At 45.7% G+C, this 57,671-nt stretch carries 47 protein-coding genes (2 of these 47 running past the window's edge); 15 read left to right on the top strand and 32 right to left on the bottom strand.

Features of this window, described 5'->3' with window-relative positions:
- On the bottom strand, positions 1 to 537 hold the 5' portion of the coding sequence (locus tag ACIFSR_RS24565; protein WP_430060696.1) for a hypothetical protein. It extends 504 nt beyond the left edge of the window; the window shows 537 of its 1,041 coding nt (coding positions 1-537); its start codon is at positions 535 to 537; its stop codon lies beyond the left edge, outside the window.
- 135 nt (positions 538 to 672) lie between these two features.
- Between ACIFSR_RS24565 and ACIFSR_RS24560 the strand changes: the two genes are divergently transcribed.
- The gene (locus ACIFSR_RS24560; RefSeq protein WP_430060693.1) at positions 673 to 1,341 is read left to right on the top strand and encodes an AlkZ-related protein; all 669 of its coding nucleotides are present in this window, start codon (positions 673 to 675) and stop codon (positions 1,339 to 1,341) included.
- A gap of 301 nt (positions 1,342 to 1,642) precedes the next feature.
- On the opposite strand, the gene ACIFSR_RS24555 is transcribed toward ACIFSR_RS24560, so the two are convergent.
- Entirely contained in the window at positions 1,643 to 1,843 is a 201-nt protein-coding gene (locus ACIFSR_RS24555) for a DUF2197 domain-containing protein (RefSeq protein ID WP_430060690.1), read from the bottom strand.
- A 254-nt stretch (positions 1,844 to 2,097) separates the two neighbouring features.
- Between ACIFSR_RS24555 and ACIFSR_RS24550 the strand changes: the two genes are divergently transcribed.
- The gene (locus ACIFSR_RS24550; RefSeq protein ID WP_339205142.1) at positions 2,098 to 2,874 is read left to right on the top strand and encodes a class I SAM-dependent methyltransferase; all 777 of its coding nucleotides are present in this window, start codon (positions 2,098 to 2,100) and stop codon (positions 2,872 to 2,874) included.
- A gap of 64 nt (positions 2,875 to 2,938) precedes the next feature.
- On the opposite strand, the gene ACIFSR_RS24545 is transcribed toward ACIFSR_RS24550, so the two are convergent.
- The 3 genes from ACIFSR_RS24545 to ACIFSR_RS24535 all read right to left on the bottom strand — a co-directional run bounded on the left by ACIFSR_RS24545 (position 2,939) and on the right by ACIFSR_RS24535 (position 6,378).
- Positions 2,939 to 4,696, bottom strand: coding sequence for a methyl-accepting chemotaxis protein (locus ACIFSR_RS24545; RefSeq protein ID WP_339205144.1), 1,758 nt, complete (start codon positions 4,694 to 4,696; stop codon positions 2,939 to 2,941).
- A gap of 129 nt (positions 4,697 to 4,825) precedes the next feature.
- A complete protein-coding gene (locus tag ACIFSR_RS24540) occupies positions 4,826 to 5,632 on the bottom strand; it encodes an aminoglycoside N(3)-acetyltransferase (protein ID WP_339205146.1) in 807 nt (268 codons plus the stop codon).
- A gap of 68 nt (positions 5,633 to 5,700) precedes the next feature.
- The gene (locus ACIFSR_RS24535; protein ID WP_339205148.1) at positions 5,701 to 6,378 is read right to left on the bottom strand and encodes a hypothetical protein; all 678 of its coding nucleotides are present in this window, start codon (positions 6,376 to 6,378) and stop codon (positions 5,701 to 5,703) included.
- 184 nt (positions 6,379 to 6,562) lie between these two features.
- Between ACIFSR_RS24535 and ACIFSR_RS24530 the strand changes: the two genes are divergently transcribed.
- The 4 genes from ACIFSR_RS24530 to ACIFSR_RS24515 all read left to right on the top strand — a co-directional run bounded on the left by ACIFSR_RS24530 (position 6,563) and on the right by ACIFSR_RS24515 (position 11,223).
- Complete coding sequence (locus ACIFSR_RS24530) at positions 6,563 to 7,519, top strand: carbohydrate ABC transporter permease (protein WP_430060686.1); 957 nt, start codon at positions 6,563 to 6,565, stop codon at positions 7,517 to 7,519.
- Positions 7,516 to 8,346, top strand: a complete 831-nt coding sequence (locus ACIFSR_RS24525) for a carbohydrate ABC transporter permease (RefSeq protein ID WP_076270407.1) — start codon at positions 7,516 to 7,518, stop codon at positions 8,344 to 8,346. The genes ACIFSR_RS24530 and ACIFSR_RS24525 overlap by 4 nt, the downstream gene beginning before the upstream one ends.
- A gap of 82 nt (positions 8,347 to 8,428) precedes the next feature.
- The gene (locus ACIFSR_RS24520) at positions 8,429 to 9,823 is read left to right on the top strand and encodes an ABC transporter substrate-binding protein (protein ID WP_430060682.1); all 1,395 of its coding nucleotides are present in this window, start codon (positions 8,429 to 8,431) and stop codon (positions 9,821 to 9,823) included.
- A 335-nt stretch (positions 9,824 to 10,158) separates the two neighbouring features.
- Positions 10,159 to 11,223 (top strand): ParB/RepB/Spo0J family partition protein, encoded by a 1,065-nt coding sequence (locus tag ACIFSR_RS24515; RefSeq protein WP_430060679.1) that lies wholly within the window; start codon positions 10,159 to 10,161, stop codon positions 11,221 to 11,223.
- A 95-nt stretch (positions 11,224 to 11,318) separates the two neighbouring features.
- Here ACIFSR_RS24515 and ACIFSR_RS24510 read toward each other — a convergent pair whose 3' ends face one another.
- From ACIFSR_RS24510 to ACIFSR_RS24470, 9 genes are all read right to left on the bottom strand, one after another.
- Entirely contained in the window at positions 11,319 to 11,939 is a 621-nt protein-coding gene (locus ACIFSR_RS24510) for an FMN-binding negative transcriptional regulator (protein WP_339205154.1), read from the bottom strand.
- 147 nt (positions 11,940 to 12,086) lie between these two features.
- The gene (locus tag ACIFSR_RS24505) at positions 12,087 to 14,240 is read right to left on the bottom strand and encodes an MMPL family transporter (protein ID WP_430060676.1); all 2,154 of its coding nucleotides are present in this window, start codon (positions 14,238 to 14,240) and stop codon (positions 12,087 to 12,089) included.
- Positions 14,241 to 14,294: 54 nt separating this feature from the next.
- Entirely contained in the window at positions 14,295 to 15,440 is a 1,146-nt protein-coding gene (locus tag ACIFSR_RS24500; RefSeq protein ID WP_430060674.1) for an NAD(P)/FAD-dependent oxidoreductase, read from the bottom strand.
- Between the two features lies 1 nt (position 15,441).
- A complete protein-coding gene (locus ACIFSR_RS24495; RefSeq protein ID WP_339205157.1) occupies positions 15,442 to 16,176 on the bottom strand; it encodes a methyltransferase domain-containing protein in 735 nt (244 codons plus the stop codon).
- Positions 16,169 to 17,323: a type III polyketide synthase gene (locus ACIFSR_RS24490; protein WP_430060671.1), complete on the bottom strand. Its 1,155-nt coding sequence runs from the start codon at positions 17,321 to 17,323 to the stop codon at positions 16,169 to 16,171. Before ACIFSR_RS24490 ends, ACIFSR_RS24495 begins: the two co-directional genes overlap by 8 nt.
- Before the next feature lie 316 nt (positions 17,324 to 17,639).
- Positions 17,640 to 19,832 (bottom strand): 5'-nucleotidase C-terminal domain-containing protein, encoded by a 2,193-nt coding sequence (locus ACIFSR_RS24485; protein WP_430060716.1) that lies wholly within the window; start codon positions 19,830 to 19,832, stop codon positions 17,640 to 17,642.
- A 270-nt stretch (positions 19,833 to 20,102) separates the two neighbouring features.
- On the bottom strand, positions 20,103 to 20,963 hold the full coding sequence (locus ACIFSR_RS24480; protein WP_339205161.1) for a metallophosphoesterase: 861 nt from the start codon (positions 20,961 to 20,963) through the stop codon (positions 20,103 to 20,105).
- A 21-nt stretch (positions 20,964 to 20,984) separates the two neighbouring features.
- On the bottom strand, positions 20,985 to 21,971 hold the full coding sequence (locus tag ACIFSR_RS24475; protein WP_430060668.1) for an alpha/beta fold hydrolase: 987 nt from the start codon (positions 21,969 to 21,971) through the stop codon (positions 20,985 to 20,987).
- Positions 21,972 to 23,477 carry a DUF4153 domain-containing protein gene (locus tag ACIFSR_RS24470; protein ID WP_430060665.1) on the bottom strand — a complete coding sequence of 502 codons (1,506 nt, stop codon included), beginning with the start codon at positions 23,475 to 23,477 and terminating at the stop codon, positions 21,972 to 21,974.
- A 127-nt stretch (positions 23,478 to 23,604) separates the two neighbouring features.
- Here ACIFSR_RS24470 and ACIFSR_RS24465 point away from each other — a divergent pair, with 127 nt between their 5' ends.
- From ACIFSR_RS24465 to ACIFSR_RS24455, 3 genes are all read left to right on the top strand, one after another.
- Complete coding sequence (locus tag ACIFSR_RS24465; RefSeq protein WP_430060662.1) at positions 23,605 to 25,389, top strand: ABC transporter substrate-binding protein; 1,785 nt, start codon at positions 23,605 to 23,607, stop codon at positions 25,387 to 25,389.
- 94 nt (positions 25,390 to 25,483) lie between these two features.
- The gene (gene thpR / locus ACIFSR_RS24460; RefSeq protein WP_430060659.1) at positions 25,484 to 26,032 is read left to right on the top strand and encodes an RNA 2',3'-cyclic phosphodiesterase; all 549 of its coding nucleotides are present in this window, start codon (positions 25,484 to 25,486) and stop codon (positions 26,030 to 26,032) included.
- Positions 26,033 to 26,322: 290 nt separating this feature from the next.
- Positions 26,323 to 26,697, top strand: a complete 375-nt coding sequence (locus ACIFSR_RS24455) for a DUF2500 domain-containing protein (RefSeq protein WP_339205169.1) — start codon at positions 26,323 to 26,325, stop codon at positions 26,695 to 26,697.
- A gap of 54 nt (positions 26,698 to 26,751) precedes the next feature.
- On the opposite strand, the gene ACIFSR_RS24450 is transcribed toward ACIFSR_RS24455, so the two are convergent.
- Genes ACIFSR_RS24450 through ACIFSR_RS24435 form a run of 4 tightly spaced genes read right to left on the bottom strand, consistent with a single transcriptional unit; the run spans position 26,752 to position 31,412 of the window.
- Entirely contained in the window at positions 26,752 to 27,423 is a 672-nt protein-coding gene (locus ACIFSR_RS24450) for a metallophosphoesterase (RefSeq protein ID WP_430060656.1), read from the bottom strand.
- Between the two features lie 9 nt (positions 27,424 to 27,432).
- Positions 27,433 to 28,617: an ABC transporter ATP-binding protein gene (locus ACIFSR_RS24445; protein ID WP_430060653.1), complete on the bottom strand. Its 1,185-nt coding sequence runs from the start codon at positions 28,615 to 28,617 to the stop codon at positions 27,433 to 27,435.
- Positions 28,614 to 30,284 carry an ABC transporter permease gene (locus ACIFSR_RS24440; RefSeq protein WP_430060650.1) on the bottom strand — a complete coding sequence of 557 codons (1,671 nt, stop codon included), beginning with the start codon at positions 30,282 to 30,284 and terminating at the stop codon, positions 28,614 to 28,616. The genes ACIFSR_RS24445 and ACIFSR_RS24440 overlap by 4 nt, the downstream gene beginning before the upstream one ends.
- 15 nt (positions 30,285 to 30,299) lie before the next feature.
- Positions 30,300 to 31,412 (bottom strand): extracellular solute-binding protein, encoded by a 1,113-nt coding sequence (locus ACIFSR_RS24435; RefSeq protein WP_339205172.1) that lies wholly within the window; start codon positions 31,410 to 31,412, stop codon positions 30,300 to 30,302.
- A 171-nt stretch (positions 31,413 to 31,583) separates the two neighbouring features.
- Here ACIFSR_RS24435 and ACIFSR_RS24430 point away from each other — a divergent pair, with 171 nt between their 5' ends.
- Both ACIFSR_RS24430 and ACIFSR_RS24425 read left to right on the top strand, forming a co-directional pair.
- Positions 31,584 to 32,486, top strand: a complete 903-nt coding sequence (locus ACIFSR_RS24430) for a LysR substrate-binding domain-containing protein (RefSeq protein ID WP_430060647.1) — start codon at positions 31,584 to 31,586, stop codon at positions 32,484 to 32,486.
- A gap of 35 nt (positions 32,487 to 32,521) precedes the next feature.
- Positions 32,522 to 33,364, top strand: a complete 843-nt coding sequence (locus tag ACIFSR_RS24425) for an SDR family oxidoreductase (RefSeq protein ID WP_430060713.1) — start codon at positions 32,522 to 32,524, stop codon at positions 33,362 to 33,364.
- A gap of 535 nt (positions 33,365 to 33,899) precedes the next feature.
- Here the strand turns inward: ACIFSR_RS24425 and ACIFSR_RS24420 are convergent.
- Entirely contained in the window at positions 33,900 to 34,685 is a 786-nt protein-coding gene (locus ACIFSR_RS24420; RefSeq protein ID WP_430060644.1) for an IucA/IucC family C-terminal-domain containing protein, read from the bottom strand.
- Between the two features lies 1 nt (position 34,686).
- Positions 34,687 to 36,651, bottom strand: a complete 1,965-nt coding sequence (locus ACIFSR_RS24415) for an AraC family transcriptional regulator (RefSeq protein WP_339205175.1) — start codon at positions 36,649 to 36,651, stop codon at positions 34,687 to 34,689.
- A 157-nt stretch (positions 36,652 to 36,808) separates the two neighbouring features.
- On the opposite strand from ACIFSR_RS24415, the gene ACIFSR_RS24410 reads away from it, so the two are divergent.
- Positions 36,809 to 37,147: a hypothetical protein gene (locus tag ACIFSR_RS24410; RefSeq protein WP_430060641.1), complete on the top strand. Its 339-nt coding sequence runs from the start codon at positions 36,809 to 36,811 to the stop codon at positions 37,145 to 37,147.
- Between the two features lie 113 nt (positions 37,148 to 37,260).
- On the opposite strand, the gene ACIFSR_RS24405 is transcribed toward ACIFSR_RS24410, so the two are convergent.
- Both ACIFSR_RS24405 and ACIFSR_RS24400 read right to left on the bottom strand, forming a co-directional pair.
- Positions 37,261 to 37,611 carry a hypothetical protein gene (locus ACIFSR_RS24405; protein ID WP_339205177.1) on the bottom strand — a complete coding sequence of 117 codons (351 nt, stop codon included), beginning with the start codon at positions 37,609 to 37,611 and terminating at the stop codon, positions 37,261 to 37,263.
- 183 nt (positions 37,612 to 37,794) lie between these two features.
- Positions 37,795 to 38,769 (bottom strand): aldo/keto reductase, encoded by a 975-nt coding sequence (locus ACIFSR_RS24400; protein ID WP_339205178.1) that lies wholly within the window; start codon positions 38,767 to 38,769, stop codon positions 37,795 to 37,797.
- Between the two features lie 245 nt (positions 38,770 to 39,014).
- On the opposite strand from ACIFSR_RS24400, the gene ACIFSR_RS24395 reads away from it, so the two are divergent.
- Positions 39,015 to 42,350, top strand: a complete 3,336-nt coding sequence (locus ACIFSR_RS24395; protein WP_430060638.1) for an SNF2 helicase associated domain-containing protein — start codon at positions 39,015 to 39,017, stop codon at positions 42,348 to 42,350.
- 144 nt (positions 42,351 to 42,494) lie between these two features.
- Here the strand turns inward: ACIFSR_RS24395 and ACIFSR_RS24390 are convergent, their stop codons facing one another.
- The 9 genes from ACIFSR_RS24390 to ACIFSR_RS24350 form a co-directional block, all read right to left on the bottom strand.
- Positions 42,495 to 43,754 carry an extracellular solute-binding protein gene (locus ACIFSR_RS24390; RefSeq protein WP_430060635.1) on the bottom strand — a complete coding sequence of 420 codons (1,260 nt, stop codon included), beginning with the start codon at positions 43,752 to 43,754 and terminating at the stop codon, positions 42,495 to 42,497.
- An 18-nt stretch (positions 43,755 to 43,772) separates the two neighbouring features.
- Positions 43,773 to 45,320, bottom strand: coding sequence for a response regulator transcription factor (locus ACIFSR_RS24385; RefSeq protein WP_430060632.1), 1,548 nt, complete (start codon positions 45,318 to 45,320; stop codon positions 43,773 to 43,775).
- 55 nt (positions 45,321 to 45,375) lie between these two features.
- On the bottom strand, positions 45,376 to 47,139 hold the full coding sequence (locus tag ACIFSR_RS24380; protein ID WP_339205183.1) for a cache domain-containing sensor histidine kinase: 1,764 nt from the start codon (positions 47,137 to 47,139) through the stop codon (positions 45,376 to 45,378).
- A gap of 217 nt (positions 47,140 to 47,356) precedes the next feature.
- The gene (locus tag ACIFSR_RS24375; protein ID WP_430060628.1) at positions 47,357 to 49,150 is read right to left on the bottom strand and encodes a glycoside hydrolase family 66 protein; all 1,794 of its coding nucleotides are present in this window, start codon (positions 49,148 to 49,150) and stop codon (positions 47,357 to 47,359) included.
- 22 nt (positions 49,151 to 49,172) lie between these two features.
- Positions 49,173 to 50,006 (bottom strand): carbohydrate ABC transporter permease, encoded by an 834-nt coding sequence (locus ACIFSR_RS24370; protein WP_339205186.1) that lies wholly within the window; start codon positions 50,004 to 50,006, stop codon positions 49,173 to 49,175.
- Positions 50,007 to 50,018: 12 nt separating this feature from the next.
- On the bottom strand, positions 50,019 to 50,978 hold the full coding sequence (locus ACIFSR_RS24365) for a carbohydrate ABC transporter permease (protein ID WP_339205187.1): 960 nt from the start codon (positions 50,976 to 50,978) through the stop codon (positions 50,019 to 50,021).
- A gap of 79 nt (positions 50,979 to 51,057) precedes the next feature.
- Entirely contained in the window at positions 51,058 to 52,380 is a 1,323-nt protein-coding gene (locus tag ACIFSR_RS24360) for an extracellular solute-binding protein (RefSeq protein ID WP_430060624.1), read from the bottom strand.
- 183 nt (positions 52,381 to 52,563) lie between these two features.
- Positions 52,564 to 53,295, bottom strand: coding sequence for a ThuA domain-containing protein (locus ACIFSR_RS24355; RefSeq protein WP_339205189.1), 732 nt, complete (start codon positions 53,293 to 53,295; stop codon positions 52,564 to 52,566).
- Complete coding sequence (locus tag ACIFSR_RS24350) at positions 53,288 to 54,349, bottom strand: Gfo/Idh/MocA family protein (protein ID WP_430060621.1); 1,062 nt, start codon at positions 54,347 to 54,349, stop codon at positions 53,288 to 53,290. The genes ACIFSR_RS24355 and ACIFSR_RS24350 overlap by 8 nt, the downstream gene beginning before the upstream one ends.
- Before the next feature lie 141 nt (positions 54,350 to 54,490).
- On the opposite strand from ACIFSR_RS24350, the gene ACIFSR_RS24345 reads away from it, so the two are divergent.
- Together ACIFSR_RS24345 and ACIFSR_RS24340 are read left to right on the top strand one after the other, a co-directional pair.
- Positions 54,491 to 55,396 carry a helix-turn-helix domain-containing protein gene (locus ACIFSR_RS24345; RefSeq protein ID WP_430060710.1) on the top strand — a complete coding sequence of 302 codons (906 nt, stop codon included), beginning with the start codon at positions 54,491 to 54,493 and terminating at the stop codon, positions 55,394 to 55,396.
- A gap of 308 nt (positions 55,397 to 55,704) precedes the next feature.
- A complete protein-coding gene (locus ACIFSR_RS24340; RefSeq protein WP_430060618.1) occupies positions 55,705 to 57,036 on the top strand; it encodes an ArsB/NhaD family transporter in 1,332 nt (443 codons plus the stop codon).
- Positions 57,037 to 57,119: 83 nt separating this feature from the next.
- On the opposite strand, the gene ACIFSR_RS24335 is transcribed toward ACIFSR_RS24340, so the two are convergent.
- Positions 57,120 to 57,671 carry the 3' portion of an NUDIX hydrolase gene (locus tag ACIFSR_RS24335; protein WP_339205192.1) on the bottom strand. The gene runs 6 nt beyond the window's last position, so 552 of the gene's 558 nt are visible here — the last part of the coding sequence; its start codon lies off the right edge, out of view; it ends in the stop codon at positions 57,120 to 57,122.

Genomic DNA, 57,671 nt, shown 5'->3' with positions numbered 1-57,671 from the left:
CTCACTCTGCTCAGTGAGCTGTGAGTCCTCTTGAATGATTTGGAGTAATTCATTCGTCGCTTCCTTTGTTAATGTAAAGCCTTTATGTGTATCTTTCACATCCATAATAACGCCCTGTTTAGAACTCTCGTTTATCCAAAGGTTGAAGGTGTTTTTCACGATTGGCTGTTTCACCGTAATCGTAAAGATCGGTTTCGACATATTTAAAATACCTTGCATTTGTACTGCCGTATTTATAGCGCTAACAAAAGCCTCCAGCCTCCATTGATCCGTGTACACTGACTCAACGGACTTGGCACCCGCTGCTCTGGAAATAGATATTTCTTTCGCATCTGTGATGTTAAATGAAGGACTAGTCTTCTTATCCAATAACCCTGTTAGTTTAGCTTGAACCCGTTGCTGCTCCTGTACATTAGTTGCCTTTGGGCCAACACTTTCGGCTGCACAACCAGCAAGAAGCAGCATTGTAATGACAGCTGAAACAAATGTTCCTTTCACTTTTTCGTCAGTCCTTTCATAAGCAAAAAGCTGTTCCATCGCAACCTCATGTATAGTGACGCCAGATACTGTAAAAAAGTTACTTTTTTAAATCGAATTTAATAAGTCGATGTATGGAAGGATTAGACAGGAGAAAACTAGAATAAAGGAGTAAACGTTATAAGGAGTGTATATATGAGCATTACTACTTATCCAGAGTTCGTAAAGCTAGTCAGTCAATATAAGATATTTCCATTCTCTGACCTTATCCCTGAGCATCCGTCCCTCACTGCCGTGGTTCCTAGTGACAGCTGGCATACAGAAACTGAGTTTGATCCGTGGATATGGCGGGTTAAAATCGTAAAGGATGAGCATGCGGCATATGGCAAGTTTTTTGGAAGCAAACTAACCTTTATTCACGTTGACTTGTTTCCTCATATCCCGTTTTTGTTATCCCAAGGAAAAAGCGTTGAGGAACGCTACAGCAGTGGGCTTATGTCCCAAGAAGCTAGAAATATTTATCATATTATCAAGGAAGCAGGCAATATCGACTCACGCAATTTACGTAAGGAAAGCCGGCTGACTGCTAAAGAGCAGAAGAAGGACTACGATAGAGCGCTTGTTGATCTTCAAAACTTTGCTGACATTGTGATTACCGGGGCACAGGAAGCTGACTTCGATGGCGGTTGGAGCAGCATGTGCTTTGAAAGCTCAGATCACTGGCTTCAAACCACACTTGGTAAAGAGGCTGTTGCTCACGATAATCTAGCAGAGACAAGAGCTATCGTCAAAGCAGAGCTGAGCGATGTATGTACGGAGAAAGCTCTTAAATATTTGGATAAAAAACTTCATCTCAATAAATAAAAAAGATGTGGCTCGTTGATTACCCCGACTGTGCTTAAGTTCCGTCCTTACGGACATAAAAGCCTTTATTTCTCAAAATAAAGGCTAATTTGCTTTCTAACGGACATAGGATCCTCTATTTGCCCAAAATGACCCCCAAAGCCTTCGAAAATCATGAAATAAGAGATCCTATGTCCGTTAGATCGAGAAAAAGGTCGATTTACGGCAAATAAGGTCTCTCATGTCCGTTAAGTTGAAAGAAGAGATCAAAATTCGTCTTTGATAATGATGGTTAGCACTCGTCATCATAAAGCATAGACAATTAAGTTATTAATTTGTCATACCCTTTGGGATCAAGGCCTTCTGGCTTAATCTCGCTCATTGCACTTGCTTCTTTTGTTGTTTTGGAATGACAAGACTGACAAATATAATATTTCGTTTGTTTTTCAATGAGCTTTCGATATTGAGGATCACTGTGATTAATATCAAATGGTTTTCTGCACAACATACAGTTTACATGCATTCCATAATCACCCTCTCATAGACCAGCATTCATTAATAGTATAAATGAACCCGTTGTAAATGAGAATTTAGAAATATCTTTTTTCTGGGAATATTGACCTATATTTGCCTATTGCCTATACTTATAATAACTTTATAAGAAAGCGAGTGGTTATCATGCAAAAACTACATTCCGGTACGTTCATTATTAAGGTGCGTAAGGGATAATCATTACGATCCCTTCCGTAAACATCTAATTATCGGAGGGAATTACGTATGTCGTTTAGTTATTATGGAGAACTTTGTACAGTGGTCTATGATTTATCCAAGAAAACAGGTCAATCTATCGGTGGCGATTTAGAATATTACGAAGATCGACTAAAAGATTGCAAGGGTCGTATTCTCGAAGCAATGGCCGGTTCTGGTCGTGTTCTCGTTCCGCTTCTAGAAGCAGGGCTGCAAGTCGATGGTGTTGATTATTCAGCGGAAATGCTCGCATCCTGCCGTCAACGCTGTGAGGAACGCGGGCTCGTTACTGAGCTGTATGAGTCAAATTTGCAACAGCTTGATTTGCCTCATCGCTATGAAGCCATCATTATCCCAGGCGGTTCATTCCTATTAATAGAGAACCGAGACGAATCACTTCTGGCTCTTAAAAATTTGTATAATCATCTTGAGCCAGGCGGACGTATCATACTTGACCTGTTCCTGCCTGACAACAATTTCAGTTGTGGGCAATACAGCGGTACGTCGACATTCAACCTGCCGGATGGAGACATCATCACCATGGAAGACAAGCTTGTTGAAGCCGACTTATACAATCAATATAAGATTTCATATATTAAATATGAAAAATGGCACAACGGCGCTCTTATCCAAACTGAGCTGCAGCGCTTTGCTATACGTTGGTATGGTGTCGAAGAGTTTAAGCTTATTTTAGAAAACATAGGTTTTTCCGATGTGGTTGTGTCAGCTGATTACAACTATGGCCAAGCTCCATCAAACGGCAAACAAAATTACGTTTATGAAGCGATTAAGCCCTTAGAAGCTTAAGTAATAAGTAAATATGCAAATAAAAAATAGGCTGCCAGCATTGGCAGCCTATTACTTGTTTAAATCAAACATTTACCTGAGCAATAGCTTGTCTCATATCCATGGTATTAGAGCTTAACACCACAGACACTTCATGTACTTGCTTCATCATGTCCAGCTGCTGTGCAGTCAGCATTTGAATTTGCTCCGTTTGATCCGATACATCTCTTGCGATATGCGCAATACTGCTTACGGTAGCGGCTACCTCCTCAGAACCAGCTGTTAACTGCTCCGTCGTCACCGATACCTCCATAATTTGCTCACTCACAAGTCGGAACGATTCAACAGCATGCAAGAATGATTCTGCTGCTTCACCTGATAATGAAACTCCGTCCTCAATATCTTTCGAAGCTTTCTCCATCTCTTCGCTAATTTTCCCTGATTCTATTTCAATATTGCCAAGCAGCAATGAAATTTGCTGTACGGAGGAAGCAGAAGCTTCCGCTAGTTTGCTTACTTCTTTTGCTACAACCATAAAGCCTGTTCCATGTTCCCCAGCCCTCGCTGCTTCAATCGAAGCATTTAACGCTAGAAGCTTGGTTTGGGAAGCAAAATCGCGAACGGAGCCAATGACATGACCGATTTCACCTGTATAGCTCTGCAATTGCCTTGCAATATGCAGTGTCTGACCGGCAGAAGCCGAAATATTTTTAATTTGTGTGTTCAATTGTATCATCGCTTGTTCGCCCGATTGTGCGATTTCTAGTGACTGTACCGCTGCGCTTGAAACGGTGGATGAAGATTCCGCAATCTTAACGATTCCCTGCGCAATTTCCTCCATCGCAAGTGCGCTGTCATCTGCACTTTTCTTCTGGGCATGTGCACCCTCGAAAATATGCTGAACTGAACCATTCATCGCCTCGCCCATTTGCAGCATATGATCAGCACTGCTTGCAAAGGATTGTGTTGATGAAACGAGCTGCTCAGATGTCTTTTCTACATTGACAACTACTCCGCGAACTCGCTCATTCAAATGCTCGGACATCGTAAGCATCGCCTTGTATACCGTACCTATTTCATCAACAGATTTGACTGGCTTTGCTCGCAAAATCGCATTTGCTTCCACCAGATCACCTAAAGCCATCTTCTCAGCGCTGGCAGTTACCGTCTCCAAAGGCTGAAGCGATCGGCGGACAAACCAGATGATCGCCCCGATTAAAACAAGCGTGATGACTAACATCATAATATAGAGTGGGATGCTTTCCTTTATGACACTCTTAGCCAGCTGTTGAAATACAGCTGCATCCGTATCAATGCCAATCGCTCCAATCACTGCGCCACTGTCATCTTTCAAAGGTACATAGGCAGACAAGTAAGAACCATATACCGGGTTTTCAATTAGTGGAGAGCTTGCATTTCTTCCAGCAAAAATATGTTCAACCGCCGAAGCCGGCATATCTGTTACTTCATTAATAGGGGAAGCTGAGCTATCATCTTTAGGCAAACCGTCGATCATAATTCTCGGTTCACGATTTTCATCGAAACGAACAAAATAAACGTACCTTGCGCCTATTTGCGAGCGGAAATAACTAAGTTCCTCACGAATAGACCAGTATAGCTCTGTTTCCTCAGGCTGCTTGAGAAATTCCGTAAATTCCCCCGACTCAAGCGTGGCCGCATAGCTCTCTGCAATTCGAATATTGTAGCTGTTAATCGCCTCTTCAACTGCAGAATTGGTTTGCACTACTTGTGTTCCTATGTAGCCTCCCGCGATCAATATCATAACTACGGTCATAGCGCATAAAACACGGACAATCAGATGCTTTTTCAATAGCGTTATCATTCGTTCGCTTCCCCTCTGTTCGCTCACTAGCAAGTTATTGCTCTTGAAAGCTTTGCCTGATGAATATGGTTATATTTCTCATCATACCACCGTATTTCGACATTGGGGAAAAATATTACAAAAGGGAAACTAGCGGCCTCTATTAGCTTCCATCCATTTTGCTCCGTAATCAACTAAAGCTTTAACTGGCATGAGCAGCGCGTCCGCATTGCCGACCTTTCCTCTGCGAACATGATCCGTTTCTTTCTCAAAACACTCGCCTAAATGATTAAAATCATCCGTATCAAAATCAACGTCGCGCAGCGCAACCCATTTTTTCTCTCCGTCTACAAGCATCGGTGCTTTATTAATCGTTTCTGCTTTATTTGCATACTCAGCTCGATACTCCGCTAGATGAAGAGTAGTGTTTTTATTATGACCCACGCCCAGCAGCAGCACCCAGCCTTCCAAGTCATAAAGCCTCGCTAACGGAGATTGTTCACTCAGACTGTATTCCAAGCTATGATTTGCAGTTATCCTATCCTTCTGAGAGCCCCACGCTGCAAAAGACACCTGTGGATGATTGCTTCGAACGACGCCATTTTGTTTTCTAAAACATTCATTTATAACTCCCATGTCTAAGCAAGGAGTCAGGTCTATTTCAAAAGCAGGCATTGTATCTCTTATCGGCTGCCACCATGATTCCTTCACTGGCGGGTATCGCCAAATTTCAGGATCAGACAAATCAGGCGTATGCGTTGGCATGACAAGTGTACCTTCGCTTGTCAGACATGACTCTATCGCCAAAATCACCGCAGTCGGCCCGCCGGATACAAATCCGCCAAGCGCCTTCATCGAGGTATGCATCATGATCGTCATTCCAGGTTGTATGCCGAGTTTAATCAAATCCGATTTCAACGTTTCCGATGTTAATAAATCCCCTTGTATTTCTTCCATTTTGAGCCCCACCTTAATATGCTTTATCTTTTATCTCATTAAATAAAATCTCTGGCTGCTGCGCAACTCTATTTAGCTTTCAAAAAAGATACTGCATCCTCCAAACGGTCTGTTTTTAGCGCTAGTTTTTCAGTATTGAATACTAAGATGACTGGAAATTGCTCGATATTAAACATCTTCTTTATATCTAGCACGTTGTTTGGATTGTACGCCATCATGCTGTAGCCGCCCTTAAGCATGATGCTTGCTTCTTTCTCGATCTCATTAATATCAAAAGGCTCTCCCTTACCATCCTCGTATATAACGGTCGTTCGGTAGCTGCCTTTTTTGCTTGCCAACAAGCCTGCTCTCTTAAAAAGCTGCTCATTAGACATCGATAAAACAATGAGCTCATCCGGCGTATCCGTAATCTTCTCCGTACGCGAGGGATTGATCTGAACCATCTGTCCTTGCTTCAAGTCCTCCCACTTCAGCTTATCGCCTGCTTCATTGTTTATTCTGGTACTTGGAAGCACGAGGGCCTCATATTCTACGCCCCAATCTTCTATAGCTGGACCCGGCTCATCGCGCTTCGTCCACTCGGAAATATCGAATACGATTTTTTTCTCCTGCTCGTTCAAACCATTAATAAAACCAATCATTTGGTCATCACGGTAATGACCATACGGCTTACTGCTGCAGCCAGCCAGGAGCATCCCTACTGTCAAAAATAAGATGAGGCCTGCACTCGTCCATCGTTTCATCATACCCCCCCTTTCAACTAATAACGAGCATCACGATTTAAATGTTCCGGTATTTTACAATTCACTAACAGTGCATGCCTATCCTTTAATGCTAGCGATCTACAATTTATTATTAATTTCAAAACATTCCTCGAACATTCTAAATCTACACTAAATGGAGAACATGGATGTGAAAGGATGGTAGGGAATGAACATGCAAGAAGGCAAGCTTACTCTAGCCGCTAAGCGTACACATAGCTCTCGCGCTGCTAGTCGACTACTCGCTAAAACGAATCGATTGAGGGAGAACGCACTTGGTTATTTGTTTTTGGCTCCTTCACTTTTGCTATTTACAGTATTTTTATTTTATCCATTGCTGAAATCAGTCTATTTAAGCTTCCAATTAACAGATCCCAGAGGAAGAGTCGCTGAGTATGTCGGGTTCGATAACTACACGCAGCTGTTTTCATCGGAAATGTTCTGGAATAGCCTGACGGTTACAGGCCTATTCACACTATACACCGTTCCTGTCGGCATTGTACTTGGCATCGTTACAGCCGCGCTCACGCATATCAAGCTGCCAGCCATGCGTATTTTTCAATTCATGTTCGCAATGCCGCTCGCGCTGTCCGTAAGTACTGCAGCCGTCATTTGGATGATCCTCTTCCACCCCAGCCTCGGAATGCTGAATTATATCCTATCAACGCTAGGCATTGCCCCCATCCAATGGCTTACCAATCCATCTACAGCTTTATTATCAATATCCATGATGACCATCTGGATGCAATCGGGCTTCAATTACATTATCGTGCTCAGCGGTCTCCAGAGTATTCCGGATGACATGATTGAAAGCGCAAAGATTGATGGCGCAGGCCCATTCCGTGCATTTTTGCAAATCGTACTCCCACTGCTGTCGCCTACTCTATTTTTTCTAGCAGTTATCTCGATCATCGGTTCCTTTCAATCCTTTGGACAAATCCATCTTCTAACCAAAGGCGGACCTGCCGGATCAACAGAGGTATTCGTATATTCCATCTATAAAGAAGCGTTCATTAACTACCAATTCGGAACAGGAAGCGCCCTGTCGTTAGTCCTATTCGCTATCATTCTTATTTTGACGATTATCCAGTTTGTCTTTGTAGAAAAGAAGGTGTATTACCAATGATCGGATTAAAGCCATTTTTACGCCGCTCTAGTGTGTACTTGCTGCTCTCATTGCTTTCCATTGCCATGCTGTTTCCTTTGATTTACACATTTCTACAGGCATTGATGACACCTGAGCAGTCTCTTCAATTTCCGCCTGACTTGTTTCCCGATAGCGTGTATTTGGGCAGCATCTCTGCCGTATTTGAGCTTATTCCGGTTGGTGCGTTCATAGCGAACAGCTTTCTTATCGCGACCATTATTATGGTTGGACAAGTTTTTATCGCGAGCATGGCTGCTTACGCCTTTGTATATATCCGTTTTCCAGGCAAAAAATATTGGTTTTCCTTATTCCTCTCCACCATGATGATTCCGTGGGAAGTCACCATTATCCCAAATTATTTGACTGTAAAATCATGGGGATGGCTGGATTCCTATCAAGGATTGACGATTCCTTTTCTCGCGTCTGCGTTTGGCGTGTTTCTTCTGCGGCAATATTTTTTGCAGCTGCCTCGCGAGCTTTTTGAAGCAGCAAAAATAGATGGCAGCGGGCATATCCGCCACTTCTTAGTTATCGTACTGCCACTTTCACGTCCAGCCATAGCTTCATTATCTGTCTATGTGTTTCTGAATTCGTGGAATATGTACCTTTGGCCCCTGCTCATAACGAACAGCGATAAGATGCGAACGGTACAGATCGGCATTAGCATGCTGCAGTTCGAAGAAATGACAAGCTGGAACATCGTTTTAGCCGGCGTAGCTATTGTGCTGCTGCCTTCCTTATTACTGCTCATTGTTGGATTAAAGCAGCTCGTACGAGGGATTACTGCTGGTGCTGTAAAAGGATAATGAATGAGGTGGCTCCGTCTTTATAGACGTTTCCATAAATGTACTGTAAACAAAAAAAGTAGTAGAGAGGGAGAGAAAAAGAATGAAAGCAAGGTTTAGGTCTGGTTTGACGATTATGATGGCGGTAATGTTGTTTTTAGTCACAGCCTGCGGAGGCAACAACTCTGGGAACAAAGGCAATGCAGAGGCGCCTTCTGCTACGAACTCAACTGAAGCTTCAGCAGCTCCTACCGAAATGGCAAAAGAACCTGTTAAAGTTGTTTGGTGGCACTCCATGGGCGGAGAACTTGGCAAAGCAGTAACCCAGCTCGTTACAGACTACAATGCATCACAAAAAGATGTAGTCGTTGAAGAAGTATTCCAAGGAACCTATGACGAGAGTTTAAATAAAATGAAAGCATCGATGGATTCCAAATCTGGGCCATCACTCATTCAAGTATACGAAATCGGTTCAAGATTCATGATTGACTCCAAAGCAACTACACCTGTTCAAACTTTTGTAGATGCGGAAAATTATGATCTTTCTCAGCTAGAAGAAAATATTACAAATTACTATACATTTGACGGCAAGCTTCACTCCATGCCTTTTAACACATCAAACCCAATTTTGTATTATAACAAAGATTTGTTCAAAGCTGCTGGACTTGATCCAGAAAAAGCACCAGCAACTTTTGAAGCGGTGAAGGAAGCTGCTGCTAAGCTTACGCAAAATGGTCAAACAGGTGCTTCATTCGCAATTTATGGCTGGTTCATGGAGCAATTTTTTGCAAACCAAGGCGTAGAATATTTAAATAATGGCAACGGACGTACGGCTTCCGCTACAGAATCTCAATTAAATAATGAGACTGGTGTTAAAACATTGTCATGGTGGAAGGATCTTGTTGACAGCAAATCAGCACTTAACTTGGGACGTAAAACAGACGATACGAAAAAAGCATTCGCAGCTGGCCAAATCGCTATGACCTTAGATTCTACCGCTTCGCTTCGCGGAATTGTAGATTCAGTGGCTGGCAAATTTGAAGTAGGTACTGGCTTCCTGCCTAAACCTGCCGATGCGAAAGATGGCGGTGTTGTCGTTGGCGGTGCAAGCTTGTGGATTCTGAATAACAAGCCCGAAGCTGAACAAAAAGCAGCATGGGATTTCATCAAATTTTTAGCTAAGCCAGAAACACAAGCTTATTGGCACATCAACACTGGTTACTTCCCGATTACAAAAAAAGCTTATGACGAAAAAATCGTTGCCGATAATCTAGCAAAATATCCACAGTTCCAAACAGCAGTTGATCAGCTGCACGCTTCTATCCCTTCCCCTGCTTCGCAAGGCGCAGTGATGGGCGTATTCCCTGAAGCGCGTCAGCTTGTTGAAACAGCGATTGAAGAAGCATTAACTGGCGTAAAAGAACCGCAAAAAGCGCTTGATGATGCCGCTAAAGCGATCACTGAAAAAATTGCAAACTATAATAAAACTGTTAAATAATTTGTGAGTCTAAGCCAAGCCTCGTTCACGGGGTTTGGCTTTTTTTGTCCATTCTCCCCCTCCATATCGGTACTCTCTGCCAAGCTAGTGTCGCTATTTCGTGCCATCTGCTATAATTAATCAGAACACCTGTTTGTCCAAATTGATGAGTCTTCTCTCGGAAGAACCAGCATCATTTCATTGAAAATGTTATCTTGCAACCATTCCTAACAAAAGATCCGATATAATAGAGGAAGCCACTATCATAATCGGATGCTCAATACTTTTACATAACAGACGAACGAAGAACAAATGACGCCATGCGTTCTAGTAAACAAAAAATTAAGGAGAGACCTATGGATATCATTGAAATTGTTACTGATTTAATTGATGAGGATACCGATCAACCGAGGTACCAGTTTGACCAAGAAGCGCTGCAAGAATTAATGAAAAGCATTGAAGAAATCGGTCTGCTCTCGCCAATTAAAGTGAGAACGACAGGCAACGGACGTTATAAAATCATTTATGGGAACCGCCGCTATAAGGCGAGCAAAATGCTCGGACGGCCAACGATTCCTTGTATCGTCTCAACCGTAACAGACGAGATGGAAATATACTTGGAACAAATAGCGGAAAATCTGACGCGCGAAGGCTTCTCTCCGATTGAAGAGGCCGAGGCGTTCAATAAGCTGTTGAACGATTCAAAGTTTAAGAGCTCCACCAAATTTTTGTCCGGCAAGCTGGGCAAGCCTGAATCGTATATCAAAAACAAATGTGAACTGCTGAAGTTTGGCAATACCGTAAAGAAGCTGATCGTTGGCGGCACTGAGATTAGGAAGGATAAGCTAACCGAGGATCAACTGCTCCCCCTAAAGGATCTGCCGATCGAGCATCGCGATCCACTTGCGCTGATTGCAGCGAGAGATGAACTGCCAGTAAGCGACGTGAAAAAAATTGCCAAGCTGTTCAAAGATAAAACGATCTCTGACAGCACGAAGGACAAGCTGTTATTTAAATCAGGCGCTGGACTCATCGAAACTTGGTCAACTCATGAGCAGAACAAAGCGGAGCGCGCCAAGCCTGCATCTGTTGCCGAGCCCAAAGCAGCTGCTTCGAAAGTAGAGAAGCAAATCAAACAAGAACAAGCTGATTCTGAACCCGCTCCAAAGACTAGCCAACTACCAGCTTCGTCTGCGTCCATTGAGCTTGCTCTTTATGAGCTGACTGCAGCCCTTCCTTCTCACATGACTTTGTCTTCGAATATCCTTCAATCCATTGAAGCGATTCGAGCGAGCGGGCAAGTTGATTTCATTCAAGGAGTCAGCGCGCTGATCGACCAATTAGAAAAACATTTGGCAGAATGGAAAGCAGTCCGAGAGCTTGCAAGCGCCAAGCTGCAGGCTGTTGCCACAGCGGATTAAACAACCTACGCGTCCTATGTACATCAAAGAACCAGACAAACACTACAAGCGTGTTCGTCTGGTTCTTTCATTGTCTTTTTTATTTATTACATGCGCTACAAAGATGATCTCTTCACATTGTCCTTCATCAGCTTTGCAATCTGCTTCGATTGAACATCCTTCTGTAATTCCAGCGCATCGATGACTCGTTCTTGTCTTTCTTTGGAATGATTTTGGCTCAGCTTCCATTTGCCTTCTATTTTTGAAATATGAATTTTAAATCCAACAATGCCTTTGGATAAATTGTTAATGTACGTTGGGTCAGCTTGGCTCATGCTCCACGGGTTTGGCATGCTTGATTCATAATGGCTAACCGATTGATCTACGATTTTGAGCAGCTCCGCATGATCTTCAATGAGCTCGACATGACCATACACATGAACAGCGGTATAATTCCAAGTCGGCACGGAATTTGGCGTTTCGTACCAAGAGGATGAAATGTACGAATGAGCTCCAGTGAAAACAACGAGTACTTCCCCTTTTAAGCTTGCCCAATGCGGATTTGCTTTTGCCATATGTCCATACAAATAACCTTCGCTTTCATCTAACAGCAAGGGGAGATGCGTTGCACAGGGCTTACCTTCATGTTGTGAAAATAATATAGCAAAGCTATTCTGCTCCATCAGAGCGTATAATGTCTCTTTATCCGTCACTTCAAACGATTGAGGTATGTACATGAAATATCTCCTCTGCATTATGATTATTCAAACTATAGCACAAATCAATTTCCACTATAAGAAATAAAAATAAGGAGCAATTATGCTTTTCCTCAAATAGGCAAATGAAAAACGACTGCCGAAGCAGCCGCAATATACATACGATTTCTATTGCTTCAACCAGCTCGGAGCCCACCAGTTCCATTTTCCAAGCATGAGCATTAAGGAAGGCGCCAGCACCATTCTAACGATTGTTGCATCAATAAATATGGCCGTCGCGATGCCGATGCCGAGCTGCTTTACGCCAACTACTTCGCCAAATGCAAAGGGTGCCGTGACGACGATCATGATAGCTGCAGCTGCGGTAATCACATGACTGACGGAGGAAAGCCCCTTTCGTACAGCCTGCTTATTACTGCGCGTATGATGAAATTCCTCGCTTATGCGTGAGATGAGAAAAACGCCGTAATCCATACTAATTCCAAATACTAATCCAAAAATAAATACCGGAATCATAATGGCAATGCTGCTCGGTTCAATCCCCAATCGGCCATCCATGAAGACCCATGTCAGAATACCAAAGGATGCTCCTATGCTCAGAAGATTGAGGAGGATAGTTTTGAGAGCAATGAGGACGGAACGAAAGGCAACAAGAAGCACGATGAAATTCGTAACAAATAGAAAGAGCAGCACATAAGCTAAGCTTCCAAAAACCTGATCGAATACTTCCTGCTCATACTTTGCCTCTCCACCAAGCGAGAAGAATATTTTTGATGATTCCCCTCTTCGCTCCCACTCCCTAAGCCAATTCATCGTCTCGCGAGAGGATGGTTCGCCCGCTATCGTCACTTGCAGCAGCATTTGATTATTTTTCAGAAATGGCTGGAGCGCCGGCTGGAATTTCTTATTTTGCAGTGGCCGCTGCATGATTGTCGTCAAATACTCGGGTGACAAATTAAGCCTAGAGAATACCGAATCCACCCTCAAGACGCTCGGATCTTGCTCCAAGCGCTTCGTCAGCTCATAGGCGTTCATCCAATCCGCTTGCTCCAGAAACAGACTATCTCCGCGAGCAATAACCCAAACTTTTGATGTGGAGGGCAGCTCAAAAACAGCCTCTGAGGTCTCAGCGGCCAAACGAGATTCATAGTTTTGAGGCAATGAAGCCTCATCTGGAACAGCAGTCTCCATTCTACTAAGGGGCAACAAACTTAGGATAAGCACGCCCCCTGCCAGCATCCCCATCATCATTGGCCGTTTCATTACCAAACGAGCAAGCCCATCCCATACAGATGAACGACTGGTACCAATCGGGCGCGTTTTTTTCGTTTGCATTGAAGGCACGCAAATCGCAAGCAGTGCAGGCAGCAGCGTAAACGCCAGAATTAGCGATACGGCCACTACTGTCATCGCTCCAAGCGCAATGGACGAGAACATGGGCAGCGGAATCCAGATAAAGCTCAGCAAACCTAAGAAGACACAAGCTGCCGATACAAAAACAGCTCTGCCAGCTGTCTTCATCGTTGCAGTAAGCGCCTGGATAGGCTGCTTGTGCCCTCCGAGTTCCTCGCGAAATCGGCTAACGAGCATAAGTGCAAAGTCGATGCTTAGGGCAAGTCCCACCATCGGAATCACATTCAGAACAAAATTGGACAGCGGCAATTTGGTGCCTATTCCATATACAATTCCCATAGCAATCGTCACTCCCGTTATACCAATAACGATGGGGAGCAGCGCAATAATGATTTTACGGAAAACGAGCCACAAAATGAGAAAAGCAAGCGGTATGCCGATCAGCTCTGCTTTTGCTAAATCCGCATGACTAGCCTCATTTACATCACCTTGAATAACTGATTTGCCTGTCACTTTTATCGAAATACCGCTGTGGGCGGGCAAAAGTTGATTTAACTGCTTCAGCGTATCCTCCATCCGATAAGGTGGAGCGTCGAATGAAAGCAGCGCGTACGCGTAGTTCCCTTTCTGCAGCTCCTGCCGCTCAAGCGGAGAAATGATATTAGTCAGACCCTGAGTCCCGCTCACCTGCCGAAGCGTCTGTTCAATAAAAGCACGAAATCGCGACTTCGATAAGTTGTCCGTTTTCTCGAATAGCAGCATGATCGGTGCTTCTGACAGATTAAAATCGGATGCGAGCACCTGCTGCACCTTTGCATAACTTCCCTTTTGCGGATACAAGCCATGGTCTTGTACGACGGAATCAAGCCTAAGCGCATGACTGCCAACTAAGATAAGTGCAATTGACCATAAGAAAATACACACTCGCGGAAAGCGAAAGGATAGGAGTGCTAGGCTGTTTATCCCCATGAATATGCACCTCCAAAGTCAGTCACATCCGCACGCTGCTCATTGGCTTCGCCTTTACATGCGGAATGGCTTTAATCTCGTCGCCCGGACGAGCCCCTGTGCAAGTGGAGGCGCTATTCGCGCTGCGTTTGGCAGCCAGCTAGAAACGGTCGGCATATGAAATAACCATTGCAGGAAGCTTCCCCATCGCAGCGGCCCCTCAAATTCACGTTTAATTGCCCTCGTATACGCATGCTGCCAATCAGCCATAGTAAGACTTCCATTTAAATAGCTGTCAGCAAGCGGAGCACAAAGAGCAGCGGAGCGAAGTGCCATGGACATTCCATCTCCACAAAGTGGCGGAATCATCGCACCTGCATCGCCAAGAAGAGGAAGCTGATTCCATGAGAGCGGCTTATGGTTCAAATGAACAGGCGCAACTGCTGCCTGCGTTCCTTGAACAGGCACCCCAAGCACTAGCTTCTCATGCAGCCTCGGATTTCGCCTTGCAGCGGCGTTCATGATCCCCAGTATCGTCTTTCCTGCATCTGCAAAGCTATCGCGAGCGAGCAACGCCGAAGCATTCACAAGCCCGTCTTCTACCGGGCATAATCCTAAGTAACCGCCGCGGAAGAAATACAGCTCAACAACCGGCTCTATAGCTATGCCGCGAAAATGGGATTTCACGCCCATGTACGAGGGCTTTGCCGTCTGATGTTGCTTATAGCCCGGTAATCCTGCATGCTTATTTGCTCCCCAAGCGGCGATGACAGTACGAGCCTCAACCGAACTGAATTTACCGTTTTGTTTTGTTTCAATGGAATAGCCAAAATCAGTAGGCTTCACTCCCGTCACTGTCGTTCCCGTTTGCAATTTTGCGCCCGCTTGCTGCGCCGCTTGATGGAGCGCGACATCAAGCGAATATCGACTGAGACCCCATGCCGCACTTGAAAGCGGAATATTGATCTCAGCGCCATTTTCGAAAATTAAACGTATCCGCTCTATCAGGCTTGGTCCCAGCGCTTTAATAGACTCGCTTAAACCAAGCACCTGTAGTGTTCCTTGTGCTTCGGGAGATAGAAACTCTCCACACACCTTATGGCGCGGAAATGATTGACGATCGAGCAGCAGCGTCTCCCAGCCCTTGTCGGCAAGCGCTTTGGCTAAGCTGCTCCCAGCTATGCCCGCTCCGAGCACAGCTGCATCCAGTATACGCGTCATTTTATTCAGCTCCGTCAAATGGACTGTGATGTGGCTTGCTAATAATGACCGCATATCGGAATAAAGGTCTCCAGCTGTAGCTGATAGAACCGTTGTTCAGTTTTTGGCCAAGAAGCTTCCAATCTTTTGCGCGAAAGCCCTTTGCCACCGACAATGGACCGTCATGCAAAATGTATCGATTAGTGGAAATGATCCGAGTTGTCAGCCATACCGCTGCCCATGCGATCCAGTGACGGTGGATGTCATTAATAACCACGCCAAGCCGTGCTGCCTTGAGCATACTTGCAGCTGCATGCGGCAGCTCCTCCTCGGAGAAATGATGCAAAAACTGCGTCCCCGTTACGATATCCGCACAGCCATCCGCCAAATCAAACAAATCGCCTTGCTTAACCTGAACTCTTGGCTCCTTCTTAAAAAACCGCCTAGCTTCCTCGCAAGCCTCTTCCGTTATATCCACTAGCTGAATAAAAAGGTCAATCCCCCGTCTATCAGCCCACTTTAGCAGCCCAAGGTTCACATCGCCTGAGCCCGCTCCAACATCAAGAATGGTCAGGCTTCTCGGCTTATTCGCTTGCTCCCATAGTCGTTCAACGCCGTAAATCGTCGGTGCGGCTGCAACAAAAATACGGTTCAGTTGACGAAGCTGGCGCAAAGCCTCGTGCAGCTCAGCCCCGCCAATTGAAAAATCATCCATAAGCTCAGCAGCTGCAGCTCGATGACGCAAGCTTCTAGACATATGCCTCGTCCGCCATTTGCTCTTGATCCCCCGTTAGTACAGCGGGAACATAAGCAATTTTAATCATCTCAGCGGTTAAGCCCGGGCCAAATGCGAGTGCAATGCCGCCTGCTCGCTCCGAGGCTGTTTCTTGAAGATGCGATCTCATGGCGTTCAGCACAAACAAAATCGTAGCGGAGGAGACATTGCCATAATCGCGCAGCACGCCTAAGCTATGTGAGGTTTGCTCATCCGTAAGCTCGAACTTATTTTGCAAAATATCGATAATTCCTTTGCCGCCTGGGTGGATTGCCCATAAATCCAGCATTTCATCCCCGCATAATTGCTTTACTTCCGCAGGTATAAATTCGCCGATCAGCTTCGGAATATGTGGGGATAGGTATAGGTCAAAGCCGTGGTTGCCAACCTCCCACACCATTTCCTCTGCGCATTCAGGCAGCAGAACCGAACGTTCTTCGCCTAGCTCAAAAATAGGCCTGTGATGCGGCTTGCCCGCACCAATGACGCAGGCTGATGCTCCGTCCCCGAAAAATGAAGCGGCAAATAACGATTCCTTATCGCCAGATGGCTGAATATGCAGCGTGCATAACTCGACGCATACAACAAGAACAATTGCGTTACTGTCATTCGATACAATTTGGCGTGACAGGCCAATGGCTTTAAGCCCAGCAGCACAGCCGAGAAAATTAAGCGGGATACGGGTTATCGTGGGGGCTAGTCCTAATTGATGAATGATCGCTGCATCCATTCCGGGCAAAAACTGGCCGGTACAGCTGACCGTAATGAGATGTGTAATCTCAGCCGCATCAACCTTTCCATCTGCCAAAGCTTGTCTCGCTGCATGAAGCCCAAGCGGAACGGATTCCCGCTTATATATCCCCATACGTTCCGCTGTCGAGGGAGCAGTCTCCGGTGAAGCGCTCGGCAGGTAGCGGCATTCAGCTGCTTCCGCGAGCAGATTTGGTTCACAAGTATACCTGCTTTGCACGCCGCATTGCTTAAAAATCCTTCTTCCCCAACGAGCGGAATCCGGCTTATCGCTTAATGCATCGACTAACCTTCGCGCTGTATCCGCTTGATCAACAAGATGAGGCGGAACCGCCGTACCTATCCCTAATATCGCAATACTCGATTGTGAATGCTTCATATCGTAATTTCCCACCCTCTCCAGACAAGCATAATCGGACAAGTTTTCTGCTTTTAACAAGTCTATTCATTGCTTCTCCTCGATATGCAAGCGAGTATTACATCGTTTTCCAATCATTTGTAATAAACTTGAAATATAATTTTCATCTCGTTTTAATGAAAGCCTACTATAATGAAAACAACCCCCTTTTGTAATATATATAATGAAGACCCACAGCACCGAATGCTGTGGGTCTCTTTTTGTCTATTTTGGAAAATAGTATATACCCAAAAAGTGCCCAGTCTACAAAGACTGGGCACTAAGCTAAAATAAAATATTAAATCATATCTACATATTTACCATACACATATGCTATTTTCCCTTTGTACGAAACCTTCACCCAGCCGTGCTCCGTTCCTAACACTTCAAGAACAGTACCTTTTGGTACAGCCGTATAAATCTTTGCCTTCGAAGAAGCTTCAGCACGAACATTCAAGAAGTATGCTGTAACCTTTGCTTGCTTCTTAACGACCGGCTTTACTGTTGGTTTAGGATCAGGTTTAGGCTTAACTGGTTCCTTTGGAATGATGACTTCCGGAGCAGTTACCTCTGGGGCAGTCACTGCTGCCTTAATCGCCGCATTCAGTTTATGATAGAACTCACCTTTTGTCTTCACGCTGGCAAATAGACTTTGCTCCACCTTTGCTCTGTTAGACAACTCAGCTATTTCATTTTCAGTGACCGCATCCAAAATGTTAATTGAGGCTACATTGGTATATTTGCCATCCTCCGTCTTCGGAATCTCCAATATACCGGTATTAATAAGCTCAACTACATCTGCACGTTCAGGAGATTTCGTATCTACACCTGTAATTTTCCAATTGCTTTGAATTTTAGGCTCGTATACACCTTTTTTCACGTCTTTTAGGTACGCAATGGCACGATTGCGAATGGTTCCGTCCATTTCGCCAAATGTGCTTGCATCCTTCGAAGACCAAAGCTGCTCAAAGTTGCGTCCTTCAAGTGCCCCACCTTTGGCTTTAAGAGCATCCATCCGATATGCGTTCATACCGAGTTTGACCACATCGTCCGGCTTGATGCTGCTGCCATCCATTTTACGTAAGTTCGTGATTCTACTGCCAGCAGGCTTCGTTAGATCAATTTCATATTTGACGCCGCCAAAAAAATCGTTTGTGCTATATTTGGAAGCGCGGCGTGTCTTATCAAAGCTAACCGTTACATCTCCAGGTCGTGTTGAGTTAAAATATCCTGCTGCCCATTCCATGTAATCTTTCAAATCTTTACCCGTTACTTGGTAAACGGTAATTTCTCCTAGAGCAAACTGATAGTTATAGGCAATATCTTTTTTCTTAATAGGACCTACATCCAGCCGCGCCTTATCGTTATCAATCTGATGAGCAACGACATCTGCCTTGCTGTAATACAACATGACCTCGTTAAAGAAGTCTGATAACGGTGTTTCCTGAATTTGTACAGTAGGAATATCATTAATCTCATTTTTAGCTACAAGATTCATGCCTTTAAGCTGTGCCACTTCGATATTCGCATCTGCCCTAGCAAAATCATGATACGGCTGCAGCGTAGATTCCAATGCAGGATCCGATACTTCAGTCGTTCCATCAGCCGCTTTAACAGGCAATGCAGCAGCTTTCTTATCTTTAAGAACTACCTTATCACCTTGCTTCGTGAACGTAAGGTCGATACGAGAAACATGCGTTCCGTATTTATCCGGTTCAACAATTAAAACGCCATTCACCGTATCCTCTTTAATAAGCTTGTGCATATGACCTGCAAAAATAGCAGCCAGCTCCGGGTTCGCATTGGCAATATCAGCTACGCCAGTACCTGGTACACCATTTTCGTTCTCCAGCCCCATATGCATAAGACCAACCATTACATCAACTTTACCTTCTAATTCCTTGATTGCTTTTTTCGTTTCATCAACAGGATTTTTGAATACAATTCCGTCTAGATGATCCGTTCCTTTTTCAAACTCAGTCGTCATTGGCGTATCCATTCCAATAACTCCAATTTTTATGCCAGCTTTTTCGATAATGGTATACGCAGGCAAGAATCGATCACCATTGTCCTTATAGATGTTCCCGCCCAGCCTTTGGCCTTTATACTGAGTGGTAATCTTATTGAACACATCGAGCCCGAAGTTGAACTCATGATTGCCCATTACCCATGCATCAAAGTTCATTTCATTCATGGCTACCATCATCGGAGACTTCGGTTGATCATTAAATAATTCAGCCGAATTGCCCTGAATCATATCCCCCGCATCCAGTAAAACCGTATTCGGGTTCTCTTCACGAACTTTTTTGATAATTGTAAATAACTGCGTTAAACTTCCCGTTGGGTTGGGACCGTCAAGAGCATAATCCCATGGCATAAACCGTCCGTGAATATCCGAAGTACCTAGGATGGAAATCTGAGTATCCGTGCTTGCCGATTCAGCTGCTTTTACCGAACTCGGAACAAAATTGATAACGCTTCCAAACAACATGAGAGCAGCAATCACTAAACTTATTTTTTTCTTCATCTTCATTATGACTCTCCTTTGGTGGTTGGATGAATAGTAGGAACGTTTTCATTCTATAGTATAGCTTGTATTTTGGACATAGCCGAAACGAACTTATTTATTGCAAAAGCGGCAACAGCGAAACAAGTTCGACGAGAAATCGAACTCATTTCGCTGCTGCTTTGCTGTGCTGCCATTGGATTCTTTTGCTATTAGAAAGAGAGCTTTTCCACATAGTTTCGTGGATGCTAAGCATTACGGACGCGTAAGCTCAACCAGTACAACCTCTGGACGATTAAATATTCTTTGCGGAAAAATGCTATTGCCGAGTCCGCGGCTGACGATCATCGTTGTGCCGCCTTCCACATATTTGCCTCCGTCATACTTTGGCAAGAAGCCTTGCCCCGGGGCCACGAGCCCACCCAAAAAAGGCAAGCGCACCTGTCCGCCATGGGCATGGCCGGAGAAGGTCAAATCAATTTTGTGCTGCGTGTAGACCGAAAAAAGCTCCGGGCGATGCGATAAAAGGATAGTGAGCGTGTCGGCGTTGTTTTCCGATTCGGTTGCTTGCATAGCAGTCGCCATATTTTCATTCAACTTCGCAACGTCTCCATCTGCCTTTAAATTAAAAACCGGATCATCCACGCCAGCTATTCGAATCTCGCCATCGCCGAGCTTTATCATTTCGCTTTTGTTGCGCATCACATGGACGCCCAGCTCTTTCAACGCCTTCTGTAATGCGATTAACCTCGGGCCATATTCATGGTTTCCGGTCACATAGTAGACAGGAGCCAGTTCCGTCATTTTGCGCATCAAGGTAAGGCTAGTTTCTGCATTGTATCTTCTGCTGTCAACCAAGTCGCCTGTCATTACAATGAGGTCCGGCTTCAGCCGTTTTACCTTGCTCGTAATTGTGCTTTGCTCCTTGCCGAAGGACTTGCTGTGAAGATCTGTTAAGTGAACGATACGATAAGAGCTGACTCCTTCAGGTAGCTTCGCTGAGCTGATTTCATATTTTGTTATTCCGATCGCATTATTTTCGTAATAAAGAAAAGCGGCTACTGCAAGAATAGCTAAAGGTAATATCCACAACAAACGTTTTTTGGTCATGCGCATTACTGCAAAACTCCTTACATTTTAGCGATAACTAGACAAATCTATTTCATCTAATAAACGATTAATAGCGTGAATTACAGCATCTGGTCTATGAATATGAATAGAGTGCCAACTATCCTCGACTATAATCTGATTCGTGCGCTTGGTCAAATTTGTTAGCTTCCGCTGCACCTGCTGCCATTCCTCATTCTGCTTCCCTGCGCTTAATACGATGACAGGCAAATCCTGCTTAAGCGGCTCGGCAGCTGCTACTTGCAGGCTGCTTTCCGTCGTGCTGAGCAGCTCAGCATAGACAGCCCTATACGCGCTTGCCTTGTAGCCTAATGCGCGAACTGGCGCCAGCCATTCTTCCGGCAAACGCTTAGAGCCGATATGCTGCTTCAGCCATCTCGGTATGCCAAGCGGCGATAGCATATAGCCTAGTCTATATTGGGAACGGTGGCTAAACAGCTGTTTTTGCCGGCCAGCGGTTGTTTGCTCCGGCAGATATCGGCTCTCGTGCGTCGCATCTACAAGCACAAGGCCGCATACTTCCTCAGGATAGCGCGAGGCAAACAACCTCATAATCATCCCGCCATAGGAATGGCCAACTAGCAAATAAGGCGGGGCCGCGCCAAGCGTTCTCAGCAGCGACCGCAAATCATCAACATAAGCGCTACAAGTAGGGTGATCGAGCACTTCTGAGCTCCAGCCAAATCCTGCGCGATCATAAGTAATCACGTTCGCCTTCGTCGAAAGCGCCGGAGCAACGAGTGCCCAATCCAGCGAGCAACCGCCCATCCCCGCTTCTAAAATAATCGTTGGCGAACCATGACCCGTGACGGTAACATGCAGCTTGCGTGAGCCGATGTCGGCATGCCACCCCGTAGGTTTATGTTTTTTTTGCTCATAGACCGTTATCAAATACTGTACGATTAACAGTGGAAATCCGACAAGTGAGAGGATAAGTCGAATACTACGATCAAAACGGGATATTTTCATCATACAAACGACCTTGCCTTTCTCCAATTATTTAGCCCGTTGCTTCGATAGATTCCAAGATTGCCACTTGTTATGCTTATGGGCCTTATCCTGAAGCTTATTTATTACTCCGTTCAACCCCTTCAACTCCGGATGCTTCACTTGCAGCTTTAGCAGCGCCGGCGCCGCATCTGTGGACAGCGTACCGAGATAAGCCATATCAATCTTACCTGTTCGTTCGTAGCGATCACCATTGTTCTCAGCAATTCGCGCATCTATGTTGATATAGTTCATCACAACAAATGCAATAATAGATATGCATATATAAACCTTGCCCATTGAGAAATGCTCTTTCCATATACGCAGTAATGCAATGACGAGCAAAATGCCCAGATAAATCATAAAGCCATGAACGAGTAGTCTTGTCTGCGTGAAGCCGTAGGCCTCCTCGTACAAAGAGAGCCTGCTGTAAGCGGAGATAAGCATAATGATTGTACAGCCTATCAACAAGGTAAGAGACAGCTTGCGAATCCACTCCGCTGCTGCGCTAGTGCGCCGAATGAGATGCAAACCGCACATAAGCAAGCAAACGTTAATGAGTGCAACCATAATTAATTCCGCAAAACCTCTGCGTGCATATTCGGCATACGCAGCTCCCTCAGGCAGCAGGCCGTTTGCCGCTCCGAACAAATAGGAGAACTGAATGATAACAAACAGCACGTAAACGATATTAATACTGACAAGCAGCGTCCCAGCAGTGATGGGATCAAATTCGATACGTCCGTTTGGCTGTATTGCAGCACCCGGCGTGTCTGTCGGTAAGTCTTTTGCTTTATCTGTCGCCTTATTAAAGAGCAATCCCCATATGTAGCAAAAAGCATAAAAGGCGAATACTGCTGCTACGACTATGCGCCAGATGCTCTCCCCTAAAGAGAAACGATCCATGACGCCCGGAATCTCAAGCAGCCAAGATAGGAAAATTTCATCCGCTGTAGCAAGCAGCGCAATAACGACAATAAGGATAGGTGCGGACAGGAGCAGCCCTAGCGATATTTTGCCAAGCTTGCTTCTCGCCGAGTTCTCACCTTTCTCTTTTCCTCTCAAACGATCATTAACCAGGTTAAACGGCACGCCTATAAAAGCAAACGGCTTAATTAAAGCCAGAAATAATAGCTCTGTATAAAATACGCCTCGGTACCACGGCTTCACACTGCTGCTCGTCATAAGCACCGTCTGAGAAATGATCAATGCAAACAATGCAAACATATTCAGCTGACGGAACAGACCGTTATCATATAGCGCATAAGTCAGCGTTAATAAAAAGATTGGAATGAGCAGCAGCCAGCCAGATCGTGCTTGACCTTGCCATTTCTCAAAGCCCCCCATCCTCCCCTTTATGGAATAGAAAAACAACCCATAAAAGCTGGCAATGAACACGATAACCGAAATGCCTGCGGCTGCTCCTACGAACAAATATTGACTGACTAGACCAAACAGAAGGGCAAGAATAAGCATTTTCTCATACCTTTTTTGCCATGGTGCTGGATCTCTCATTTTTCACTCACTCCATCTTTAAACTGGATTTGTTAATTTACTCCTTTTATTGTAACCTAGAAAACAAGAACAAAAAGTGTAAGTTATAATTGGAAAATTTCATATTTTCGAGTTAGGAGTAATTTGCATGAAAATCCGCAGGCATTATCTCGCGCTTAGGCGCTCATATCCGAGTATTCAAGAGAATATCCCCTTCGAGGTTACAACACAGGAGCTCGCAAATTTGCTCGATTGCACACATCGGAATATGGTACTTTTATTGAAGCGTATGCAACAGGAAGAGTGGTTGGTGTGGGAGCCAAAGCGGGGACGCGGCAATCGCTCTGCCCTCTCCTTCCTCGTCAGCAAGGAACAAGTCGCGCTGGAGGAAGCGCAAGAAATGATGCAAAAGCAGGATTTGCATTCGGCGCTTGAGCTTCTCCAGCAAATCGAAGAAGCGCCTTTGCTGCGCGACCAGTTTCAAGAATGGCTCTCTGGTCAATTCGGATTTCATTCGGAGGTGCAGGGCAAGCGGCGCACAGATATTTTGCGCTTCCCGCTTCCGCAGACGATCTATTCGCTAGATCCGGCAGCTATCCATTACACGGGCGAGTCCCACCTCGTTAATCAAATATTTGACGGGCTCGTTCGCATCGATCCGAGGGGCGAACAGATTTTGCCGCAGCTTGCCCATGCGTGGGAGGTGGATGAATCGCGTACGCGCTGGACTTTCTATTTGCGCAAGGGCGTTCTGTTCCATCATGGACGTGAGCTGGATTCATCAGACGTCAAATATTCGCTTGAACGACTTAAGCGGCTTGCACCGCAAGGGCTCTACAGCTGGGCTTACACCAACATCATTTCTATGGATACACCGGATGACACAACCATTCGCATTCAATTATCCGAGCGCAACGAAGCTTTTCTCTCTTTTTTGACAACTAATCGCGCCTCTATCGTGCCTCAAGATGCTTGTTCGGCAGCTGGCGAGCAATTTGGCAGCAAACCGATTGGTACAGGCCCGTTTAGATTCACCGGAAATGATCAAGGCGTCTGGATATTGGAAGCTTTTGCAGCCTATTTCCGCGGCAGAGCTTTCCTCGACCGTGTAGAAGTGTGGACCGTTGCCGAGGAGTCAACACGCGAAAACCACGCTGAGCTGCAATCGTTTCAAATTATGCACAACGCAAGACTAACGGATATGGCAGCTGAACGATGGCAGCAGGTTAGACAGTCTGGCATGACCTGTAAATTCATCACAGTTAATGAACAAAAGCACGGCTTGCTGGCAAACCCCGCCATACGAGCGGCAATTAACCTCGCTATCGAGCGAACAGAGCTTTTGCAGCTGCTATCCGGTGATGTCATTGAAGGGGTTAACAGCTTCTGGCTGAACCAGATTGATGAAACGCAGGATGCAGTCCCCATTGATTGGAGCGTAATCAAGCAAGCGCTTGACAGCTCCGGCTATCAAGGCGAGCCGCTGGTACTCGCTACGATTCCGCAGTATGCAGCGGATGCAGAGATCATTCAGAAGGTATATGCGAAATCAGGCATTCCGCTGCAAATTAATCTCATTCCTGCAGAGCAGTTTAAGGGAACAGCGCGCATGTCCGCTGATCTGCTGCTTTTCGCTGTCATGCTGGACGAGCATCGCGAGCTGAGACTAATTGATTTGTACAAAAGCATGCAGCAGCATGCGCTTCCCGAGGTTCATGATATGCTCGAGCACAGCATCCAGATGATATTGGGCGAACCGGATCGAGCACGCCGAGAAGCGATATTCATAGACATCGAGGCTCAGCTCAAAGCCAGGCACAGCTTGTTTTTCCTCTACCGTAAACATTTGAAAACCGCGTTCCACCCTTCCGTGCGCGGCATTTCATTGGAATCGCTGGGCTGGGTACGCTTCCGCGATATTTGGTTTACTTAAAAATATTTGGAATGGAAAAAAGGTCCAAATTCAACGTGCAGAATGAATGGTCCGAGTGTTATGGCTGCATACTGTGATTAGGAGGGAAAATATAATGCGCTTGTTCGTGGCTATACCTGTATCACCATCTGTGTCCAAAGAGCTGGAAAGCTGGGCACAAGATCATAAACATACGCTGCCTTTCCGTAAATGGACGCATCCGAGCGATTACCATATTACGCTTCAGTTTCTAGGCGACACTTCGGCTGCTCAGCTTGAAGAGCTGGCAGCCGCTCTAAAAAAAGTAAGAGCAAATGCATTTTCTTTAACTTGGAGCGGAATCGGAACCTTTGGCCCGCCCGCTGCTCCACGCGTTCTATGGGGTGCCGTTAGCGGAGACTTAAAGGGGCTGTCCGCTCTTCACGAGGGGATTATTCGGGCAACAAGTTCAGTGGGCTTCGTTCCAGAAGATCGTCCCTACGCGCCGCATATCACGCTTGCCAAAGGATTCGCTGACGCTAATCGAATGCCGATTGAAGCAGCGACGTCTATTGCCTCATCGTTCAGCTGGGAAATCGATCAGTTTGTGCTTATGCTCACCCATATGAACAAGTCCCCTATGTACGAGATCATCGATCGTTTTCCGTTACATAAGCATGAATGAGGCTTAACCGCTGTCAAAATAAAAATGATTCCGCTGAGCGGCTATCCAGCTATCCGACGTGCGCAGCGTCCAGCCGCTCTTTTCTGCGTGAGCCTATCTCCTAATTCTATTAAGCCCCAGCAACCCGCTTCGTTACCCCCCTGCTTTTTATTAATTAACCTCAGCTTTTGCAGCCTATACCGCATCAGACTAGTCGGAAGAACGTATTAATAGTAAAATTAATGAAAAGAAAAAATTGGATGTGATGGTTTGTGAATGGATTTGGATTCGGCCCTCCAGGCGGAGGAATCATGTTTACGATTGTTCCTCTATTTATAATGATCGTATTCGTGCTCGTTATTGGCGGCATTATTTTTAGCATTGTTAAATATTTCAAAAATTCGACCGCGCCAAAAGAAACGACTTACGCGCGCGTTGTAGCCAAGCGCATGGACGTTCGCCATCATACGAATCACCATAATCACGACGGAGTGGGGCATACCAGCAATTCATCCCGTACGTATTATTACATCACGCTTGAATTCGATAATGGCACTCGCAAGGAATATGTAGACGTCAAAAATTTGTACGGCTTGGTTGTTGAAGGTGACACAGGTTATGCGGCAGTCCAAGGGGATTGGATCGTTGCTTTTGAACGAAATAGCAATATAAATAGCTCTATTTAAGAAGAGAAAAAGCGCTTGTCCCGTAAATGCATACGGGCAGCGCTTTTTTGTGTGTTAGATGGATTGGAGCTTAACCAATTTGAAATCGCCGCAGCGGCTCTCTGGAGCAGTCGAGCACGAATAGCTCAATAGGCTGCTGACATCAAGCAGCGTTAAGCGACAGCCATGCTTGGCCCCAGTATCAATGGCGAGCCGTCGATTTCCTTGCCATATGGCTCCAGGGGAAGAAGCATCCAGCTTGAACGTTGGCGTATGGCCAAAAATAATGGTGTACGACTGCGCCTCGTCCGAATCAGGCAAAGGCGTATAAATAAACTCGTCGCGAATTTCCGTTAGGTCCTTCTTTTTTTGCTCATGCAGAGGGACACCTGGCCGAATGCCTGCATGAACGAATAAATACTGGCCGACTACCACATATAATGAAAGCTTGTGCAGCCATTCTTTCGTTTCCGGGTGAAGCGCACTGCTGGACTCAGCGGATGCAAGAAGCCGCAGCTCCTGATTTCCGAGCAATGCCTGTGCACCTTCGTTGATAAGCTGGTGAATCGTATCTAGCGTGCCCCATGTAGCGGGTCTATCGGCATCGATGTAGTCGCCCAGCAAAATAAGCCGATCATGGTGCGGGTTATAAGCTGCTTCTTGAAGCAAAAGCAGCAGTTCTTCTTCATAACCGTGTATATCTGCAATGGCTAAAAGACGCGAGTCTGTTTTTGTTGGATTATACAAATGAATCGACTACCTTTCTTCCTCATTCGGGTAAATGAAAGCAGAGCGAATGGCTAGCTTTATCGTTACATGCTCGCCAGCCTCTAACGGGACTGCGAGCACTAAATATACCTTCTGTCCGCAGCTCGTTTGTGCAACTGCACGCCAGCGATTGCCTTCAAAGGTGCAATGAAGCACTTGAAGCTGAATCGTATTGTCTGTCCGCTCCTGCGGTGAAGCTAATGAAAGCACGGCTGCGGCGTCTCTTCGCTCGATGACCTCAGCTTCCTCAGGACGGAACATAATAATTGCCTGCGAATGATCACTTAGGTTCTGCTGCTCTGGCGCGAGCAAACCGTGAATGATCGATGAGCCGATGCGAACAGCGCTGCCGCTGTCTCCGTTTATGACCTCGCCGCGCAAACCGTTGATTGCTCCAAGCAAAGAAGCTGCCCAGCGGCTGGCCGGACGCGTGAAGCATTGCTGCGGCGTGCCCATCTGATCAATTTGCCCGTTGCGCAAAATAAGCAGCCGATCGGCCATAGCGAAGGCTTCCTCCGGGTCATGGGTAACATGGAAAACGCTCATGCCTAATTGGCGGAATAAATACGCCATCTCGGTGCGCATTTCTACGCGCAGCCGCATATCAAGGTTGGAGAGCGGCTCATCGAGCAGCATCAGCTTCGGCCTAGTAGCAATTGCCCTCGCAATAGCGACCCGCTGCTGCTGACCGCCAGAGAGCTGCGGCGGCAGCCTGCGCTCAAGCCCTTCAAGATGTAGCATCGCCAGCAGCTCCTGAACGCGCTGCTGAATATCCGCTCGAGCCATCTTGCTTCTATGCAGCCCATAAGCGATGTTATCGAATACATTCATATGCGGCCACAGCGCATAGTCCTGAAACACCATGTTAACCCCGCGTTTCTCAGGGGGCATCATGATAGACGGAGAGGCGATAATCTCATCGCCCAGCTTAAGCTGGCCGCCGTCCGGCTTCGATAAGCCGGCGACGAGCTGGAGCAGCGTCGACTTGCCGCAGCCTGACGGTCCAAGCACGCTAATAATCTCGCCTTCGCGCATGTCGAAAGAAATTCCTTTAAGCGCTTGAAACAATCCGTAGCTTTTCATTAAACCAGATGCTGCAAGCAGCGGTTTGGGAGCGGCTGGCTTAGGCTCATTTGCCTCGTCATACCTTTGCTGAATCGCTGTCGATGTCATGTATTTGCCTCCTTGCGGCGGAGCATGAGCTCAACCGCCAAAATAATCATAATAACGATAAATGATCCAACGACGGTTGCCGCAGAAGCATAACCAAAATCCAAATCCTCGAATGCCTTGTTGATCGTAACGGGCAGCGTGAGGAAGTTTGGCGGGAACAGGATCGAATTCACCGCTAAGTCAAACACACTGGAGCCAAATGCAGCAAGGCCCGCAGAGAGCAAAGCGCCGCGTATTAAAGGGACAAGTATGAAACGGACGCGGCTTGCGAGCGTACCGCCTTGCAGCTGCGCGGCAGTAAGCAGGCTAAGCGGCACTTTCGCCATTGCGCCGACCATCAATCTCGTAATGACGGGAATAGCGCCGGCGATAGCGGCAAGCACAAGAATCCAAGGCGTTCCGTACAGGAGCAAGCCGATCGAATCGAGCCATTTTTGATTCCAAACGAAAATATACCCAATGCCCAGCACGACGCCGGGAACAGCAAGCGTGACGACAGAGAACACCTCAATCGTCCGTTTAAATTTGAACTGTGAATAGGTTAAGACATAAGCGACGCACAGTCCGAATAATAGGCCAAGCAGAGCAGCGACTCCAGCGATCATTAAGGAATGGGACAAACCCTTCAGCAGCGTGCTTGAGCTATGGAACAATTCCCTGTAATGCTCCAAGGTGAGATTCGCTAGCTTCATACCGCCTGACTGTGTTTTGAATATGGACATCAGCACGTTTGCGCCTATCGGAATGCCGATGACTACAGCAAGAAATAACAAGTTTAGTGTGGTAAGAAGCACAGCAAACTTTCCAGCCGGCTTCGGTACAGACCGCTGCGCCCGAGCCGATAAGAAATCAAAGCGTGAGCGACGCATCGCATAAAATTGGACGAACATCGCAATGCCGATTAACAATACGAGATAAAAGGACAGAACGCCTGCCATATCGAATCGTATGGGCGATGTGTAGATTGCCGAGTAAATAGAGTAAGGCAGTGTCGGAAAACGATAAACAGCGGCAATCGATGCAGGAAGCCCGAAATCGCCGATTGTATCCATAAAGACAAGCGCTGCTCCAGCCCAAACAGCTGGCATAAGCAGAGGCGCTTGGATCGTACGCCATACCGTGAAAGCAGATGCTCCGGATAGGCGAGCTGCGTGAGACAGCTGATCAACCTTCCACTCCATCGCCGCATGAACACTCAAATAAGCGAATGGGAATTTGCTTAAAGTCATAATAAAAATAAGTCCAGCAGGCTGAAAAACAGCGCTCGTAACCCAGTGCCAGCCGAGCAGGTTAACAGCGATGCCGCCTCCGGCAGCAAACAGCACCCAGCCCTGCGCTAAAATAAACGAAGGCGTAATAATGAGCAGCCAAACGGAGGCATCCAGCAGCTTAGCTGTTGGAAATGACCAGTTGGCGCGTATCGTTGCCAGCACACCGCCGAGAATCGTAGCGAGCACCGTCGTTCCAAGTCCAAGCACGACGGAATTTTCGAGTGATTTTTGCCATAAGGGACGCTTGAATATTTCGAGCAGCAGCGCAAGATCCCCGAGTTGCCAATTGCCGAAGAAAACCCCAGGCAGCAGTACTTGAATAATAACTGCCACCAAGGGATATAAGACGAGGATGAATAGGATGATACTGACAAACCATCCTAACCGATCCTTCATAAAAGTTTGCATCGTTTACTTAACGGACTGGTCGGCGAACCATTGCTTGATTGCCGCTTCATTTTCAGATGCCCAGGAAGCGTCGGCTGCAACGAGCTTCGCATCGGCTGCGCGATCTTGCTTGGCATTTACGCCGTTTACGGAAGGCTGGAAATAACTCTCGTCGCCTTGATCAATTAAAGCTTGCTGCGTTTTTGGATCGAGCAGAAATTCGATAAACGCTTTAGCTGCATTCGGATTTTTGGTATCCTTCTGAATCGCAGCTACCCGAACGGATGCGGGAGCACCTTCTGCCGGCCAAATAATTTCGATAGGCTCGTTATCGTTTTTCATCGCATAGGCATTGCTCTCTTGCAGTGCTGCGATCGAGATTTCACCAGCGGCGAGCGCTTTGACAACGTTTGGATTTTTGGGATATACACGAAGCCCATTGTCCATCAAAGAGCTAAAGAACGTTTGTCCGCCGTCGTTTGTCTTTTCTTTAAAAAACCAAGAAACAAAAGGATAAGCCGGAGCTGCGATCGCTGGGTCAGCCATGCCGATCATGTTCTTGTACTTCGCATTCGAGAAGTCCTCCCATGATTTTGGCGCATCCTCCGCCTTCACTTTGTCCTTGTTATACACGATAACTCCCGCAGCATGTGCGCCTGTAGGAACATACCATTGCTTCTCAGGCACAAAAGCTTTGGCAAAGTCAGTTAGATTAGCGACGTTATTCGGCGACCAGCCTTCAAGCAGTTGACCGCTTGCCCCTAGACCATAAATGGAAGGCATCGCATCCAGCCAAATGACATCCCAATGTGGATTGCCTTTCTCTGCTTCAACGCGGGACATAATTTCTGCTCCGTTGCCCGCAACGACCTCCAGCTTGTAGCCGGTAGCTTCCTCAAATAATGGAGCAATAATGCTGTCAAAATCGTTCAAGTATACAGTAAGCGTTCCTTTATCCTCCGTGGCAGCTGTTTCTGTCGCTTGCGCTTCTTCGGTAGGAGCCGTCGTTTGTGTATTTCCGGCATTTGCTGCCCCTTTATTCGTATTTCCGGCATTTCCGTTGCCGCATGCAGCAGTTAGTGCCATCAGTCCAGCTAGCAAAACGGTTCCAAGCCAGCGTTTCCCATTCGTTTTCATCGTTTTGATTTCCCTCCACTATCTGTTTTGCTTACCTCCTAACTTTAGCAACGGTTTGTCAGATGATTGTTAACGTAATGTCGAGATATTATGAAATATAATCGATAGATATTGATATACATATAGATTTAATCTATATTAATAGGCAAAAAGCGAGGGAGTGAGCACGGGATGAATGTACAGCAGCTGCATGTGTTCATGGAGGTATGCAGCGGTCGAACGCTCGCAGAAGCTGCAGATAAGCTGGGGCTTAAGCAGCCGACAATCAGCTTTCATCTCAAAAGGCTTGAGGAGGAGCTTGGCGTGGAGCTGTTCCGCAAGCACTCGCGGAGCCTTCAGCCAAGTGAAGCTGCTGTGGATCTGCTCCCCTATGCGAGGCGAATCGTTTTCCTTATGGAAGAAGCTAGACTTGCCATGCTGGAGCGCCGTGAACAAGGGGAAGGCCGTTTGAGGCTGGGGGCGAGCTATACGCCAGCAACCTATGTGATGCCGCCGCACTTTGCTTCCTACCGCAAGCTGTATCCAAAAGTAAGCCTCATGCTGACCGTGAAACAAGCAGCTTCTGTGCTTGCGATGCTGCGCAGCTATGAGATCGATATAGGCATCGTCTCTCTTGGCAAATCGCTGGAAGAAGGCCTTATTATACAGCCGTTAGTCGCTGATGAGCTGAAGCTGCTGCTTGCGCCGGAGCATCCGTTAGCTAACCAAGCGCAAGTAGAGGTCGAAGAGCTGAGACATGAAACATTTCTGCTGCATGAGGTTGGCTCCACTTCGCGTACCTTGTCCGATGATTGGGCAGCCGGGGCTGGCTTGCAATGGGAAAGTGTTATGGAGCTGGGTGCGATCGAAACGATCAAGGAAGCTCTAAAATGCAATATGGGTGTTGGCATCCTGCCGCGCCGAAGCGTCATCCGAGAAATCGAAGCCGGCGAGCTCGTTATGCGCGATCTGCCTCAGTATGTAAACCAGCGGCATATTTGTTTGGCTTACCGCAACGAGGATCAGCTGTCTCCACATGTCAGATCGTTTATTGAATTTGTACGGCATACCTTCGCTGCACATGGTAAGCTGTAAATAACGAATATACGGAGGTGGCTTGGATGAGCGATATGACAGGAAAGGTCGTAGCAGTAACTGGCGCCAATTCCGGCATGGGGCTTGCGACAACGGTCGAGCTTGCGAAGCAAGGGGCGCATGTCGTGATGATATGCCGCAGCAAGGAGCGCGGCGAGCGCGCACTTGAACAAGCGCGCAGCCAAAGCGGCAGAAGCGATATTGTCCTCATGACCTGCGATTTGGGCTCGTTTGCCAGCATTCGCACTTTCACTGCTGCATTTAAGCAGAAATATAGCCAGCTTGATGTGTTGATCAACAATGCAGGGGTTGTCGCCTTGAAACGAAGCATAACCTCGGATGGATTTGAATCGCAAATCGGCATCAACCATTTGGGTCATTTTTTGCTGACTAACGAGCTGCTTGACCTTCTTCAACGTGCTCCGCAAGGGAGAATTATCAATGTATCGTCTGGTGCCCATAAGGCCGGAAGAATACATTTTGACGATCCGAACCTAACAAGGGGCTATAATGTCGCAAAAGGTTATGCGCAATCGAAGCTCGCGAATATTTTATTCACGAATGAGCTGGCAAAACGTCTCGCAGGTACGAGGGTGACGGTTAACAGTCTTCATCCCGGGGCGGTAGCGACCAATATTGGCGTAGATCGCAAGAGCGGCTTCGGTAAGACGGTGCATAAGCTGCTCAAGCCTTTTTTCAGAACGCCGCTTGAAGGGGCAAAGACGGCAATTTATTTAGCATCCAGCGATGAAGCGGCAAATCTGACCGGCCAATATTTTATCGACAGCAAAAGCGTTCAAACGGCAAGCAAAGCGAGCAATCCCGAGCTTGCGGCCAAGCTTTGGGCATGGAGCGAGCAGCAGGTCAAACTTACATAATACGTGCCTAATTAGCAGCACTATTCCATCAGCGCACGGGATAAACTGAAAATCCATCAACTTATGGAGTCTGCAGAATGCTCAGCATGGCACTTCCAGCTCATTTCTTTAGATGAGCGCGCAGCTGTAAATTAACAGGAGCTTTTCCAGATAAATTAAAAATAGCAGGAAAAGCTCCTGCTATTCGCTATTTGTGGTGGAAGCATCCCCATGAGGATATGTTCAGCATTCGAAAAAATTTATAAAAGATTCCCTAGCGGACGCAGTCAAAGTGAACCTTTATCTGCCATTACTTCGCTCAAATGTTCAAAGCTGTAACAGGAGAAACCATTCTTTCCTATTTAACATAAATTCGAATGAATAATGCTTGTAAGCTGCTAAAGAAATCTCGAGCTTCAGCTCTATGACACCGGCCGTCAATGGCATATGTGGAATCAAATTATATTTCAAAATCCCTTTTATATTAAGAACCAATAAATAAAAAAAGCAACCGCCTTGCCCCCAAAAGGTGACAAGACGATTGCTCAATGTCCTGCTATTTATGGCATTCGAAAGGTTTCGGACAAGCTCTGCAATATTCTGCCGAAGACATTTCATAATAGAAGCAGCAGGTTTTGCGGATATCAGGCAGCTCACTCATCGTGTCTATATTCGTTTTGCTCATAAACTTCTTAAACGGATTGCGGCGTTCTCCGAATAAGCTTGCTGGTGCAGTCTGCGTTATAAACGTGAAATCCTCATGAAGTCGTTGTAAGATAACCGGATTCGTTTCTTCCTCTAGTCCGTCCTCATAAAGCGGAGCAATTCGAACCATCGCATTCTCCCATAAGATCACTATAGGTATTCCGCCAACCATAGATAAAGCACGAAATAATGGAGAAATATGCTCTGCAAAAAGTTCTCTTATTACCTGATCCCGCCACTCTTTCCGCTCCCCAGCTACCGGTTCCGTAACGCTTGGTTCTTCAAAGCTTAAATTAGGAAACTTGGATTTCGTCACATTGAACTCGCTGTCGCTAGGTGAAACCAAGCGGCAATTGTCCAACGTCATGGTCAAATTCTTGTTGTATACCGTCATCGCATACAGAACAGGAGCAACGACTAGATAAGCATATCGCTTCGCGAGCATCGACGCAGTTACTCTTCTTGATGGCGAAGCTATTTCGCTCCCTAGCCGATCCAGATAGGTTTCGCATAGCTCCTTATTCAATAAATTTCTTGAATAAATGGAGCGATCAGCGGAGTCGGTATTATTTTCATAAGAGAAGTTATATCTGCTTTTTAAATTGCCCCACTCCGACTTTGAAAGCGTTGCTGACATGTTATGCCTTACCAAGGAAAATTTCTGCTACCCGGTCAACAATCATATTAATGGCAATCGGGCCATAATAGGCAATCCATATGTTTGAATCCACATCATAGACTTGATTGTTTTTCACAGCTTCAACATTTTTCCACGTTTCCGTCTTCTGGATTTCGTCCACTGCCGCCTTGAACATATCATCTTTTACGAGGAAATAATGATTAGCGCCAACTTCCGGGAAAGCCTCTAATGCAATTTCATAAGCGGTATCCTTTTCCTTCAAAACCGATTCTGGGGCATTCAAGCCTAAATCATTGTATAAAATAGCTCCTGTACGGTGGATTGGTGTATGTATCCGTATCCCCTCATCACGTGGGCGCGCTAATGCAACAGTTTGATCTCCGAGCTTAGCCTTTAGCTCTACCTTCAGCTTCTCTGTTTTCACGTTGTAGGCCTCCAAGACAGCCTTCGCTTCTTCAGACTTCCCTACAATTTTTCCAAAAGTATCTAAAGTGACGCGCCAATCCTCATTAAATTCGAGCATGATCGTTGGAGCAATTTTGGACAAGCTCTCATACACTTCTTCTTGGAATTCTGTACAAATAATTAAATCGGGTTCCATGGCCATAATAGCCTCAAGGTTGGGCTCATCCCTTGTACCGAGCAATTTAACATCCTTCAGCTTATCCATTAAATAGGCCGGGAAGTCTGTTTTATCTGCCGCGGCTTTTACGCTGCCCGCTGGCTGCTCTTCTAAAGTTACCAATTGATCCACAAATTTTGTATCAAGCACCGCAATTTTAAGTGGGCGCTGCTCCAGCGTTGTTTCGCCCTTCATATGTTTAATAACAACAGGATATGCCTGTTGCGCTGTTTGCGATACGTTTGTGTTTGTAGAAGCTGCGCTAGATTCAGCTCCAGCTGGACTAGCCCCTCCCGTATTGTTTCCCATGCTATTTCCCGTCGAACATGCACTCAACAATAAAATTAAACTGAGCATTAAGCTAACCGCTAAAATCGACCTCTTACTCCTATTCATCCGTATAACTCCTCCGTCTAATTGTTGATAATGATTATCACAATCACCATCATACGAGAGAGAAGTATCCGCGACAATGGAATTTTGCGACATAGAGGATGAACTTATCCGACGGTGCTTTCTGAAGTTAAGAGGAGAAACGCCAATATGCTTCTTAAAGGCTCGGCTAAAATAATAACTATCACCATAACCTACTGATTCTGCAATGGCTTTAAGCGGCATATTCGTATTCAATAACATCGTTTGCGCATGATCCATTCGAACCTGAATGAGATACTCTAGTGGCCCAATCCGAAGCTGCGCTTTAAATAATCGCTGCAGCTTTCTCTCATTGCAATGAAGAGTACTCGCCAATTCTTGAAGACTGATTGTCTCAGCGTAACGTTCCTCCATGAAGCGAATCGTTTGGCTGACGTAATCCGGCTGAGCTTTGGCTGCCCCCTCAGCGGCATGGAGCTGCTTCATAAGATCGTATACCAATTGGTGAAACAACGCTCTCACATGAAATCTTTCCAATTGAATATCAAGCATCCAGTGCGAATACATTTGCTCGATTCTCGTCAGAAGACCTAGCGGATAGGCAGGGGCAAAACCATATTGCATTTGAAAAGGATTATTGTCTCTATATACTTTTAACAGTTCTTTACGAGCTGGTAAAACGAGGACTGCTTTATAAAAAATAAAATAATAATCGAGTTTTTCATTCACTTGCACAATATCAATCGTAGCGCCTTTTCCGGCATGGCACACATAAAAACGATTCACCATATGCTCCATTCCGTCGATGAGAATTTTTGCATCACCAGCAGCAGCGAATAAGAAGGCACTAGCTGGCAATCGGAAGCCTTGCAAACTCTCACCCGATCGCAAAATAGACCGACGAACATCAAGCACCCTTATAGCAGCATGATTCCATAATGGTATATGTTCCTGTAATGTCATCATGTTCACCTTCCATGTCTATTTACAATTTCCACCTCTCTTATTATATTAATAATCATTCTCATTATCAAAACATTCTTGCTCAGCAGCTCGAAATCGCCCTTACAATAATTGTAATTATGTTATAATAGGTTTTCAAAACAGGAAGGGGAGATTCGTAATGGAAACGATCGAAATTGTTGCTGTGAGCGCATTAGTTCTATCCGTCCTGCTTGGGTTAAAAGTGTTTAGCTTGCAGAGACAGGTTGACGAAATAAAATTAGAGCTTCAACGGGCTAACAACCATTCGGATTTTTCGAGATCACCCAAGCCAAACCTAAATTCCCCTCCTTCCTCACCCGGTATGACTCGCAACAACGCCCCTATAAATATCGATGATAGATTACGCATGCTAGTTGCTTCAGGAAAAAGAGTTCAAGCAATTAAAGAGTTTAGAAAAAAAAGTGGCGTCAGCCTCAAAGAGGCCAAGGACTACGTAGACGACTTAGAGCGGCATTAATATTGATCTGAATATGTTCTTCATCATTTATCCAATTCAAAAGCAAAGAGGCTGTCTCTTTAAGGCAATTTGCCTTTAGTGACAGCCTCTTATCTGTTTACTGGCTTACCGTTTTATCGCTCATATCCGGGATAGTCGTAATCAGAGTCTTTCAGCTTGTTTAAAATATTCATTTGGCGAATATGATCTCTAGTTTCTGCCGTGCCTAACACATATACGGTTTCGTAAACCTTGATAATATCCTCATTAAACTTATCGGTTGCTTTGTCATTATCAGCTGATTTATAAGGGATTGGTGCGCGAAATTGTGTTTTTTCATCATCCCGCTGAATTTGGTCGAGCAGCTGCTGAAGCTCACTGATCTCCCCCTGCGTTGCGGTTACCGTTAACTGATCATTGATGGAAGGTTCAGGCTCGACCCGCTTTCCAGAAATCGATACATAATAGGTTTGCTTCTCCGTCATGCCTCTCACTCTCCTCCTATTCGATAATAACTTATAAAACAAATCGGATAGAGATGAAACAAGGCTGCATCTACAATTTGCCCACGAATGCAACAATAACAAGGCTTCTATACAAAAAAAGCACCCACAAGCCATGCACCTTCTTCAAAGTGTTTTGCGTGTGGGTACCCGTTGTGTCTATCTCTACGGCAAGCGATACCATGCAAAAGGTTCACCCGTACGGAATGGGCGGCTAATCTTCTGCAATTCCTCTTCTGTATCTGCGGTCAGCTGCATGGATACACTCTTCAAGTTTTCTTTGAGCTGCTCCACCTTTGTCGCTCCCACAATGACGGTAGATACGACAGGCTGATGCATGAGCCACGCGAGTGATAATACGCTTGGTGTACAGTCCAATTGTTCCGCAAGCTTCGCTACATTTTCACCTAATGCAATGGTTTTAGTATCGATAAATCGCTGGAAACTCGGGTCGGTCTGAGCGCGAGAGCCCTCTGGCGCCTGCTGCGCTGCGCTGTATTTTCCTGACAAAATGCCGCCAGCCAGCGGAAAATACGGAATGATGCCCACGCCTTGGTCTAGACACATCGGAACCAACTCGTTTTCCGGCGTTCGATCCGCTAAGGAGTAGCTCACTTGTGTCGATACGAAGCGATTTATTCCAAGCCGATCACTGATTCCGAGCGCCTTCATCAGCTCCCACGCAAAGTAATTGGAAGCTCCGATGTAGCGCACCTTGCCAGAGCGTACCATATCCTCTAGTGCTCGAAGTGTTTCCTCAAGTGGTGTTTCAGGATCAAATGTATGAATTTGATATAGATCGATATAGTCGGTTTTTAGACGTTTTAAGCTGTGTTCCAGTTCCGTCTGCAAATGAAATCTGGACGAGCCGCGCTCATTTACGCCTGCTCCCCGAACTAGCCCTGCTTTTGTAGCTAAAACAACATGTTGACGCTGTCCCTCGAGCACCTGCCCAATGATTTTTTCGGATTCGGTGGCTGCATAAATGTTAGCTGTATCGATAAAGTTGATTCCATTGTCTATCGCGCTATGAATGATTTGTTTTGAAGCCTCATAATCTGCGCGTTTGCCAAATGCGTTGGTACCTAAACCGAGCGCGGATACTTTGAGGCCGCTATTTCCAAGTCGTCGGTAATGCATGGTTGACCAGCTCCTTTTCCCATAATCAAGCTTAGCTTCTCTTCCTACATTATACCGTTGATTGCATTCAATTTCAGTAAGAGCTGCCTGGACCACATCAAAAGTAGAGCTAGCATTTGCTAGGCTTTTATTTCAGAAGCACAATGCCCACATTTTGAATTGTGACCTGCTGTACATATTCTGCTATGATAAGAATTAACTTACACATCGGAACAAGCGTTCCGCTAGCGGAAAGGAACCATACCATGAGCGTACAGTTGTCCGAGCGAGTTATTAAGCTGCTATGCGGCGATACCTTCTATGAACGCGGCGAAGCCTACTATAAAGATGGAAAAGTTACGCTTGCGGACCAAGGTCCTGAGGCAAGCAGCTTTAAAGCTATCGTAATGGGCAACCATCGCTACGAGGTTACGATCGATATTGACCTGGATGGAGACGTCGAAGCGGAGTGCTCCTGTCTCGCTTTCAGCACCTACGATAAGTATTGCCAGCATGTAGCTGCGGCGCTGCTGCAAATTCATCATTTTCAAAATGAGTTTGATAAGCCTGCCCGTATCTACCCCTCACTCCTTCATCCAGAGGATAGGCCTTACTATGATAATGACGAAGCAGATACAACCCATCTCCGTAATCGATATGCCGCGCAAGCGGGGTTAGAAGCAGCCGATACTCGGCTGGCTAACGGCATGTTAGGCTTGTTCAGCCACCGTCCGATCCGCACAAGCGGAAGCCGGTCGCTTTTGGACAAGCGCACCACTCTTGAAGTAGAAATTTCTGTTAAGCTTTTCCCCTACGGCTTTCGAAAGCATATGTTCGGCATTGAGCTTAAGGTTGGCCCAAAACGGTTATATATCGTACAGCAAATACGCGAATTTCTGAAAAAGGTCGACCGGCGGGAGCCTTACGTCTTCTCCAAACATTTCACCTATGATCCAGCCGTTCACAGCTTTCAGCAGGAGAATGATGCGGTGCTTGCGAGGCTTATTCAAATCTACCGAAATGAGAAGATATTCAGGGAATCGCTGTCTCGCTCAATTCTAAGAGAGGCTCCGGCAAGTGGAGACCGTATGCTGCTCGTGCCTCCCTCCTCATGGGATAAGACGCTTCCTCTGCTAACTGCTGCACCGACCGTACAGCTGCTCTATAACAATCAAACGTTTCATGGCATTGAACGGAGTGACGAAGCGCTCCCGCTCCATTTTGCGTTTGATCAAGCGACGAGCGACGGCTATCAATTGGATATTCAGGGACTTGATCAGATCATCATTATGGAAGATTATGAGCTGGTCATCACAAACGGCAAGCTGATCGAGCTGAAACCGGAATCTTGCACACGGCTTATGGAGATGAAGCAGCTGCTCGACACTTCCCGCAAGCCAAAGATTCATATTGCCCCAGCGCAAATGGAACCGTTTATGGAAAGGGTCATCCCGGGACTAATGAAGCTGGGCAGTGTCGGAATTGCGGAATCAATATCTGACCGCGTGCTGCAAACGCAGCTTAAAGCGAAGCTTTACTTGGACCGGGTAAGAGATCGGCTGGTCGCAGGGCTTGAGTTCCAATATGGCGACATTATTATTAATCCTTTAGAAGGAAGCGAGAAATCACGCGGTACTGATCGCATTCTCATGCGGGACGGAGAACAAGAGCGGCTCATTCTCGAGCTGATGGAGCTGGTTCCCTTTGCCAAAACAGAGGGCGGCTATTTCATGGAGGACGAGGATTCGGAATTCGAATTTCTGCACCATATCATCCCGCGGCTTGAGAAGCTGCTGACCGTGTACGCTACCTCTGCTGTTAAAGTGCGAATTGTGACCAAGCATGCAGCGCCAAAAGTAACGATTAATGTAGATGAGCGTACAGACTGGCTGGAATTCAAGTTCGATATGGACGGCATTCCTGAATCGGAAATTCGGAACCTGCTGAAGTCGCTTGAAGTGCAGCGCAAATACCACCGTTTGCCAAACGGCTCATTATTGCCGCTTGATGGCGCCGAGTTTCAAGAAATCATCCATTTCTTAAATGAGGTCGGCCTGCGCCAAAGCGATATTCAAGGAACCGAATTTCGGATACCTACAGCCCGCGGCCTGCATCTCATTGGTTCACATGAGAACGGAAATGCGGTAAGACTTGGCAAATCGTTCCGCCGGCTGCTGGAAAACATGCGTAACCCCGACAATTTGGATTTCCCTGTACCGGATAATCTCGCGAACGTGCTGCGGGATTATCAGCAATACGGCTATCAATGGATGAAGACACTTGCCCATTACCATTTCGGCGGCATTCTTGCCGATGATATGGGGCTCGGAAAAACAGTCCAGGCCATCGCATTTGTCGTTTCCGTACTTCCTGAGATTCGGAAGCGAGAGCAGCCAGCATTAATCGTTGCTCCCGCTTCGCTCGCCTACAACTGGCTGAATGAGCTGAAGAAATTCGCCCCAGAGGTTCGCGCCGTTATTGCCGATGGCACCAAGTCAGAGCGCAGCGGCCTGCTGACAGGTGATTCTTCGGCGGATGTGATCATAACTTCATATCCCTTGCTGCGCAAAGATATTAAAGATTATATGAAGCAAAGCTTCCACACGTTGATTTTGGACGAGGCGCAATATTTCAAAAACCATACGACTCAAACCGCGCAAGCCGTTAAGGCTATTGATGCCGGGTATCGCTTTGCATTGACTGGCACGCCCGTGGAAAATACGCTGGAGGAGCTATGGTCTATTTTCGGAGCCGTTTTCCCTGCATTATTTCCTAGCAAGCAAGCTTTCAATGAGCTATCGCGAGAAGCTGTCGCCAAGCGGGTTCGTCCGTTCTTGCTGCGCAGGCTGAAAAGTGATGTACTGAAGGAGCTGCCTGACAAAATCGAGTCAATTCAAGCATCGGAGCTGCTGCCTGAGCAGAAACAGCTGTATGTTGGCTTCCTAGCTAAGTTGCAGCAGGAGACGGTGAAGCATTTGAACGATGAAAGTTTCCAGCAAAATCGAATTCGAATTTTAGCTGGAATAACAAGGCTTCGCCAGCTCTGCTGCCATCCTGCCTTATTCGTAGAAGATTACCGAGGAAGCTCCGCCAAATTTGAGCAGCTCCTCGAAATTATCGAGGAATGCCAGAGTGCTGGCAAGCGGCTGCTCATCTTCTCACAATTTACAGAGATGCTCGGCCTAATCGCACGAGAGCTGGGTTACCGAGGCATTACTCATTTTTATTTGGACGGGCAAACAAAAGCCTCCGAGCGCGTCGAGCTTTGTAATCGATTCAACGACGGTGAGCGCGACCTCTTCCTGCTCTCGTTAAAAGCAGGGGGCACTGGACTAAACCTAACGGGTGCCGACACTGTTATTCTCTACGACCTTTGGTGGAACCCAGCCGTCGAGCAGCAAGCAGCCGATCGTGCACATCGCATTGGACAGAAAAACGTCGTGCAGGTCATCCGCCTCATAACGCAAGGCACGGTTGAGGACAAAATGTATGAGCTTCAGCAAAAGAAAATGAACCTGATTGACGAGGTTATCCAGCCTGGTCAGGAGGCTCTATCCTCTCTATCGGAAAAGGATATTCGTGAAATTCTGATGATTGAGTGATGTGAATTCAATTCATATTAAAGGTGCATGGCTCAGCTCCGTTAAGGAGCAGACTGCCGCTTCGAAATAAAAAAAGTAGGAATCACAAATAGATTCCTACTTTTTTTTGCATACAACATGTCTCGTCTAGAGGATCAATCTATTTTACTGCTTTAACAAACGATCAATCTCAGCGGCTGCTTCAGTTAATCCCTGTTTAACCGAAAGTTCCTCTTGAAAAATTTTGGTCATATATTTTATATAAGTAGCGTCAATTCGACTATACCTTTTCACTGGCGGACGAAGAAATGTATGATCAAGCGCCTCCGTGTACGGATGAATAAAGGATTCACCCTGCGCCTTTATCTCTTTGGCCTCCAAGTTTGTCGGAATTATGCCTGTTTGCGACATTGCAATTTGCGATTGCGTATTGACCATCCATTTCATAAATGTCCAGGCCTGCAATGGATTTTTCGAGCCCTTCATAATGACTAAATCTTCTCCTCCCAATATGGAGGCAGGACCAAAATCCGGCGGAAACGGAACTGCTATTGTTGTGTTAATCGCCCTCTCCAGCTCTTCGCCTTGAAAAACGCTGTAAAACCAAGGTCCATCATCTGTGACCAATATTTTCCCTGACTTTACCCCCTCCCAATTATCTCCGCCGCCGTTAATAACCGTACGATCAATCAACTGCTCCTTATATAGCAATAAAAGCTGCTCAACCGCCTTGATTGTCGCTTCTCCATTCAAATAGCCGGATGCCTTCGAATATGAATCATCTGTCATACGTCCGCCCAGCGCATAAATATAAGGCAAGCTCTTCCACGACTCAAGCCCCCCTATACCAATCATGAATCGATGTTTTTTAGCAAGATCAATCACTTCCTGGAAAGTTCCAGGCGGCATCGACAATCCAGCCTGTTCCAGCAATGCCCGATTAAATATAGCAATTTTCGTGTTCATATTAACGGGGAGAGAATAATAGGAACCCTTATAATAACCTGCTGAGCCTGTATTGCTCTGCAGCGATTGCGTTATTTTGCCAAAATCATCGTATTCGCTCAGGGGGAGCAGCAATCCGCTTTGGGAAAACTCAGGCACCCATACAATATCCATACGCACTACATCAGGCGCTCTATTGGAAGATGCCTTGGAGATGAGCGTATATTTCATTTCCATATTGTTGCTTTGCCGAACAGGAACGACGTGAATAGCGGGGTACGCCTCCTCAAACGCAGGAATAAGTATATCCTCCAAAATTCGAGTCTCTTGATCACTGTACGTATGCCAGAACTCGATTTCCGTATTCTCGGTATTTGTTAACTTCTCGACCTTGCTGTCATTTGTAAGAATAGACTGCTGGCTGCAGCCTGAGCTGATTGCAAGTAAACACACTATTATTATCAGCCTATTTATAAGCATGGCAATCTCCTCCATCAACTACTGTTGATGCTTATCTCGATACTCTACAGGTGTCATCTGAGTCATTTTTTTAAACAGCTTGCTAAAATATTTCACATCGTTAAAACCGGATTTTTCAGCTACCTCATAAATCTTGTACTCGTTTTTAACCAGCATCCGTTTTGCTTCATGCAGCCTCAAATCGATTAAATAATCGATGAAATTTTGACCTGCCTGTTTTTTGAACAAATTCGAAAAATAGCTTTTGCTTACATGTATGTTATCCGCTACTTGTTGCAGTGTTAAATCTTCTCGGTAATGGAGCTTAATGTAGGCGATGGCTTTAGTGATTAACTGTCCGCTATGGCCTTTATCAGCCAACCTCAGCTGATTGGGATGCTCCATTTCCTCAAACAATTGACGGATAGTCGATTCGAGCTGAACAACCGTCTCACAGCGCCAAATGTGTTCTCGGAAATCTGATAGCGTTTTTGAGCCTCCGTTCACAAAAGTATAGGCGGAGAGCAGCTCATATGCTTCTTTTCTTACGTGCTCCGGTGTTTGAGCACCCTTCGTCCAGCTTGAAACGAAGCGATCGATGACTGTTTTTGTATGGTCCTCGGTGCGAAATTGCTCAACCATAACCTGCATGTTCATTCCCTCATAATTAGACCCCGCTACGCTCTCATCCGGTATTTGTTTATAGGCAAAAAGTTTGCCCGTACCTTCAAAAAATCTTCGTTCCCCTGCAGCTCGGCTTTTTCTGAGTCCTGTTTCCACCCGCTCTGTTTCCTGCTCCACACAGTAACCAATAGAAATTGAGGTCGATAGTTCAGCAGCAACCCGGTTCTTGAAGCGCTCAAGCTCACCTTCTGCATTCCCCACAAGAGGTAAGATCATAAAGAGACCTTCTCCCGTCAAAATCGGCGCACTGCCATACTGGAATTGCTCATAAAATAAAGCCTGCATATCCTCATACATGATGCTAATATGCAAATCCCCGTATCGTTCCCGCCACTCGTTTAGACCATCCGATACAACAAAAGCACAAACGTAGCGATCATTTGGCTGATCAAAAAGATCAACTAATTTAGATTCAGACTCGCTGGTTGCGAGCAAGCGTATGATTTCCTGCTCAGAACGTCTTCTCGCAAGGAAAACCAATTGCTCATCGAACTGTTGATTTTGCACGACTTGCCTGCGGTTTTGCTGCAGCATTTCTTTACATCGCACGAGTACAGCAATGAGTTCCCCCGCTTCCAGTGACGGCTTAAGCAAGTAATCGACAGCACCCTGCTTCATCCCCTCACGCACATATTCGAATTCATTGTAGCTACTAATTAGGATAACCTTGGTTAGCGGATTAACCTCCAGCGCCTTTCGCGTTAGCTCCAGGCCATCCATAACTGGCATCTTAATATCCGTTATCAAAATATCAATAGGCTGAGATCGAAGCCGTTCAAATGCTTCAAGGCCATTTGCACAATCTCCCACTAAGGTCAGCCCTTGCTCATCCCAATTTATGAAGTTTTTAAGCCCGTTTCGAATAATCGGCTCGTCGTCCACAATCAAAACATAATCGTTCACGTCATTTCCTCCTCGAAGTTGTAGGCAGCAATATCTGAACTCGGAAGCTTTAGCTTTATAAACGGATGACGATATGAATATGAGTACCGAGTCCAATATCACTCGTAACAGATATGCCCGAGCCTGCGCCATAATAAAGCCTTAAGGAATCATAAACATGCTTCATTCCTATGCCTGCTTTCGTCATACCTTCCTTTGCATTCAATTGTTTCAACTTCTCTTCTGATATTCCTGAGCCATCATCATGGATCACAATCCGCAGCTCTCCCTGCTGCTCTGTCACCTTAATCGTAATATCTCCTCCGCGATTAAGCGGCACGAAGCCGTGGAAGATCGCATTCTCAACGAGCGGCTGAAGCAGCATCCTTGGAATTTTCACTTGATCCGCCCCAGGCTGTACCTCTATAGCCAAAGCATATTTTTGCTCATACCGCATTTCTAAAATAACGATATATTTCTGAATGATCTCCAGCTCTTCCGCAAGTGTAATCATTTGCCCGTTCTTGCCCATATTCGCTTGAAGCAGTCTAGTTAGAGCCGCTAGCCCTTGATCGGCTCGCTCCATCTCTCCTGCTCGAATCAGCCATCTGAGCGTACTAAGCGTATTGTAGAGAAAATGCGGATGAATCCGGTAAGTGACCGCACGCACCTCGGCCTCAAGCTTCTCGTTTTGCTCCTGCTCCACTCGTAGCATCAGCTGTTCAATTTCATCCAGCATTTTATTAAAATGCCTACTCATGAGCCCAATCTCGTCTGTAGACGTTAACGCTGTTCGAACAGATAGATCTCCCTGCTGAACTCTCCTCATCTCTAACGTTAATTGCTTGATAGGTTTCGTAACCTTCTTCGCGATGAGAAGACCAACGAGCACCGCAAGCAAAGCGAAGCATGCTGAGGTTATTAAAATACGTGTATGCAGCTTATCCAGCGCCCCCGTTATTTCAAGCGTAGGAACTGTGCCAACCAGCAGCCAACCATTGCTTAGCAGCTGCTTTACGCCATAATAATGGACGCCCTTATTAGCGTACTCGAATTCAACTGCATCATTATGTACAATCAACTCATGCAGTTTGGCATCCTCCACCATCTGACCAATTCGTGAAAGATCCGTATCGATCATAATTTCACCTTGTGCGTTAACGACCATATAACGTCCGGTTTCCCCCAGCTTCACTTGCTTAATCGTATTAATGATGGCCTTGCCATTTAAATTAACGACCAGCAGACCGATTTGCTGAAGCGATTCAAAGTCTTTTAACGCACGGCTGATCGGGAGAACAAGATCAGTATTTTCCCCACCACCGCTAAAAGGATCCTTTCGCATCGGCTGCCATACGAACCCGCCATCCTGCTTTTTCGACTCCGCTACCCACTCTTGATGATTCAAGTCAACCTTTCGCAATTTGGGTGTAGAAAATGTGCCGCTCCCCCAGCCGATGCCCCCACTTTTAATGATGTAAACAATTCTTACGAATGAGCTTGAATACACGACGTTATTAAGCAGCGTATTTAATGATTGCGTCATCTCGATCTGCTCGCTAAGCGGACTCGAGGTATATTGCATCGCTGATTTTTGCACCTTCAAATCACTGTATATTAAATCGGATGTATCGCTTCCCGCGTTGAAAATAGAAGACAAGGCATCTGCGGTTTGCTTGGTAACCTGAACGGTAGATGCTCTAACATTTCGTTTTACAAGCGCGGAAGATTCCAAATAGAAAGAGAAACCCGATAAAGTGGTCGGAATCAAAATAATGAGTAAAAACGCTAAAATCATTTTTGAAGCAAATCGGTTCGTTATTTTCTCGAAGCGCGCCATAAGCTGCCCACCTTGTTAAAGAAGATACTCCTAGTTTACCTAAATCAACACGATTAAAATAGAAGGTTTTATAGAAGAGGAGCGCAGCCATGCTGGCTTCGCTCCATTCATTCTCATGCATTACGTTCATATCAGCAAACGCTTTCATTGCAGTGCACAAAACAAAGCGCACGAAAACTATCTTTCGTATCGCTTGGTTCTGCATGCTATCGCAACCTTACTTGTAATTAATGGTTAGTAGATCCCAGTATTTCAGGACTGGAAGCTTAAGTGTAACCTTGCCTTCTTGCTGCTTGAAGCTCAGCTTAATAGGTGATCCTTGATAATAGTCTGGTGAGGCGAATAGGATACTTGCAACTTCACGCTCTGTCTCAATGGAAATGTCTATTTCTTTACGCTCAATAGGCACAGCTTGCTCGCCCTTGCTGTCATTCCACTCCATGGTTTTAGCATCAGTGAAGTTAATGAAGTGAACGATGTTGCTTCCGCTTTTCTGCTTCGCAAAGGACCATATTTTGCCTTGCTCTGGAGCAGCGGAAACACTTGTGTCCCCTGTACTTGATACGATTAGTTCAGATTCCTCTACTCCATCTCGCAAAATGTTCTGATAAGCGACAAGGAAATCGTAATAGCGAATAAGCTGCTCTTCCAGTTCAGCTGGAATGGAGAGATTTCGATTAGGGAAATACTCTTTGGCCAGCATATTTTCCCCAAGCTCCAGATGGGATCCGCCGGATGCGAAGATGACTGCATCTGTAAGCAGAACGCCTGGCGTATTAAATTCCCCGCTCGCGTTTGCCAAATCATAGTTCATATAAGCAGCAAGCACCGTGTTTAGCTTATTTTTGCTGAACTGGTTGTTTTGATCGATAATCCCCTTAAGGTTGCCATACTTCGGATGCCCGTCCCATACTTCGGTATATAGGAATGAGAGAGGAGCCTGAGGAGCCATAAAGGCTTGCCCATACTGTCCGACAGCGTTCATTACATAGTCGACATCCAGCTTCTCCTTGGCTGCTTTCAGGAATGATACATAGCCAGGCGCCAGCTTTACACTTTCTCCTTTGGCATTCCAAAGCGCTCCGCGATCGCCTAATTGATCAACATGCCAGCCATCGAATTTCAATTGGTTAAATACTTCAATTTCTTTATCGATCAGATAGTTTTGCCACTCCACGTTGTTTGGGTCATAGAGCATAATGTCGCTGGCCCAGCTGTCTGGCAATGGATGCTTATCCTGATTCGCTTGCGAAGGATCTTTGTACAGCGCCCACGCTTTTTTGACACCGTCCTCCTCTGCCCCCTCATATGCCCCGAACAATAAATTGTAGTTCATCGCCTTCATGTTTTTGCTGTGCGCAAGGTCAATATAGCCTTTAATTGTATCCAAGGCGACAGGTCTGTTTGCAATATCCGGCCATTCCGACGCTGGTTGATTGCCTTCCAGCTTCAGAGGCTGATGATGTTTATACTGCCAATCATAAAACTGAACGCCGTTAATATGGAACCGATTCAGACGTTCGATTACTGTTGCCATCTCTTCCCCATTCATGCTGTGGAAGTCCGCCAAATAACCGTAACGAGGAAATTTGCTCCAGTCTGTGGACACGTCAACTGCGATGTTCTGATGATCCTTCACTTCTTCCTTCGTTACAAAGAAAACCTCAGCCATATAACCTCGGCCATCTTCCTTTGGAGGCGTCCAATCCCATTCCAATGAATTGCCGTCCACCTTGACTTCTTGCTCAGCAATCTTCTCCCCTAGATGGCGATACTGGACAATCACCTTCGCTTTTGACTCCGTTTTAGCCAAATCCAACGTAAAATGAACGTTGTCGCCGGGACGATAAGCCGATTTGTCGGTCGACAAGCGACTTATTATACCTTGGCTATTCACAAGCTCCGCCTTTATTTCCTTCTGCTCGCTGCAGCCGGAAGCAAGGATCATAAAAGAGGTAATGACAACAATGACTGATGAGCTTATTCTATTTCGATTTCTTTTCCGTTTCATTTGATAGCTCCTGTTTTTAGATTTAACCCTTCACTCCGCCTTCGTTAAATCCACCCTGTACGAATCTTTTTTGGAAAATAATATAAAGGATTATCGTCGGAATGAGCGCTATAATGGAAGCAGAAAATACCCATGAATAGTTTGTCGCATATTTATCGTTGAACATCAGCAGTGCAATTGGCAGCGTCCGAAGCGCCTCATCCTTAATAATGACTAGAGCCGTGAAATACTCCTCCCATGTGCCTTGAAAGGAAAGAACTGCAAGCGTCGCAATCGCCGGCATCGACTGAGGCAGGTAAATATTCCAGAAAATGCGCCAGCTGCCACCGCCATCGATCAACACGGACTCCTCGTACTCCTTCGGAATGCTTTGAAAGAATCCACGCAAGAAGAACGTGCTGCCAACAACACCGCCGCCGATATAAATTAACCATAGCCCCCAGTAGGTGTTAACCAAACCAAATGATTTGATAATTAGAAACTGTGGAATAATGTTGATCACTCCGGGAATCATCATGGTCAGAAGAAACATTCGGAATAGAAACTCTTTGCCCGGAAACGTAAATCTGGCAAACCCGTAGGCGGTTAAACAGCCGAGAAACAAACTTCCTGTCATAGACACGATGGTAACGAGCGAGCTGTTCAGGAAATACCTTGCAAAATTATTTTTGCTCCATACTAGCTGGTAATTATATAGGTTTGGGATGACAGAGAATACTTCCTTAGGCCGCGGCAGCGAGTATGCCCCTTTTATAAAGCTCGTCATAATCATATATACGAAGGGAAATAGAAAAGCCAACGCTCCAAGCACGATAATGCTGTAAACTAGAAGCTGAATATGCCATTTAGTTTTCATTTCTTCTCCCTCCTACAAAAACCGCTGATTGCCGAATTTTTTCATCTGAGAATAGGTGAGTAAAAACACTGCAATCCCCATCATGACGGCTACCGCAGATGCATAACCAAAGTTAAAGTTCTTAAATGCTTGCATGTACATAAGGCTTGGCAGCGTCTGTGTCTGATCCATCGGGCCGCCGCGGGTAATAAAGTACACTTGTGGAAAGAAGTTGAATGCTCCGTTAATTAGGTTAATAAGAACGAATGCGGTGACAGGACCTAACATCGGAACCGTAATGCTCCAGAACTGCTTTGTTCCGTTAGCGCCGTCAATTTGCGCCGCTTCATAATATTCCTTCGAAATGCCCTGCAAGGCCGCCAAATAAATGACTACGCCCCAACCAACCGTTTTCCAAATATGAAACAACCAGATGACAATCATAGCCGTCCAATAATTTGATAAAAAATTAATCGGTTCATGGAATATGCCAAGCTGCTTATAAAAGATATAGTTGATCAAGCCATATTCACCGCCAGCGAACAAGAACCGGAACAAGAACGCGACCACGATCCAAGATGTGATGATGGGCAAATAATAAATCGTGCGGAACACAATCTTATGCCTAACGAAGTGGATATTAATTAAGACCGCAAACACGATGGCAAGAAACCAGTTAATGGGTACCGTTACCGCGACGTTCAGAAACGTATTTCGGATTGCCATTAACACTTTATTGTTCGGATCCGTAAATGCGGATACGTAGTTTGCAAAGCCAATGAATGGATTTTCTGCATTAGGCATAATGCTGTATTCCTGGAAGCTTATAATTATGTTTTTGATCATCGGATAAATAACGAATACGGCCGTTCCTAAAACACCAAGAAAGATATAAGGCATAACCTTTATCCACTGCTGAATGCCCTTTTTCAACTTTACGCCTGCCGGAATTCGCTGCTCTTGTTTCGGCTGCCCCGTCACTGGTATAGACATATTGATGCTCCTTCCCTATCCTTCATCTCACTAGAGCCTTCATCTACCTTTGAAGTTGATGAAGGCTCTAGCATTTCACTTATTTCTTCAAAATAGCTTCAATGTTTTTCGCTGCCTCATCGAGCGCTTCTTTTGGTTTAAGCTCTCCACGGACCGCTTTCTCAAAAGCAAGATTAACGATTCCTTCCATTTCGCCGTATTGTGGAATCGGTGTGCGCGGCAGTGCAGTTTCAAGCTGCTTCACGTATTCTGTAACGAATGGCTGCTCAAGAAATGCCGGATCGTTTGCTGCCGTTTTGTTTGTAGGGATAAGACCAAGCTTGCTCATGATCTTTTGCGGCTCGTCGCCAAGCATCCATTTTGCAAATGTCCACGCCTCTTGCGGATGCTTTGAGTTTGCAAAGATAACAAGATCCTCGCCGCCTACAACAGATCGGCTGCCGCCTGCACCAGCAGGAATCAAGCCGCGAACCGTTTGCTCCAGCGGTTTGAATTTCGATTCTGCTTCGTTCATCAGAATGCTGTAAAACCAAGGGCCGTCATCAATCATCATATAATCATTGTTTTTCATACCGTCCCATGCGCCTGGCTCGCCGCCAAGAATCGTAGGCGTTACGAGTCCGTCTTTATTCCACTGTACAATCGTTTCGAGCGCTTTTACGCTCTCCGGGCTATTCAAGTAGCCATCAACCTTTGTATAGTCCTCGTTCGTCAATGAACCGCCAAGGCTCCAGAAGTAAGGCGATGCTGCCCATACGTTCGCTCCGCCGATGCCAATACCGCCCGGTTTGCCTTTTGCGACCGCAAGCTTGGCTGCTGCAACGAACTCATCCATTGTCGCAGGAGCTTCTTTTACGCCGATTTCATCCAAAACCGCTTTATTGTAGATAGCAATTTTTGTATTTGTGTTTACTGGAACGCCATAGTAGCCGCCGTTATAGGCATTCGTTTCCATAGGCGCTTCGAACGTATTTGCTTTTAATGCATCAAAACCCTCATTCTTGCTTATATCTTGCAGCGCTCCCATCTTGGCAAATTCAGGAACCCAAATAATATCCATTCGCATGAGGTCAGGTGCTGCATCGCCCGCTACTCCGGCAATAACCTGCTCTTTCAAGCCCTCGTATGGCATTCTTGTCAGCTTGAGCTCGATACCCGGGTTTTCTTTCTCAAAGAGCGGCTTAATATTTTCCGTGAGCACCTTCTCTTCTTGATCGCTATAGGTATGCCAGTATTCAATAGTAACTTTTTTGCCACCCGCTGCCGGAGCGTTACCGCTTTCATTTTTCGGAGCATTTCCTCCGCTATTGGCAGGTGCGTTATTTCCGTTTCCACACGCCGTAATCGTAAAAGCCATTACCGCCGCTAGTACCCCGTACGAAACTGTTTTGTACCATTTCATAGGATTGACCCTCCTCATATTTATGCTTCTCCTTCATTATGCTTAGATCATTCTTCGCTAGAAACCGTTTTCATTGCGGAAAAGGTGTCGTATTTCACTCCGTTTTAAATGCCACTTTTTTGGAAAAATAAAAAAGGTGTCTTATCTTTCTGTCAAAACAGAAAGATAAGACACCTTCACCATTTACTTTCCAATTGGCTCGAGCGGAGCAACACGTCCTAGCGATATGCTTGCGCCTTGAACAGGAGCCGCCCATCGTACGCCATTCGCAATGACTCTCAGCACATCTGGATGATGGTAGATCGGGAATGTTTCATGTCCAGGCCGGAAATAAAACAACTTGCCTTTTCCTCTTCGGTAGCAGCAGCCGCTTCGAAATACCTCTCCCCCCTCGAACCAGGAAATAAATACGAGCTCATCCGGTGCGGGTATGTCAAAGCGCTCCCCGTACATTTCTTCCTTCGGAATTTCAATATAATCATTTAAGCCGTCCGCAATCGGATGGCCGTGCTCGATAACCCAAACCCGCTCTTTCTCGCCATCATCGCGCCATTTGAGATCTCCTGTTTTAGTGCCTAACAAACGCTCAAATATTTTGGAGCCATGGCCAGAATGAAGAACGATTAACCCCATGCCCTCCATGACGCGTGCGCGCACCTTCTCGACAATATCATCCCGCACCTCAGCATGAGCGAGATGTCCCCACCAGATGAGCACATCCGTATGATACAGCACATCATCGCTTAGCCCATGTTCAGGCTCATCGAGAACCGCTGTCTTTACTTCAAAGCCATCCACTGTTTTCAAGTAGCCGCCAATTGCGTTATGAATCCCTTCGGGATAGATGCTTGCTACCTGTTCATTTTGCTTCTCATGCCGATATTCATTCCAGACTGTTACTTTTATATTAGCCATTGTTAGAAGCCTCCTGTGTTATCGTAATCCAGCGCTCTTCCTGAGTGGATAGGAGAATAGAATCCAGAGTCAGCTGATTGATATAACCATCCTCGATTGTTGCGTCGAGACCATCTTGCTTGCCGTTCAGCAAATTAAAGAAGGACTGCATTTGATTTGCTGCGAACGAATTTGGAATATCGATTTTACGGAATTGCTTATCCTCTCCAAGCTTGATTTCAAGGCTATCCTCTTCTTCAAGGTTGTAGATGAGCGCTCCTTGCGTACCGTAAATCTCGATCCGTTGGTAATTGCCACGGCCAAAAGCGAAACGGGATATGTTCATCGTAGAGGAGCCGCCATCTTCGAAACGGGCAAGCACATGACAGAAATCATCAACATCCACCTCGCCTTTGCCCTCTCCATTTAGGTTGTCCCGCTCTTTTACAATCGTTCCTGCATCAGCAATAACCTTCACGGTTTCTCCGATAAGGAAGCGCTTAAGATCGAGAATATGAGAACCTAAATCACCGAGCGCACCCGATCCTGACAGATCCTTGCGGAATCGCCAGAGCAGTGGAATTTCCTCATTAATACCCCAGCTTTGCAAATACTGGCTGTATACGTGATTGATCTTGCCAAGCGTGCCTTGCTCAATCAGCTGCTTCGCATATCGAATCGCGGTTTTATAACGATACGTGAAACACACCATATGAGGGATGGGATGATTCGCTAATTCCTGTCTAAGAATCGCTGCTTCCCTTGCATCAAGGGCAATTGGCTTCTCAAGCGCAAATGGCTTGCGATGAATAATGGCGTCATACGCGATCTGAAAATGATTGCTGTTTGGTGTGCCTATGGTCACAGCGTCCAGCTCTGATTGCTTTAACATATCCAAATGATTTACATACTGCCGCTCAAGCGGAATCCCCAGTTCATTGCCTTTGGCCAAAAGCGCTTCCTCATTACAATCACATATCGACCATATTTCAGCATGTTCACTTGCCAAGATGCCTTCAATATGAAAGTTAGCAATGCCGCCAAGCCCAATAACGCCTATTTTCAGCTTCTTCATATGCCTCATCCCGTCCTTATAGTGGCTTCAATTACAAACCCAGTATAGTTTGTGTTAAAATGAACGGGAATGTCCGATCTAGACTCTTTTTGTACAAAAGCGACTTTTACGGAGTGAAGGAGGTCATAACTATTGCTGTCCATGAACATGGATTTAGTGCCTCGCATAAAAATTATGGGATTTATTGCTTACAAAAGCCCGTGGATTCATTTCAAACGAAATATAAATGAGTATGTGCTCTATTTCATCAGAAGTGGAGAACTCCATATTAAAGAGGAGAAAAATCATTATGTTCTGCGTAAAGGTGACTTGCTTATTCTTGAGCCCAATTTGAATCATGAAGGAACGGCAAAGCATGTTTGCGATTACTATTACATTCACTTTGAGCATTCAGATATTAAAGCTGTGTATAGGGATGATATGCTGGCTTTAGCCAATTACTTTATTGTTGAGCATGACCAGTCTCCGTTTATTGAGCATAAGCCTACCGTTAATGGAATCCATCCAAATCACTGCTACTTCCCCAAATACCATACGATTTCTGATAAAACCAGATTTAATCTCATCCTGAGTGCATTAAATGAAATGCAGAAGCTCTACATGCGCAGGTATTACAATAGAAGCCTAACTGCTTTTCAATTTATGCAATGGCTCGTTGAGCTCTCACGTGAGTATTTTATGGATGAGCTGAAGCGCAACGACCGAATTCATTCGAAGTCGGTTGTTAAGGTTAACGCGCTGCTCGATTATATCCATCAAAACTATCAGAGCAAAATAACCGGCAAAGACATTGAGCTTACATTTGAAGGCAACTATGATTACTTAAACCGTGCCTTTAAGCTCGTTACCGGCCAATCGATCATTCGGTACATCAATGCGGTTCGAGTAAACCAAGCGAAACAATTGATTGAAACGACGCCGCTCAGCATAGGAGAAATCGGTTATCTAGTCGGGATCAACGATCCCTATCATTTCAGCAAAGTATTCAAAAAATATGTCGGCCTCTCACCTACTCAATATTTTAAGCAAGTATGGAAGAGCGACTAAAAACCCTCCAAACGACCATCGTTAGGAGGGTTTTTTTGGGCTTTAATCCATAGAAGCTATCTATCATTATGGGGCAAATATCTTCAATTGATACTAGCAGATTTTGATAGAGATAGGGATATTGACCAGTACGAACACTCTATCATGTACGTATACTTACACTACATAGATACAAAATAAATAAGAGAAAGGAGGATCTCTAGCTTTGCTAGAATGTTAGTTTTCCAAGTAGCCTAAGGTTCAATCTAGAAAAGGAGTGCTGCACAATAAAGCAAAAAAAGGGTTCAAAACTGAAAAGAGGTTAAAGCATGCATGACTTAATGATCATTATGACCATTTCCGCGTTCCTTCTAACAATCAGCTTCATCTTCTGGCGACCGCAGGTCAATGAAGCGATACCCGCAACAATCGGAGCTGCAGTCGTTCTTCTTAGCGGAAGCGTCTCGCTTTCCGATCTCGGTCAAATAACCGAAACGATAAGCGGGGCTGCGGTCACCATTATTGCTACCATCGTTATGGCCATTGTTTTAGAAAGCTTCGGTTTTTTCTACTGGGCAGCCGAGCTGCTCACCAAAAAAGCTCGCGGTTCCGGCATTCGTTTGTTTTGGCTAACAAACCTATTTTGTTTTCTCATGACGCTTTTTGTAAACAATGACGGAAGCATCTTAATTACAACGCCCATATTGCTGCTCTTGCTGCAAAATATGGGACTAAAAAAACATCAAAAAATACCTTATCTATTATCTGGCGCCTTAATCGCAACGGCATCTAGTGCCCCTATCGGCGTAAGCAATATCGTCAATTTAATTGCGTTAAAAATTGTTCATATGGACCTCTACATGCATACCGCAATGATGTTCGTACCCGCTTCGCTTGGACTTGTCCTCTTGTCGCTCCTGCTGTTTGCCGTCTTCTATCGCACACTTCCAAAAACACTCCCTCCCGCTTCCAGGTGGAATCTTATGCCCGGCGGCCATCCGTTAAAGGAAACCTTGCCTAAAGAGAACCGCAACCGCTTCATGCGCAATATTCTTATTTTTGTATTCTGTGTTCGTATCAGCCTCTTTGTCGCATCCTACATCCACTTCCCCGTCGCTGCAATGGCTGTTATCGGATCTGCTCTTCTGCTAGGTTGGCGTTGGTACCACTTAAAAATTTCACCGGCGGACATGCTCAAAAAAACACCTTGGTATATACTCATATTCGCTTTCAGCATGTATGTGATCATTTATGGCCTTAACAACATCGGTTTAACGAATTGGCTTATTCATCTTATGCAGCCTCTCATCTCAGGAAGCCTGGTTCACGCCAGCGTTCTCATGGGCGGACTTTTAAGCGTACTCTCCAATTTATTCAACAACCATCCCGCACTTATGGTCGGTACGATTACACTAATGAATATGGGCCTTGATCCTCTAACGTTAAAAATTGCTTATCTCGCTAGTGTCATCGGCAGTGACATCGGTTCGCTCCTATTGCCAATTGGTACATTGGCAACGCTTATGTGGATGCATATCGTACGTAAAGGCGGGGTTCCAATTAGCTGGGTTCAGTATTTGAAGGTAACTTCAATCGTCATTCCGATTACCGTTGTATTCACGTTAATTCTATTAGCGTATTGGGTATACTGGGTGTTCTAATTCGCAAAAAAAGAGACCTTCCGCAAGGAAGGTCTCTACTATAAATAACAGGATAAACATTTCATCTGGTTAATAGCTTTATTTTATACTCGAAATAATCCATAACCGTTCAAAGGCAAGACAGGCGACCTATCTATCTTGAGTCCCTGTGATTGTCCATGGAAAGCAACATCAACCAGCCACTGTGTAAAGCTGGCAACATCCATTGATTCCAGCTCCTGCAAGGTGAAGAAACCGGCAGCATCAACCTCCACAAAATCCGGGGTAGGCTCTCCGCTCACATATTCCATCTCAAATGCGACGTACAGATTATGTATATTTCTCGGCTGATCACGCAGTGCTACGACGTTTTTTACGATTGCTTGCACGCCGCACTCTTCCATAACCTCTCGCTCAATCGTGTCTTGAATGGCTTCCAGCTGCTCAATATAGCCGCCAGGATTCGTCCATTTACCTTTTCCAGGCTCTTGCGCTCGGCGAACGAGCAAAATTTTCTCATCCTTTACGACCAGTGCTCCGACACCAATGCTATAATTTCCCCAATGAACGAAGCTGCAGCTCGTACAAGCCCGCCTCATCGTACCGTCAACGTCACGGGTTTCGAGCTCATGACCGCATGACATACAAAATTTCGC

This window comes from Paenibacillus sp. NRS-1760, from assembly GCF_050467785.1.
Classification (GTDB): Bacteria; Bacillota; Bacilli; order Paenibacillales; family Paenibacillaceae; genus Pristimantibacillus.
This window is presented reverse-complemented; position numbering and strand designations above follow the sequence as displayed.

What these genes read in the sequence shown, in the direction of transcription:
- ACIFSR_RS24560 (WP_430060693.1), top strand. Translation starts at nt 673, where the DNA reads ATGAGCATTACTACTTATCCAGAGTTCGTAAAGCTAGTCAGTCAATAT.
- ACIFSR_RS24555 (WP_430060690.1), bottom strand. Translation starts at nt 1,843, where the DNA reads ATGCATGTAAACTGTATGTTGTGCAGAAAACCATTTGATATTAATCAC.
- ACIFSR_RS24550 (WP_339205142.1), top strand. Translation starts at nt 2,098, where the DNA reads ATGTCGTTTAGTTATTATGGAGAACTTTGTACAGTGGTCTATGATTTA.
- ACIFSR_RS24545 (WP_339205144.1), bottom strand. Translation starts at nt 4,696, where the DNA reads ATGATAACGCTATTGAAAAAGCATCTGATTGTCCGTGTTTTATGCGCT.
- ACIFSR_RS24540 (WP_339205146.1), bottom strand. Translation starts at nt 5,632, where the DNA reads ATGGAAGAAATACAAGGGGATTTATTAACATCGGAAACGTTGAAATCG.
- ACIFSR_RS24535 (WP_339205148.1), bottom strand. Translation starts at nt 6,378, where the DNA reads ATGATGAAACGATGGACGAGTGCAGGCCTCATCTTATTTTTGACAGTA.
- ACIFSR_RS24530 (WP_430060686.1), top strand. Translation starts at nt 6,563, where the DNA reads ATGAACATGCAAGAAGGCAAGCTTACTCTAGCCGCTAAGCGTACACAT.
- ACIFSR_RS24525 (WP_076270407.1), top strand. Translation starts at nt 7,516, where the DNA reads ATGATCGGATTAAAGCCATTTTTACGCCGCTCTAGTGTGTACTTGCTG.
- ACIFSR_RS24520 (WP_430060682.1), top strand. Translation starts at nt 8,429, where the DNA reads ATGAAAGCAAGGTTTAGGTCTGGTTTGACGATTATGATGGCGGTAATG.
- ACIFSR_RS24515 (WP_430060679.1), top strand. Translation starts at nt 10,159, where the DNA reads ATGGATATCATTGAAATTGTTACTGATTTAATTGATGAGGATACCGAT.
- ACIFSR_RS24510 (WP_339205154.1), bottom strand. Translation starts at nt 11,939, where the DNA reads ATGTACATACCTCAATCGTTTGAAGTGACGGATAAAGAGACATTATAC.
- ACIFSR_RS24505 (WP_430060676.1), bottom strand. Translation starts at nt 14,240, where the DNA reads ATGGGGATAAACAGCCTAGCACTCCTATCCTTTCGCTTTCCGCGAGTG.
- ACIFSR_RS24500 (WP_430060674.1), bottom strand. Translation starts at nt 15,440, where the DNA reads ATGACGCGTATACTGGATGCAGCTGTGCTCGGAGCGGGCATAGCTGGG.
- ACIFSR_RS24495 (WP_339205157.1), bottom strand. Translation starts at nt 16,176, where the DNA reads ATGTCTAGAAGCTTGCGTCATCGAGCTGCAGCTGCTGAGCTTATGGAT.
- ACIFSR_RS24490 (WP_430060671.1), bottom strand. Translation starts at nt 17,323, where the DNA reads ATGAAGCATTCACAATCGAGTATTGCGATATTAGGGATAGGTACGGCG.
- ACIFSR_RS24485 (WP_430060716.1), bottom strand. Translation starts at nt 19,832, where the DNA reads ATGTTGTTTGGAAGCGTTATCAATTTTGTTCCGAGTTCGGTAAAAGCA.
- ACIFSR_RS24480 (WP_339205161.1), bottom strand. Translation starts at nt 20,963, where the DNA reads ATGCGCATGACCAAAAAACGTTTGTTGTGGATATTACCTTTAGCTATT.
- ACIFSR_RS24470 (WP_430060665.1), bottom strand. Translation starts at nt 23,477, where the DNA reads ATGAGAGATCCAGCACCATGGCAAAAAAGGTATGAGAAAATGCTTATT.
- ACIFSR_RS24465 (WP_430060662.1), top strand. Translation starts at nt 23,605, where the DNA reads ATGAAAATCCGCAGGCATTATCTCGCGCTTAGGCGCTCATATCCGAGT.
- thpR (WP_430060659.1), top strand. Translation starts at nt 25,484, where the DNA reads ATGCGCTTGTTCGTGGCTATACCTGTATCACCATCTGTGTCCAAAGAG.
- ACIFSR_RS24455 (WP_339205169.1), top strand. Translation starts at nt 26,323, where the DNA reads ATGTTTACGATTGTTCCTCTATTTATAATGATCGTATTCGTGCTCGTT.
- ACIFSR_RS24445 (WP_430060653.1), bottom strand. Translation starts at nt 28,617, where the DNA reads ATGACATCGACAGCGATTCAGCAAAGGTATGACGAGGCAAATGAGCCT.
- ACIFSR_RS24440 (WP_430060650.1), bottom strand. Translation starts at nt 30,284, where the DNA reads ATGAAGGATCGGTTAGGATGGTTTGTCAGTATCATCCTATTCATCCTC.
- ACIFSR_RS24435 (WP_339205172.1), bottom strand. Translation starts at nt 31,412, where the DNA reads ATGAAAACGAATGGGAAACGCTGGCTTGGAACCGTTTTGCTAGCTGGA.
- ACIFSR_RS24430 (WP_430060647.1), top strand. Translation starts at nt 31,584, where the DNA reads ATGAATGTACAGCAGCTGCATGTGTTCATGGAGGTATGCAGCGGTCGA.
- ACIFSR_RS24425 (WP_430060713.1), top strand. Translation starts at nt 32,522, where the DNA reads ATGACAGGAAAGGTCGTAGCAGTAACTGGCGCCAATTCCGGCATGGGG.
- ACIFSR_RS24420 (WP_430060644.1), bottom strand. Translation starts at nt 34,685, where the DNA reads ATGTCAGCAACGCTTTCAAAGTCGGAGTGGGGCAATTTAAAAAGCAGA.
- ACIFSR_RS24415 (WP_339205175.1), bottom strand. Translation starts at nt 36,651, where the DNA reads ATGATGACATTACAGGAACATATACCATTATGGAATCATGCTGCTATA.
- ACIFSR_RS24410 (WP_430060641.1), top strand. Translation starts at nt 36,809, where the DNA reads ATGGAAACGATCGAAATTGTTGCTGTGAGCGCATTAGTTCTATCCGTC.
- ACIFSR_RS24405 (WP_339205177.1), bottom strand. Translation starts at nt 37,611, where the DNA reads ATGACGGAGAAGCAAACCTATTATGTATCGATTTCTGGAAAGCGGGTC.
- ACIFSR_RS24400 (WP_339205178.1), bottom strand. Translation starts at nt 38,769, where the DNA reads ATGCATTACCGACGACTTGGAAATAGCGGCCTCAAAGTATCCGCGCTC.
- ACIFSR_RS24395 (WP_430060638.1), top strand. Translation starts at nt 39,015, where the DNA reads ATGAGCGTACAGTTGTCCGAGCGAGTTATTAAGCTGCTATGCGGCGAT.
- ACIFSR_RS24390 (WP_430060635.1), bottom strand. Translation starts at nt 43,754, where the DNA reads ATGCTTATAAATAGGCTGATAATAATAGTGTGTTTACTTGCAATCAGC.
- ACIFSR_RS24380 (WP_339205183.1), bottom strand. Translation starts at nt 47,139, where the DNA reads ATGGCGCGCTTCGAGAAAATAACGAACCGATTTGCTTCAAAAATGATT.
- ACIFSR_RS24375 (WP_430060628.1), bottom strand. Translation starts at nt 49,150, where the DNA reads ATGAAACGGAAAAGAAATCGAAATAGAATAAGCTCATCAGTCATTGTT.
- ACIFSR_RS24370 (WP_339205186.1), bottom strand. Translation starts at nt 50,006, where the DNA reads ATGAAAACTAAATGGCATATTCAGCTTCTAGTTTACAGCATTATCGTG.
- ACIFSR_RS24365 (WP_339205187.1), bottom strand. Translation starts at nt 50,978, where the DNA reads ATGTCTATACCAGTGACGGGGCAGCCGAAACAAGAGCAGCGAATTCCG.
- ACIFSR_RS24360 (WP_430060624.1), bottom strand. Translation starts at nt 52,380, where the DNA reads ATGAAATGGTACAAAACAGTTTCGTACGGGGTACTAGCGGCGGTAATG.
- ACIFSR_RS24355 (WP_339205189.1), bottom strand. Translation starts at nt 53,295, where the DNA reads ATGGCTAATATAAAAGTAACAGTCTGGAATGAATATCGGCATGAGAAG.
- ACIFSR_RS24350 (WP_430060621.1), bottom strand. Translation starts at nt 54,349, where the DNA reads ATGAAGAAGCTGAAAATAGGCGTTATTGGGCTTGGCGGCATTGCTAAC.
- ACIFSR_RS24345 (WP_430060710.1), top strand. Translation starts at nt 54,491, where the DNA reads ATGAACATGGATTTAGTGCCTCGCATAAAAATTATGGGATTTATTGCT.
- ACIFSR_RS24340 (WP_430060618.1), top strand. Translation starts at nt 55,705, where the DNA reads ATGCATGACTTAATGATCATTATGACCATTTCCGCGTTCCTTCTAACA.